This is a genomic window from Bacteroides sp. RCH18, assembly GCF_058231005.1.
Genome location: NZ_JBIPTC010000003.1, coordinates 1 through 43491, shown reverse-complemented (window position 1 = coordinate 43491; position 43491 = coordinate 1). Strand labels below are relative to the sequence as shown.

Annotated in this window: 18 protein-coding genes and 6 pseudogenes; 14 read left to right on the top strand and 10 right to left on the bottom strand. The window is 39.5% G+C overall.

The window, feature by feature from the left end; all coding sequences use genetic code 11:
• Positions 1-92 precede the first annotated feature (92 nt).
• The 5 genes and pseudogenes from ACHLI0_RS23770 to ACHLI0_RS23750 all read right to left on the bottom strand — a co-directional run bounded on the left by ACHLI0_RS23770 (position 93) and on the right by ACHLI0_RS23750 (position 10572).
• Positions 93-1152, bottom strand: a pseudogene (locus ACHLI0_RS23770) (DUF4973 domain-containing protein).
• Positions 1153-1174: 22 nt separating this feature from the next.
• Positions 1175-3290 (bottom strand): annotated as a pseudogene (locus tag ACHLI0_RS23765) (RagB/SusD family nutrient uptake outer membrane protein).
• 15 nt (positions 3291-3305) lie between these two features.
• Positions 3306-6428, bottom strand: a complete 3123-nt coding sequence (locus ACHLI0_RS23760; protein ID WP_234119053.1) for a SusC/RagA family TonB-linked outer membrane protein — start codon at positions 6426-6428, stop codon at positions 3306-3308.
• 16 nt (positions 6429-6444) lie between these two features.
• Positions 6445-8001, bottom strand: a complete 1557-nt coding sequence (locus tag ACHLI0_RS23755; RefSeq protein ID WP_055220889.1) for an IPT/TIG domain-containing protein — start codon at positions 7999-8001, stop codon at positions 6445-6447.
• Positions 8002-8058: 57 nt separating this feature from the next.
• Positions 8059-10572 (bottom strand): glutaminase domain-containing protein, encoded by a 2514-nt coding sequence (locus tag ACHLI0_RS23750; protein WP_225694123.1) that lies wholly within the window; start codon positions 10570-10572, stop codon positions 8059-8061.
• Positions 10573-11114: 542 nt separating this feature from the next.
• Between ACHLI0_RS23750 and ACHLI0_RS23745 the strand changes: the two genes are divergently transcribed.
• The 10 genes and pseudogenes from ACHLI0_RS23745 to ACHLI0_RS23700 all read left to right on the top strand — a co-directional run bounded on the left by ACHLI0_RS23745 (position 11115) and on the right by ACHLI0_RS23700 (position 27542).
• A complete protein-coding gene (locus tag ACHLI0_RS23745; protein ID WP_234120795.1) occupies positions 11115-12398 on the top strand; it encodes a site-specific integrase in 1284 nt (427 codons plus the stop codon).
• A gap of 430 nt (positions 12399-12828) precedes the next feature.
• Positions 12829-13440, top strand: a pseudogene (locus tag ACHLI0_RS23740) (DUF1793 domain-containing protein); the annotation flags it as partial.
• A 17-nt stretch (positions 13441-13457) separates the two neighbouring features.
• Positions 13458-14999, top strand: coding sequence for an IPT/TIG domain-containing protein (locus tag ACHLI0_RS23735; protein WP_008767674.1), 1542 nt, complete (start codon positions 13458-13460; stop codon positions 14997-14999).
• An 11-nt stretch (positions 15000-15010) separates the two neighbouring features.
• On the top strand, positions 15011-18151 hold the full coding sequence (locus tag ACHLI0_RS23730) for a SusC/RagA family TonB-linked outer membrane protein (RefSeq protein WP_008767673.1): 3141 nt from the start codon (positions 15011-15013) through the stop codon (positions 18149-18151).
• 16 nt (positions 18152-18167) lie between these two features.
• Positions 18168-20216 (top strand): RagB/SusD family nutrient uptake outer membrane protein, encoded by a 2049-nt coding sequence (locus ACHLI0_RS23725; protein ID WP_008767672.1) that lies wholly within the window; start codon positions 18168-18170, stop codon positions 20214-20216.
• A gap of 16 nt (positions 20217-20232) precedes the next feature.
• Entirely contained in the window at positions 20233-21270 is a 1038-nt protein-coding gene (locus ACHLI0_RS23720) for a DUF4973 domain-containing protein (protein ID WP_008767671.1), read from the top strand.
• Between the two features lie 222 nt (positions 21271-21492).
• Positions 21493-22854, top strand: a complete 1362-nt coding sequence (locus tag ACHLI0_RS23715; protein ID WP_008767670.1) for a sulfatase-like hydrolase/transferase — start codon at positions 21493-21495, stop codon at positions 22852-22854.
• 11 nt (positions 22855-22865) lie between these two features.
• Positions 22866-24551 carry an arylsulfatase gene (locus ACHLI0_RS23710; protein WP_490750194.1) on the top strand — a complete coding sequence of 562 codons (1686 nt, stop codon included), beginning with the start codon at positions 22866-22868 and terminating at the stop codon, positions 24549-24551.
• A 7-nt stretch (positions 24552-24558) separates the two neighbouring features.
• Positions 24559-26151: an arylsulfatase gene (locus ACHLI0_RS23705; protein WP_032841352.1), complete on the top strand. Its 1593-nt coding sequence runs from the start codon at positions 24559-24561 to the stop codon at positions 26149-26151.
• A gap of 41 nt (positions 26152-26192) precedes the next feature.
• Positions 26193-27542, top strand: coding sequence for an arylsulfatase B (locus tag ACHLI0_RS23700; protein ID WP_050547434.1), 1350 nt, complete (start codon positions 26193-26195; stop codon positions 27540-27542).
• An 88-nt stretch (positions 27543-27630) separates the two neighbouring features.
• Here ACHLI0_RS23700 and ACHLI0_RS23695 read toward each other — a convergent pair whose 3' ends face one another.
• Complete coding sequence (locus tag ACHLI0_RS23695; RefSeq protein ID WP_008767666.1) at positions 27631-28980, bottom strand: ATP-binding protein; 1350 nt, start codon at positions 28978-28980, stop codon at positions 27631-27633.
• Between the two features lie 347 nt (positions 28981-29327).
• Between ACHLI0_RS23695 and ACHLI0_RS23690 the strand changes: the two are divergent.
• The 4 genes and pseudogenes from ACHLI0_RS23690 to ACHLI0_RS23675 form a co-directional block, all read left to right on the top strand.
• Positions 29328-29939 (top strand): annotated as a pseudogene (locus ACHLI0_RS23690) (DUF1793 domain-containing protein); the annotation flags it as partial.
• Positions 29940-30063: 124 nt separating this feature from the next.
• Positions 30064-33261, top strand: coding sequence for a SusC/RagA family TonB-linked outer membrane protein (locus tag ACHLI0_RS23685; RefSeq protein ID WP_490750193.1), 3198 nt, complete (start codon positions 30064-30066; stop codon positions 33259-33261).
• 6 nt (positions 33262-33267) lie between these two features.
• Positions 33268-35133 (top strand): RagB/SusD family nutrient uptake outer membrane protein, encoded by a 1866-nt coding sequence (locus tag ACHLI0_RS23680; protein WP_490750192.1) that lies wholly within the window; start codon positions 33268-33270, stop codon positions 35131-35133.
• A 20-nt stretch (positions 35134-35153) separates the two neighbouring features.
• Positions 35154-35861, top strand: a complete 708-nt coding sequence (locus ACHLI0_RS23675; protein WP_490749539.1) for a DUF3823 domain-containing protein — start codon at positions 35154-35156, stop codon at positions 35859-35861.
• A 62-nt stretch (positions 35862-35923) separates the two neighbouring features.
• Here ACHLI0_RS23675 and ACHLI0_RS23670 read toward each other — a convergent pair whose 3' ends face one another.
• From ACHLI0_RS23670 to lolB1, 4 genes and pseudogenes are all read right to left on the bottom strand, one after another.
• Positions 35924-37024 carry a glycoside hydrolase family 43 protein gene (locus ACHLI0_RS23670; protein ID WP_234120031.1) on the bottom strand — a complete coding sequence of 367 codons (1101 nt, stop codon included), beginning with the start codon at positions 37022-37024 and terminating at the stop codon, positions 35924-35926.
• A gap of 589 nt (positions 37025-37613) precedes the next feature.
• Positions 37614-41647, bottom strand: a pseudogene (locus tag ACHLI0_RS23665) (hybrid sensor histidine kinase/response regulator transcription factor).
• Positions 41648-41670: 23 nt separating this feature from the next.
• Positions 41671-42978: a murein hydrolase activator EnvC family protein gene (locus ACHLI0_RS23660; RefSeq protein ID WP_490749537.1), complete on the bottom strand. Its 1308-nt coding sequence runs from the start codon at positions 42976-42978 to the stop codon at positions 41671-41673.
• A pseudogene (gene lolB1 / locus ACHLI0_RS23655) lies at positions 42975-43444 on the bottom strand (lipoprotein insertase outer membrane protein LolB1); the annotation flags it as partial. The gene ACHLI0_RS23660 and the pseudogene lolB1, both read right to left, overlap by 4 nt.
• Positions 43445-43491 lie beyond the last annotated feature (47 nt).

Genomic DNA, 43491 nt, shown 5'->3' with positions numbered 1-43491 from the left:
AAATAACTTTTCAAAATAAGAGAAGAGGATGAATTCAATGGCTTTTGAACTTCACCCTCTTCTTGATTCGTTAGATTAGCGATTAACAGGAACTACCATTCAATAGCTTGATCTTCGTCCGGAATCTGAGTATTGATATCACGTGATAATGTCAATGTGCCTTTTACATGATAGCGAATGATGGTACTTCCACTGGTATATAATTGAAATAATAATCAACATTATTAATTATTACATAACGGTGTTCCAGATAAGGCTTCGCGTCATCCATTGATGAAGAAATACGAAATGAAGGAGTCACGTCCTCGTTTAATTCAAATCCAATCTCTTCTGCATTATCACAGGAAATAGTAACCGAACCATTTGTCTCGCCATTAAAAGCAAATTTGATTTTATACTTTCTACGGTCTGTATAATCCTCATCTACTATTCCTGCATACGTAAAAATAGTCTGTTCATCTATCACATACCCTCTTATTGACGATTTTGTGATAGATTCTGCTGTTTCTATCGGTTTACCATTTCCATCATATCCGTCACCACCTTGTTGGTTATCCCTGTACCAGAATAATCGCCAGAGTAATCATTAAATGGGAAGATTCTCAATATTGCCTTAGCATAATCTTTACGTGGATGAGCTACGTAGTTGTAAGCCGCATCGTCTACAATCTGCAATGGAAGTACCCATTTTTCTGACATATCAATGTTGCGAAAATCAAATTTAAGATCCAGCAAACCTTTATTTTCTCCTGCTTTTATCTGTAGAGATTCTGGATATGAAGCGTATGCCAATCCTTCTGCTCCCATATCCTCATAATATAGTTCTGTACGTGTAGCGTAACGAGCGTAATTCAAAATATTCAATGTATCAGCATCATGTGCTACGTGTACAGTGACATTACTTGGATTATCAGTAGAACCACTGACAAGTATCGGTAACTGATAATTGGACCTCCCTTCTCCTCCTTCTGCATAATTTCCTTCTGCATCATGGCGGCTATAAGGTACATATATATTCGTCACTCCCTTACTATCCAGTTGTGAACTGAAAGAAATGTAGTGCTCATATTGTTCATCTTCCCATTCCGAATTGCAGGAAGTTCCCAACATTGTCATTGCAGCCAAAGCTGCCAAAGTATATATTTTCTTCATATATAAGTCTTTATGTTTAGAATTAATCATACATTGTCCATCCTGGGTTCTGTGTTAAACGTGAATTACGTTTCAACTCACTATGTTTGATAGGCCATAACCATAGCTTTTCCGAGAAAGTAGACGGGAGATTGTAAACAGGAATTGCCGAATGGAATTCGTCTCTCTTAGCTTCACCAACAAAGACATTACAACCGTATATTTGCAGAGATTCTTCTACTGGTGCATCTTTCCAACGGCGAATATCAAAGTAACGTTTTCCTTCGCCCATCAACTCTATCATACGTTCACGTTTTAATGCTTTACGCATATCATCAACCCCACTCTGCAGATAAATTCGTCTGGATAGTCAGGTAACCCAGCACGAATACGTACCGGATGAATACCTCTTTCCATTTGTTCTTTATCACGGCTAATAGTGTAGGTTGTCGCCTCATTCCAAGAAGGTATATTGTATGTTCCAGTCAACTCATTCAATGCTTCTGCATAAAGCAGTAGAATATCCGCATAGCGAATTGCTGTTTCAGCTTTCGCAACATAATTGCCAGGATAGTCGTTTGGATGAACAAACTTTTTAATTCCTATACCTGTACGCAAGTAGAAACCGTCATTACGATAACCATCGGAACTTCCAAAGTAGTACCAAACCTGTTGATTTACATCGGCAGGTTTGCTTTCAGTCTGGCTCAAATAATACCAGGTACAGCCATTATAAGCAACAGAAGCATAGAATCGTGGTTCGCGTTCTACATATTGCAAAGAAACATTCATCCCAGTTTTAGCCTGATCGTTATCTCCTTTCTTCGGATCATATTTCCAACCTAATTCCGGATATTTATTATCCTTCAAGTCTTGCAAATCAGTAAATCCGGTTCTACGTTCACGAGTATCTACAATACCTTGATAATTAGCTACTCCTTGATACATAGAGTTCATACCTGGCTCATTACTACCATTATTCATATAATATGCATCCAGCATTTTCTGTGTCATACCATGACAGTTCCAGCCGCCATCATCCTTGGGCATCTGATGAAGTACCAACATATCTATATTTGTTGCACCACGTGTAAATATCAGTTCTTTATTGTTTGCAGGTAATATAGTACCATCAAAGATAGTACGATATGATCTGAGCGGGTCAATATTTGTCCATCCTTTTGGCCAGGGGTAATTGGAAAACTCGCCATCAGCCGGTGGAGTAACAGTCGGACGTTCAGAAGGTCCATTATCAGATGTTGATTTATTTACAATATTCAACTCATAAACATCTAAATCGATGACATCACGGCAAGCGGCAGCAGCTTTTGCCCATTTTTCTTCACTATATTCGGAAGAAAGCAAACGACGCCCTTCGTCATCTACCAATTGCTGCGCATATTCATCATTATTTCCATTAGCAAACGGACTAGCTGCAAAAATCAGTGCATAAGCACGAACTGCCAATGCAGCTCCACGAGTAGGTCGGCCTATAGCATAATTATCAGTACGACGGTCATATTGTAACTCTTTAGTAGCCTGTACCATTTCGTCACTGATATATTGTGCCACTTCTTCGTATGAGCTACGTGGAGTAGCTATTTGATCATAACTTTGAGTATAATCCACTCCTTCGTCCGGCATAATAGGCACTGGACCATAACGACGTAAGAGCAACCAGTAATAGTAAGCACGAACAAAACGAGCCTGCCCCTTATAATCTAGTATTTCCCAATTAGCCATCTCTTGACACCGGTCAACATTATGGATAAATACTGATGCTTGGAAAATTCCTTTATAACATGCCCCCATGCCCCAACATTATAAGTATTCTCATCATATTCTCCTAACTTGAACATATTATATGACAATTCATTCTTTGTTGCATCGATTGTCTTATCGCGGTCACCATAATACATATCATCTGAAAAACAAAACGAATTCTCACTTGGCCCTTTAGTCGTCACCTCATAGTTTTCATTTTTTATAAATGAAAAAGCATAAGCTAACCATTCTTCCACATGATCCTTGCTTTCGAAAGTTTTCTCCAGTGTCAGACGATCCTTAAAATATTTCTCCGAATTCAGGTAATCAGAGCAAGAAGAAATTACTCCCATCCCTAATACGGTTAATAATAACATATAAATCTTCTTTATCATAATCTCTTAGTATTTTTATAAGTTAACAGATAAACCCATAGTAACCGATTTTGTTAGCGGATAGGCTTCACCCCGCGGATTGCCAGTTTCCGGGTCCCATGTTTTGAACTTAGACCATGTAATCAGGTTTGATCCTGCAATATAGATACGAATATTATTGAAATGCAGTTTATTGACTATGCTTTTTGGCAAAGTATAACCGATATCCAGATTCTTCAAACGAATATATCGACCATCACGCATCCAATAAGTAGAGGTTTGTTGGTTGTTTTTATTTTCCCCATAAGTTAAACGCGGATATGTTGCATTGGGGTTCTCATTAGCATGCAATCCCAGTTTGGCAGCAGTCTCTGAATCTACCCAACGATCACTTATCATATCTTTAAAGATATTTCCCCAGTCACTTTCGCTGAATGCATATACACACTTACCATAAATAGGGAAAGTGGATTTACCGGCACCTTGGAAATGAACATTTATATCAATTCCTTTCCATGCGAAAGATGCCCCTATACCATATACTAAGTTTGGAGTGGTAGTAGCACCAATAGCAACTTTATCATTATCGTTTACAACACCATCACCATTTACATCTTTATATTTGATATCTCCAGGCTGCACTGTACCGAACTCTTGTTTCGGGCTGGTACGAATATCATCGTAATCAGCAAACAATCCTTCAGCTATCAATCCTTTAACTTGATCTACACGATACCCTTTTTGATATAAATAGGAATAGACTTGATTCTCTTCATCCTTTTCGAGCACTTCATTCTTACTATAAGTTATATTCCCACGAATAGTCATATCCACCTCACCCAGTTTCTGCTTAAGAGCAAAATTGCCATCAAAACCTTGAGATTTCACTTCACCTACATTCGCTTTTGGTTTACTCTCGAGACCTGCAATTTCAGGCAAGAACTCGCGTGTCAAAAAGATACCTGTACGTTTTTCGTGGAAATAGTCAACCGTCGCTGTAAATTTGTCATTAAATAAAGAAAGATCAATACCCAAGTCATCCTTGGTCGCAACTTCCCAGGTAATACCATTAGAAGCCATCTGAGTGTAATGAGTTCCTATGAATGATTTTCCATAATCACCAAATCCCCAGTTATATACATAATTAGGCTTTCCTTCGCTATTATATCCTGTAGTGGCTATAGTATATAAGTATGGAAAACGGTTATTATCTCCAATATTATCATTACCTACCTTACCATGAGAGTAACGTATTTTAAACATATTCATCCATTTCAGGTTATTCTTAACAAATGACTCTTCGGCAACGTTCCATGCAAGAGAAAAAGCCGGGAAGAAACCGAATTGATTTCCTGGTGCAAAATTTTCCGATCCGGTATAACCAAAATTAAAATCAACAAAGTAACGATAGTTCCAGTTATAAGTAAATCGTCCAGCTAACCCTTGATTACGTTTTGATACTCCATTCTTGATATCCGTACCAATGTCTACTGTCCGCTTCTCACTATCTTGTGTGTAACGGAAAGTAACTCCTCCATGATGATTTCCGAAAGCACGTTCCCAGCTTAACAGTAAATCAAGGAATTCACGACGTTTGCCAGAGCTACCACTTGATTGTGTCATGTCATATGCGGAAAACATTTTCTCATAAATAATCTCTCCCGTTTCTTGTCTACGTCCGTTCGCTTTATACAAATCTGGTTGACGATGACGATTAATCCAGTTACTGTTGTCTGTATCGTAACCAAAACGCCCTACGAACTTCAATCCCTTGGTAATGAAATCAAAATTTTGTTCTAATGTAACATTAGTTTGTACATTATTCTGCCAATCTTCATTGTATCCAGTTTGCGTAGATGCAACCCAGGGATTAAGTTTGTTTACGTTATCCCGGTGGGAAATAGGCGCGTATCCATTGGAATAGTATACAGGCGTTGCAATAGGATTGTATCCGAAAAGCATACCCCATAACATCTCGTTATCAGCCAGTCCTGGACTATTACGTTTGGCTAATGAACCTGCTATACCTAGTTTCAATAAAGTCGATTTGGTGATATCTATATCAACATTCATACGATAATTCCACTTTTTATAGTTGGCATTTGTATCGTAATCATCACGTAACGTTTGGTCTGTGTTATACATACCTTGATCTTCCGTATAGCTTGCAGAAACAAAATAACGAGCAGTGTTACCACCACCATTCATGTTCAAGTTAGCGCGATAACTCCATGCTCCGTTTTTTAGGATCAAATCCATCCAGTCCACATTCGGATAGAAATCCGGATCCATTTGTGTACGAAATAACTCTAATTCTTCCGGTTGATAGGCCATTCCTAAATTTCGAGTCACTAATGCTTCGTTCATCAGACTGGCGTAAGAAAGACCGTCTACAAATTCCGGAGTGATGGTACGCGTATTATAAGAAGTTTCTACCTTGGCATCTATATTGATTTTTCCAGCTTTACCACGTTTTGTTGTAATCAATACTACACCATTTGCACCTTTAGAACCATAAATAGCAGTAGCTGACGCATCTTTCAATACTGTGAATGATTCGATGTCCTCGATATTAAGTTCATCCAAACTGCTACGTTCAAAGCCATCCACCAGAATGTAAGCACTTGAACTGGCTCCAAAAGTAGAAATACCACGTATCCAAAACTCAGAAGTACTTTTTCCCGGTTGTCCAGAAGTTTGTCGGGCAATAATACCCGGAACATTACCGGCCAAGGCGTTAGACATATTGGAAGTAGGGAAACGTTTTAAATCTCCCACATTCACATTGGTTACAGCTCCCGTCACTGTCAGTTTTTTCTGTGCCCCCATACCAGTTACCACAACCTCATCCAGTACACTGGCCTCTGATTCTTTCATCTTTACATTAACTGTATGCTGTTCTTTTACAAGTACTTCCACATCATCATATCCGATGTATGAGAAGACTAGTCGATGATAAGGTTCCATCTTTATAGAAAAATTACCATTGATATCTGTAATGGTTCCCAAACCTGCTACATCCTTTACAGTGATATTAACACCAATCATCGGCTCATCTTGTGTGTCGGTAACCGTACCAGTCACGGTAATTGTTTGTTGTGCTGAAATCGTCAATGGGACAACTAGCATCAACAAAAAAATGGCTAAATATTTTTTCATAATCTGATAAATGTGTTTATTCGTTAGATTCCACTGTTGATTCATCTTCCGGCATATTCTCGTCACCGGCTACATTCTCTTCTTGCTCCATTGAAATAGTGCGAATAGTATGTCCCACCTGATCATGTACATAAAAAATATCTTTCGCATCATCGTAAACAAGTCCACTTACATCACGGAAACGAGCCACTTCTCGTAGGTCACCATCATCAGTTCCCCATTGGTTTCCGTCAGCTAAGGAAGTTGACGCTCCTCGTCCCGCATAAGTCGATACGATACCTTCTGGAGTTACTTTACGCACACAGAAGTTTAATCGATCTACAAAATAGAAATCATACTCTTCTTCACCAGTGTAATCCGGATTTTTCACAAATACTCCTTGACACGGATTGTGCATACGGGCCTCAGTTCCTACATCATCCCTATAACCTGTCTGTTTATATCCCCCGACAAAATTATACGGTGTGATAAATTCCTTTTTTATCTCGTCATAGTCGGAACGCATGAAATAATGATTGTTAATCACACCAAAATAAGCATACTTTCCAGTAGGATGAATGAAAATCTGAAATTCCCAACTTGGGTCAGCAATAGTGAATAACTGCTTAAAAGTATTAGGATTGTTCTTTACTATAGGATCCCAACTTCCACCATTCTTAATAGTTTTAAAGTAATCAACCAAGTCTAAACGAAATACTTGTCCCTTTTCATAACTATTAAAATATAATTCTCCGTTGATTGGATGAATAGTAGCTCCATTACATTGTTTGTAAGCAGCTATCAATTGTATATCAGATCTATCATCGAATGTACCATCCGCATTACGTCTAATAATATATACACTAGGACTTTCATCTCCCTTACCATCATAATCAATAGCTACAATCATATATTCCGCCTCATCAGCATATCCTTCTATCTTCTTATTGAAAGCAATGCTTCGTATACGATTAGTAGGTATAGTATTGATATTCAAAGGAGAAGAAAGCATACGATTTTTTAAATCGATCAACTGTATAGCTTTATGTCCATCGTAACAAATATACAAATGATCCTTATTCAACGGATCAAAAGCTAATCGTCCGTTATCGCTAAAGCCACAGCATTTGACACCTTCCGGTCCATCAAATGGTCCGTCTCTCCAACCTTGATCATCACGATTATTGCGATAGCCACAAAGCGTACCTACCACCATCTTTTTCTCATAGCTAAAAGTAGTACTCGCAGTCGTTGTTACTGCATTCTCTCCTTCTCCTACAGTGATTTCAATTTCACCACTAAAAGCTCCTGAAGGAACAAAACAGTAAACATAAGTACTTTTTACATTAATAACAATAGCATCTTTGCCACCAATCTTCACTTTTACCTTCGAAGCATCTGTTCCGAAATTTTCACCATAAATCAATAGTTTCTGATAGGCTCCTCCTTCTTTCGGAGTAAAATCAGAAATTGCTACAGGTTTTGATGGATCAAAGGCTCCAGTCTCTACATTGTCATCGTCCTTACAACTACAAATGCAAATCGTGAATAATGCCAGCAATATCCACCGCCATTCCTTCAATACTTTTTTCATTTTACATTTCATGTTTTTCATTCTAGTTAATAATAAATGTATAGTTAATTAAACATTTCATCGAGTTTTGTCCATTAACACTTGCATCCAGTATCCTCCAATAACCGAACGCGCTTTAAACCCAACCCATTCACCACTATCTGTATGATGCCAATCACTAATAGGTACCCGTGAAGTCGTTTCATTGATATATTTATAGAGTGGATCAATGAATTTCTTGAAAGTTTCTAAATCTGGAGACATAGCAGCTGTCCACATAATCCAGTCAGACTTAGTATACTCTTTGCGAGAGTCTAATGGTAATCCATAAGGATTCTGTTTCATTAAATAATAGTTAATTTCTTTGTCGATTACATTATTCGGGAATAAATTCAAATTCCACATTTTATCCCAAATAATATTATATTTCTGGCTCCAGGTATTCTCACGGTCGAAAGCAAGACGATAGTGATCACCTTCATTTGCCATTTCTTCCCATTTCACCGCCATTTTCTTGGCTATACCTGCATATTTCTCTGCAACATCATATAAGCCAAGCATGTGCGCCATTTCGCTATATCCGGCTACCCCCATGATCGCTTTTACCGAAAGGTTCGCATTATGAGCCCAATGACCGGCGAAGTCATCAGTGCATAATTGGTTCTCCGGGTCCTGTCCATACTCTACGAGATAGTTTGTCCAAGTAGTTAAGAGATCCCAATATTTTTTTACATAGTCAGCGTTTCCTTCGATTTTGCTAATAGCAGCAGCAAGAATTACCATGTTACCTCCTTCTTCAATTGGCATGTCACCTCCATACACTTGACCATTAGCAATAGGATAAGTCCCTAAATCGTGTGCTGGAAAAGGTTTGTTCCAACGACCGCTAGCACTATACTCAAAGATGCTAGTCATCATAGCTTTCTGTAATTCAGGGTTATAAACCAAAAATAGTGGTGCGGATGGATAAGTTAGGTCTACTGTATTTACACAACCATTACTGTTGTTTTCTTTAGAGAACCATAACAAGTTACCTTCTTTATCAGTAAAGAGTTTATGAGCAGAGATCACTTGGCGATAAGATGCCGAACAGATTTCTGCATATTTTTTGCCACCTGCCTTTTCTGCATCGTCATAAATAAGTTCGTCAAAGGCGCGACAACGTTCCATAATAGCCTGATAGTTGTCTCTCAATTTTTCGAAAGCATCGAAGATAGTCACTTTGCCATCATGCTTCCAATAGCCCATACGCTTCTCGTACATATACTCAATAGAGTAAATGTCATCATAACCAAGCATCATGAATCCTTCTTTCCCGCTATTGGAGACAGAACCGAGATTGTGAACATATGCCATAGCCGGATTATCTTCCTCTTTACGAGTTGTCCATTTAGTCTTTGTAGTGGCTAATGTACCATTTTTCACGAATGATTCTTTCATTCCGTAATAGTCTCCCAAACTGACTGATTTACCTGATCCATTCGTACTAGCAAGATATGCATAACCCCAATCAGCACAAATCAAGTCACCTCTTCGGTCACATATTGGTTGATCGATTGAACCTGCTTCTACATAACTGATACCGTTCTTTGATAAGGTACGAGCAACAGTAGGCTGGTTACTTTCATTAATAGCCAGTTCAGGAGTTGTCTCCATATAGAATTGTACATCATGAGTTTTTTTATCTAATGAACGTACACGATAAGAAACATAGTTTATAGGAGTTGACAATAAATCAAGATCATCAATCAATTGAGGAGCGGTAAACACGACATCAAGCTCTACAGGACCACAAGTGAAAGTATAGTAGGTGGAAGTAGCCAATACGTCTACAGATTTCTGAACTGCTTCATTTGCAAACTTAACAGCATTTTCCTTCTCACGAAACAATCCGAAATCGACATATGAACCACCTGTAGTATTGTGGCAATGGGCAGCGATTACGTTCTTACCTTTACGAAGTTTCTTTTTTGCTTCTTCTGAAAGTTTCAGATATACATTATTCTTCCAGACAAGTCCTGTAGAAACAAGCTTTTCCCCATTTAGATACAACTCAAATACATCATCATGAGAATAGATCAGATAAATATCTTCAGCGATATTCGGTTCATTAAAATCGAAAGTGCGACGAATGTAGATATCGGTATTGTCTCCTTTCCATTCTGTGTGAATACGTTCCATATCACGACTCCCAAACGCTGCTTTACCTTTCTTCCAATTGCTATCATCAAACTGAAATTCTTGCCATCCGTTTGCTGGTTGGCTGTTAGTGTACGCTGCTTCCCAACGTTCTACATTAGTCATAGGAGCAATAGGTACCAGATTAATTTTATCTTTCCCCAAAAAACGATATACTTTTCCGTCAACACGCAGAGCACCCAATAAAGGTTTCTTCGCACTTGTCCAATGCTCTGTACTACCTTCCATTAATTTATCATAGGGTGACCAGATCGAGAAATAAGGATCTGAAACGATAATAGGCACCGACGGAGCACGTAGCGCTATATCTTTTGCAGGTTTTAATAAGTCAACGGTCTGGGCATTTGCCAACAAGCCGACTGAAAGAGCCATTATGGCTAGCAATTTCTTCATAAATATTTGCTTTAAATTAATCTTCAAATCCAAGGTTATCCATCCATCAATCTTATTTACCTCATAAAAAAACAAGCCCTAAGTATTCTTTTAAATCCACTTTTTACCTTAATATTATCTCACCTTTGAATAATTGCAATCTTTATACCCGTTTTCCTATACCTTTAATATATAATACCAGTACTGTCATATTTAGGATGAAATGTTATGGAGAAGCGGCTAACAAATTGTGTATTTCTAGCAAATATCGAGTTTTAACAAACTCTTTATTTTCCATAGTATCTCATCTTTGATGACACAAAATAATGGAATTAATAGAAGAAACAAGGAAAATCTGTGTTCAAGAAAGGACAAAATCTATTCTTTTTTGGATTTCAAACGTTCTTTTAACATACAGAACAGGGGTTCTGACGCTGTTTGAGCAGTATTTATCCTTTTTTGAGCAGATTTTATCCTTACCACCTCAAAATGAAGGTCTATTAATTGATGACTTCTAACTTTAACAAAAGAGATATTGGTCATTTCAGATAGCTTTCGTAAATTTGCAACACGAATGCAATACTGATTATACCATCGCAAAATATATACCATATATTAAACCCAAGTATGTTACCCAAGAGGGAACTACTGTCCTTTATGTTCGATATAATTACAATCGGAACAAGCGTACGCTTATCTCTACCGGATACAATATCAAACCGGAACATTGGGATGCAAAAAGGAAATGGATTAAGCGTGCATGTCCCCATTATGAAGAAATTGATGCCTGCTTGATTAAGATAACATCTAAACTCGGTGATATTCTCACTTATGCAAAAGTGAACGGCATAGATCCGACAGTTGATTTTGTCTTGCTTGAATTAGAAAAGAACAGGGAATATGATCTGCGTCCTAATCGAGTAGATATGTTTGATGCATTAGAACGATATATAGTGGAAAAAGCACCATCCGTCTCTGCAGATCAAATAAAAGACTATCGAACACTCCGCAAGCATCTGACCGCCTTCAAAGAATACTCATCACAACCTGTAACATTCCGCAATTTGAATCTGACATTTTACAACGAGTTTATGGATTATCTATTTCATAAAGTAGTAAAACCAAACGGAACCGTAGGGCTGCTCACCAATTCCGCAGGAAAAATCATACGTTTGTTGAAAGGCTTTGTTAATTATCAAATAGTAAAAGGAATTATTCCACCGATTGACCTAAAGAACTTCAAAGTTGTAGAGGAGGAAACTGATGCTATTTATCTGAATGAAAAGGAGCTGGCTGCAATATACGAACTTGATTTATCAGATGATAAGCAATTGGAAGAAATACGAGATATATTCATTACCGGGTGTTTCACAGGATTACGATACAGTGACCTTTCAACTCTAAGTCCTGAGCATATTGATTTGGATAATGAGAATATAAATCTCAAACAACGGAAGGTACACAAGGCTGTAGTGATTCCCATGATTGATTATGTGCCTGAAATTCTTAAAAAGTATAATTATGATTTGCCTAAAATCCCACGATACATGTTTAATGAGAGAGTCAAAGAGTTGGGGCGGAAGATAAAATTGAGCCAGAAGATTGAAGTTGTCCGCAGGAAAGGTAAAGAGCGAGAAAAGAGGATATATGAGAAATGGGAAATGATCTCTTCCCACACCTGTCGGCGATCGTTTTGTACAAACATGTATCTATCTGGTTTTCCTGCAGCAGAACTAATGCGTATATCCGGACATAAAAGTCCATCTGCGTTTATGCGATATATTAAAGTGGATAATCAGCAGGCTGCTAAAAGACTAAAAGAGTTGCGTGCCAAATTAGCCAGATGAATTCTTTAGGGAGATAAAACTATAACCATTTTTAGGATAAGACAACACGTTAAGTTTCCTCGGAGGAAACGCTCGTTCCCTCACCGGGAAACGACAGTTTCCATTCCAAGAAATTACAGGAAACTCTAAGTTATTGATATCTAACCATATAAAGTGCTATCGGTAATATTATAGAGTTTATGTTCATGTCCAAACAGATATGCTTCATTCTTACATCGTTAGAGCATTTAGACAGATGAAAATAAAGTTTTTAAATAAATCTATAAGGAACTGCTATTCTAATATATAAGACAAGTATTTCATACTTCCTATAATTCTTTTCTTTCTGTAACTTATTTATTCATGTATAATACATAGAATTACAATACAAACGCAATACAATTCAATCGTAATCCATTAATTAAGAGGATATTAATGTATTTACGGGTCGTTTGGACAGGACCCGGAGAACCAATTATGCACGGATGACTTCGCCGGTCATTGGGCCCATAATGCCAATCTTTCAGTAAAAGCGATCATGGGTGTAGCCGGATATAGCGAAATGGCGCATATGCTTGGTTTATATGATGTTGCAGAGAAATATGCAGGTATAGCCAAGAAAATGGCGGTGAAATGGGAAGAAATGGCAAATGAAGGTAATCATTACCGCCTTGCTTTCGACCGTGAGAATACCTGGAGTCAGAAATATAATATGATTTGGGACAAGATGTGGAATCTGAATTTGTTCCCCAATAATGTAATCGACAAGGAAGTAAGTTACTATTTGACGAAACAGAATCCTTATGGATTGCCATTGGACTCTCGCAAAGAGTATACAAAGTCTGACTGGATTATGTGGATTGCAGCTATGTCTCCAGACCAAGATACTTTCGAACAGTTCATAAATCCTCTCTATAAATATATCAATGAAACGACTTCACGGGTACCCATCAGCGACTGGCATCACACAGATAGTGGGAAATGGGTTGGTTTTAGAGCTCGCTCGGTAATAGGAGGTTATTGGATGCAGGTATTGATGAACAAAGTCATGAATAATCAGTAATTTAAATCTAATTTATTATGAATTTAAAAAGTAACAAGAAAAGTAAGTTTTGGTGTATACCATACGTCATGCTTACATTATTAGCCTTTTTTTTAGGAAGCTGTGATGATGGAAAAGAAGTATCTCCTATTACAGGTAGTGGAGGAACTCCATTCAATCCTGCTTTTCCTATTCGTATTGATAGTATTTACCCTAAAGCAGGCTCTGCAGGGCAAAGAGTACTTATTTATGGAGAGAATTTTGGAAATAATCCTTCCCAATTGGAAGTTTATATTGGTGGTCAGAAAAGCTCGGTTGTAAATGTAAAGTCTACATATATGTATTGTCTTATGCCATCAAAAGCCTATGAAGGTGATATACAGGTTACGATAAAAGATGGAGAAAAAACATATACTTCTGAAAAATCTGATGTGAGATTTGAATATCAACGATTAAAAGTAGTAAGTACTTTACTTGGTGAGGTTAATCCACAAATTTCCGATAAAAAGAAAAATTTTGAAATAAAAGACGGGCCTTTTGATAATTGTGGCGGTGTTGCTAATCCTTGTTTTATGAAATGGGATCCTGAGTACCCTGAGTTGTTATATTTTGCTGAGGATACATCTGTTGACCCTGAAGGTGTTACAGGTTCTGGTATACGCTGTATTGATTTCGGACGGCAACAATTATATACTATTCTTCCTAGGAGTGAGTATGGAGGGTATGAGCGTGGGCGTTCTATTGATTTTTTTAAAGATAAGGACGGAGTGTATCATATGGTTGTGGCTACATCACAAGCTAATGCAACTAATCCTGCGGTCTATATGTTTGATCGTGTTTCAGATACAACTAAACCATGTGGTTTTAAATGGTCAAATAGAAGAACAATTGTGAATTACAATGGTTGCGCATGTGCAGCAATCCATCCCCAAAACGGTGATTTATATTTTACTCATTTTCAGAAAGGTCACCTTTATAGAGTAAAAAAAGATATTCTTCAAGAATTTGTTGACGGAACCCGTACTACAGCTGTTTCACCTGGGACAGGGGCGGACTATATGTTTACCGTCCAAGATAAAGAATGGGAATTTAATATAATTATTCATCCAACAGGAAATTATGCTTACCTTATGGTTATTAACAAGCACTATATTCTTCGTTCTGATTATAATGGGGAGTCTTTTACTACTCCTTACGTGGTAGCAGGAAGCGCTAATCAAAATGGATATGTAGATGCTGTTGGGAATTTAGCTAAGTTCGATTCGGCATACCAAGGTGTATTTGTAAAGAATGATAATTATAAAGGTGAGATAGATGAATATGACTTTTATATTGCAGATAAACATAACCATGCTATCCGAATTTTAACTCCACTGGGACAAGTCTCAACATTTGCAGGTCGAGGAAGCGCTAGTTTAAATTCTAATCCTTGGGGGTATGTTAATGGGGATTTGAGAAAAGAAGCTCGTTTCGAACGTCCTAAAGCTATTGCATATGATGAAAAGACAGGAATAGTTTATGTAGGTGATGCTTATAATCACCGTATCCGTAAAATAGCTTTAGAAGAATTTAATGATTAACACACTAAAATATGAAAAAATTATTTGTCTTATGTACTATGTTGCTATGGGTGGCTATAAACGCCTTGGCACAGCAAAAGATTAGTGTCTCTGGTATTGTCACAGATGAGAATAAAGAACCGGTCATTGGTGCTAATGTTAGTGTAAAAGATGTCCCAGGGCTAGGAACAATCACAGATCTCAACGGACGATATGTAATTAAAGTGGAACCTTACAATCGCTTGGTATTTTCTTATATTGGTTATCAGTCACAAGAAGTTCTAATAAAAAATCAGTCAAAAGTAAATATAGTACTAAAAGAAGATGTTACCAATGCTATTGACGAAGTGGTTATTACTGGTACTGGAGCTCAGACAAAATTGACTCAGACAGGGGCTATTACAACAGTAAATGTAGATCATCTGAAAGCTAATCCGTCTTCTAGTATCGTAAATACATTAGCCGGTAATGTCGCTGGTGTTTTGGCAATGCAGACTTCCGGACAACCTGGTAAAAATGTATCTGAGTTTTGGATTCGTGGAATTTCGACTTTTGGTGCAAGTACTAGCGCGTATGTCTTGGTTGATGGCTTCGAACGCAGTATGGATGAAATCAATATAGAAGATATTGAATCCTTTTCAGTTTTAAAAGATGCTTCTGCCACTGCTATTTATGGATCAAAAGGCGCGAATGGGGTAGTATTGATTACAACTAAACACGGTAAAGCCGGTAAAATTAATATTACCGCAAAAGCAGAAACGACTTATAATATGCGTACGATCACTCCTGAATTTGAGAATGGGGTAAATTATGCAAATTTTTTAAATGAAGCACGTATTACTCGTAACTATGAACCCGTTTACCAGCCTGAAGAGTTGGATATTATCCGTCTTGGGTTAGATCCAGACCTCTATCCGAATGTGGACTGGATGGATTTACTATTAAAGGAGGGAGCGTGGCAACATCGGGTAAATCTGAATATGAATGGTGGTGGAAATACTGCACGCTATTTTGTATCTTTCAGTTATTTGGACGAACAGGGTATGTATAACACGGATAGCTCGTTAAAAGGAGATTATAACACGAACGCTGATTATCGCCGTTATAATTATCGCATGAACACAGATATTGATATTACAAAAAGTACACTTCTCAAGTTAGGAGTTTCCGGTTATTTATCCAAAAGAAATAGTCCGGGATTGGGAGATTCTGATGTATGGGGAGAACTTTTTGGATATACTCCAATAAGAACTCCGGTATTATATTCTAATGGCTATGTACCTGCCGTCGGTACGGGTAATAAGACTAACCCATGGGTAGCGGCTACCCAAACAGGTTTTAATGAGAATTGGAAAAATACTATTCAAACTAATGTAACATTGGAGCAGAAACTAGACTTCATTACTAAAAATCTGAAATTTGTAGGACGTTTTGGATATGACACATATAATGATAATACTATCAAACGTCATAAATGGCCGGAACAATGGCTTGCGGAACGAGCTCGCAATGAAGAGGGTGAATTAGTATTTAAAAAGATTTCCGGTGCAGGCAATATGGCACAGGAGAGTAGTTCAAGTGGAAATCGTCGTGAATTCTTAGATTTGACGTTAAATTGGAACAGAGCGTTTAAAGCACATCATCCTAGCGCGACATTGAAATATACCCAAGATGCTTTTGTTAAAACGGTTGCTTTGGGAGATGATTTAAAAGAGGGAGTGAGTAGACGAAATCAGGCTTTGGCAGGGCGCTTTGCTTATAATTATAACTATCGATATTTTGTTGACTTCAATTTTGGTTACAACGGTTCGGAAAATTTTGCGAAAGGACATCGTTTTGGCTTTTTTCCCGCATATTCTCTGGCATGGAATATTGCAGAAGAGAAAATAATAAAAAAGCATCTGAAATGGATGAATATGTTTAAGGTTCGTTATTCTTATGGTAAGGTCGGTAATGATAATGTAGGAACCCGTTTCCCATATCTTTATTCAATTGCCGATAACTATAAAGAAAATGATCAGACGAAATATTATGCAGGTTACAACTGGGCCACTTATGGAAGTAATAAATCTTATAATGGTTTACGCTATACAAAACTTGCTTCTAATGATATAACATGGGAAATAGCAACCAAAAGCGACCTTGGTATAGATATGGCTTTATTTAATGACAAATTCACAGCTACGATCGACTATTTTGATGAAAGTCGTAGTGGTATTTATATGGAGCGTGCATTCTTACCAGGAATGGTTGGTCTGGATGGCAATAAACCTTATGCTAATGTGGGTGAAGTAAATTCAAAAGGGTTTGATGGAAACTTTAGTTATAAACAAAAAATTAGTGATGTTAAGTTCACTGTACGTGGTAATATCACATATAGTAAGAATGAAATCATAGAACGCGATGAAGAGAACAATGTTTATGCTTATCAAATGAAAAAAGGGTATCGGGTTAATCAAAATAGAGGCTTGATAGCTTTAGGATTATTTAAGGACTATGATGACATTCGTAACAGTCCTACACAGAAATATGGTCCTGTAATGCCCGGTGATATTAAATATAAAGATGTAAATGGTGATGGTGTTGTCAATGATGGCGATATCGTAGCTATTGGTTCAACTAGTAAACCAAATCTAATTTATGGTTTAGGTCTTTCTGCTACCTGGAAGGGATTGGATGTAAGCTTACATTTCCAAGGTGCCGGTAAATCTCAGTTCTTTACTTATGGCAAATGTATATGGGCTTTTACAGAAGGACAATGGGGTAATATTCTTAAAGGAACGCTGGATAATCGTTGGGTGGATGCGGAGACTGCACAAAAGCTTGGCATCCCTGCTAATGAGAATCCGAATGCATCATACCCTCGTTTGAGTTATACGGATAATGGTAATGGTAATACAACGATCTATGAATATAAAAATAATTACCGTAATTCGACATATTGGTTGCGTAATGGTTCATATGTCCGTCTGAAAACGATTGATGTCGGTTATACTCTTCCGAAGAAGATCGTGAATAAGATACATTTTAATAATGTACGTATTTTCATGACAGGAACTAATTTACTGACATGGTCCAGTTTTAAACTTTGGGATCCTGAAATGGGGGCTTCACGTGGTGAGCAATATCCATTAGCTAAGTCTATAACACTCGGTTTAAGCGTTAACTTATAAAATTCAGAACAATAAAATGAAAAAATATATATTATTGATAATTATAATCGGTTTCGGGACTACATCATGTTCTGACTATTTGGATTCAGAATACATTTTTAAAGATCGTGAATCTTTGGAGAAGATATTTACAGATTATGATAAGACCGAACAGTGGTTGGCACGTGCATATTCATTCCTTACCGGGCAATGCTGCGATGTAGGCAGTAAACGCAATACTCCGTTTGTGTTTGACGACTGTATGTACTATGGTGATGATGATGTTACCATAGACGCATCCAAAGGTGGAAACATGTCATATAATAAGTTTCATGAAGGAGGGTATGACGAAGGTGCTTTCCAGGATACTTGGGATCGCTGTTATAATGGTATTCGTCAGGCTACGATTTTCATGCAGAATGTGGATATGAACGATAAATATAAACCTGAAGAGATTGTTGATCTTAAAGCGCAAGCGCGTTTTGTTAGAGCTTATTTTTATTGGATTCTTCTTCGTAAATATGGGCCGATACCTCTAGTTCCGGAAAATGGTTTTAACTACAATGACTCTTATGATGATGTCGCTACACCACGCAGTTCTTATGATGTTTGTGCCAATTATATTGCAAGTGAAATGGTAATAGCAGCTAAAGATTTGCCATTGACGAGAGAGCAACTTAGTATAAACCGTCCGACGCGGGGAGCGGCTTTGGCTACCCGTGCATTAGCTCTATTGTATGCTGCCAGTCCGTTAACGAATGGTAATAATGATGAATATGCACAACAATTGCTGGATGATAAAGGTAATCGTTTGCTTTCTCCTGAATATGATGAAAGTAAATGGGCAAAAGCAGCTGCTGCCTGCAAAGATGTAATGGAATTGAATGTATATAAGCTTTATACCACAGGTATCAATACCGTGAATACAGGTGCTTTTCCGGCAACTATAGCGCCTCCACATCACGATGTATATTCAAATGAAGATTTTCCGAATGGATGGGCGAATATTGATCCATACGAATCATATCGTGCATTGTTTAATGGAACTGTGTCATCAGTAGATAATCCTGAACTGATTTTTACTAGAGGGCAGAACATCGGTGGTGAACGCATTAAGGATATGGTAATTCACCAACTGCCTTCCGTTGCTAAAGGATGGAATACCCATGGAATGACTCAAAAACAAGTAGATGCTTATTATATGAATACTGGAGACGATTGTCCTGGAATGAATTCTCAGTACGCAGGATACCAAGCATATAAGGATCGTGTAGACAATCGCCCGCGACCAGTCGGCTATACTTCAAACGCACAGGACTATAAACCGCTTTCTGCAAATGTTTCTTTGCAATATGCAAATCGGGAACCACGTTTTTATGCTTCTGTTGCTTTTAACGGTGCCAGATGGTATTTAGGAAATGAATCTCAGCAAGCAAATCAGAATAAACAAGTATTCTACTATCGAGGTGGAGGTAATGGTTATTCCAATAATATGTTTTGGCTGCGTACAGGTATTGGAGTGATGAAATACGTGAACCCAAGCGATACTTATGAAAATAGCGACGGAGCCAAAATTATTGATAAAGATGAACCAGCTATTCGTTATGCCGATATTCTGTTGATGTATGCAGAGGCATTAAACGAATTGACTACATCTTATGAGGTTTCCTCATGGGACGGAATTAAAGCTTATACCATTAACCGTGATCCGGAAGAAATGAGAAAAGGAATAAAACCTGTGCGTATGCGTGCCGGTGTACCGGATTATGATACTCCTATATATGATAACCCTGCAAAATTCCGTATTAAACTGAAACGTGAACGACAGATTGAGCTCTTTGCTGAAGGGAAACGTTACTATGATCTTCGTCGTTGGAAAGATGCAGAATTGGAAGAGTCAGTGCCTGTTTATGGTTGTTATACTTTTATGACTGAAAGTCAGAAAGATCTTTTCCATACACCGGTACCCATATCTAATCTTTCAGCAACTTTTTCATCCAAAATGTATTTCTGGCCTATAAAACATGATGAATTGAAACGCAACAAACGTTTAACTCAGAATCCTGGTTGGACTTATAATGATTAATTAAAAAAGAAAAGATATGAAAAAGATATATACTTATTTGATGATGCTAACTGTTAGCGCATTAATTATCTCCTGTAATGAAGAGTGGAGTGGTGAACAATATGAACATTATATTTCTTTTAAAGCTCCAATAAACAGTGATGGGGTATCACGAATTAACGTACGCTATAAGGCGAACGAAGCAACTACTTATCAGGTGCCTTTGATAGTTAGCGGTACGACTTTAAATGATAAAAACTATACAGTACGTATTGGTTTGGACCCAGATACTTTAGTGGTTCTTAATAAAGAACGTTATAGTACGCGTATAGATCTTTATTATCAGGTATTACCAGCTACTTTCTATTCATTGCCGGAGACCGTTGAAATAAAAGCAGGGGAGAATACAGCACTTTTACCTATAGATTTTAAGTTGAATAATATTGATTTGTCAGAGAAATGGGTGCTGCCTTTAACTGTTGAAGAATCTTCAGATGGTAGCTATACCCCTAATTATCGTAAGCATTATCGCAAAGCATTACTCCGTGTTATGCCTTTTAATGATTATTCGGGCAATTATAGTGCAGTAAATTATAAGTGTTATATCAAAGGAGCGGAAAGTGAGGCCCCATTTGTCAAAAACTATGTAATGACTTATGTGGTGGACGATCAAAGCCTTTTTTTCTATGCTGGCATTATTGATGAAACCCGTGTCGATAGGAAAGGATATAGGATTCTTGCTAAATTTATAAATAATGATAATGGAGAAATCGGCAATGTGGAATTATCTCCTGCAGATTCTGACAATAAAATGAAATTTCAAATAGGTAAAGATGACTATGGGAAAGAGGTAACCCCTACCTATAGTGTAACTGAAACAATGGATCCTATTCGTCCTTATTTGAAACGTAAGACTATAATCATTAGAAATATTAATTACACTTATGTTGACTATACTACAATTCCGGGGGTAGAAACCGAATATCATGTAATAGGTTCTTTGGCTTTAGAGCGTCAGATCAATACTCAAATACCAGATGAAGATCAAGCTATTGACTGGGAGGCTGGGAATTAAATAGTTTTGTCTATTGATTAATATTGGATAAATTATCAAATATAAGAGATAGAGAAGAACATATGACCGGAGTTCTTCTCTATCTTTATTCTTTTGTGAAAGAAAATCGATTATTTATTAGATATTGCTTTTTATTGGTCAGAATTTTGCCTTTTTTCTATGATATCTTCCTTATTTTTGTTTGGAAGCAATGAGAATGGTGTTAATTAAATCGGAATAATTATGAATATAAAAAAACATTTACCTTGGTTGGGGGCTTTACTCCCTATTATTAATGCACAAGCGGATACGAATCCCAATGTAGTTATCATTTATATCGACGACATGGGTATAGGTGATATTGGCTGTTATGGAGGAAAATTTGTAGCGACGCCCAATATTGATAAACTGGCACAGGACGGATTATTGTTTAATCAATATTATTCTTCCGCACCGGTTAGTTCACCCTCCCGTTGTGGATTAACAACAGGACTTTTCCCTATTGAAGTAGGAATTAATACTTTCCTTAACGACAAGGCAAGTAATAAGAGGTGCGAGCAGCGTAATTATCTGGACGACAAACTTCCTTCTATGGCACGTGCTTTTCAGAATGCAGGATATGCTACCGGACACATTGGTAAATGGCACATGGGAGGTGGACGTGATGTGCACAATGCCCCTTCTATCAAGAACTATGGGTTTGATGAATATCTTTCTACTTATGAAAGCCCCGATCCGGACCCTGCGATAACAGCTTCTAAGTGGATATGGTGTGATAATGACAGTATAAAACGTTGGAAACGCACAGAATATTTTGTAGATAAGAGTATTGACTTTATTAAACGTCATAAAGATAGTCCATTCTTTCTCAATCTTTGGCCGGATGATATGCATACACCATGGGTACCGGAGTTTAAGCAAAAAGAAAGAAAAAGCTGGGAGACAAAAGAGGCGTTTTCGCCTGTGCTTGGAGAGATGGACAAACAAATCGGTCGTTTTATTAAGGCACTGGATGATATGGGATTATCCGAAAATACGATTATCATCTTTACCAGTGATAATGGACCTGCACCCAGTTTCAAGGCTGTTCGCTCCGCTTATTTGAGAGGTACCAAGAATAGCCTTTACGAAGGAGGTATCCGTATGCCGTTTATTGTCAAATATCCTAAGAAGATTAAACCCGGTCGGGTGAATAATTCTTCAGTGCTATGTGCGGTGGATTTATATCCTACTTTATGTTCCGTGGCCGGGATTAAAACTGAGAAGAACTATAAAGGTGATGGACAGAATTATGCAAAAGTTTTGCTCGGGAAGTCGGAGGCAAAACGAAAAACGGATTTAATGTGGGACTTTGGTCGAAATAAGCATTTTGGTTTTCCCGGCAATCCTTACGATAGAAGTCCGCATCTGGCAATCCGTAGCGGCAAGTGGAAGCTGTTGGTGAACGGAGACGGAAGCGATGCACAACTATATGATATGGAGCTGGATAAATTCGAGAAGAATAACATAGCTGGCGAACATCCGGAATTAGTTGCAAAACTAAGCAAGAAAGTATGCGAATGGTACGCCCAAAACAAAGATAAAGGATTGCAAACAGACCTCTAATTAAAAAAAATATGAATTCAAAAGCTTTTCTTTTGCCGGCAGCACTGATGATAGCCGGCAATTCCGTTGCAAACTCAAAAGGGAAAAAAACTGATAAAAGACCCAATATACTGGTGATTCTTGCAGATGACCTTGGCTATTCTGATTTAGGATGTTATGGCAGTGAAATCCATACACCTAACCTTGATAAACTGGCACAACAAGGAGTACGCTTCAACCATTTTTATAATGCGAGTCGTAGTTGTCCCACCCGTGCTTCTTTGCTGACCGGACTGTATCAGCATCAGGCAGGAATCGGACGAATGACTTTTGATGACAACCTGCCCGGGTATCGTGGCACACTTTCACGTAATGCGGTTACGATAGCCGAAGTGCTGAAAGAATCTGGTTACACTACCAGTATGATCGGAAAATGGCATGTTGCTGAAACTCCATTGCGTAAAGATCAGCGTGAATGGCTGGCACATCATGTTTACCATGACACCTATTCGGATTTATGTCACTATCCGGTAAACCGTGGCTTCGATTCTCATTACGGAACTATTTATGGAGTAGTAGATTACTTTGACCCGTTCAGCCTAGTTGAAGGAGAAGTACCTGTAAAAGAAGTACCGGAAGGATACTATATCACTCAAGCACTTTCGGATCGTGCCGCAGAAGAAGTAACGGAATATGCCAAGGATGATAAGCCGTTCTTCATGTATTTGGCTTATACCGCTCCACACTGGCCGCTCCACGCCTTGCCGGAGGATATTGAAAAGTATAAGGATACGTACAAAGTCGGTTGGGAAGCTATACGCAATGCCCGTTACGAGCGTCAGAAGCAACTGGGAATATTTCCGGGAATGGACGATTTTTTGTCCGAACGTCAGTTTAAAGACAGATGGGAGGACAATGCTCATGCGGAATGGGATGCCCGTGCGATGGCTGTGCACGCTGCAATGATCGATCGTATGGATCAGGGAATCGGACAGGTTATTGACGCATTGGAGAAGACCGGCCAGTTGGATAATACACTGATTCTTTTCCTCTCAGACAATGGTTGCAGTAATGAGAACTGTCAGAATTACTCTACGGGAGAGAATGACCGTCCGGACATGACCCGTAAGGGAGAAAAGATGGTATATCCCCATAATAAAGAGGTATTACCCGGACCGCAAACGACCTATGCTTCATTGGGTGCCCGTTGGGCGAATGTGGCAAACACACCTTTCCGCTTTTGGAAAGCCAAATCCTATGAAGGAGGAATCTGCACACCGATGATTGCGCACTGGCCGAAAGGAATTAAAAAGAATGTAGGCGGTATGACACCGGAGATAGGTCATGTGATGGACATCATGGCTACTTGTATAGACATGGCTGGAGCAACTTATCCTGCTAAATACAAAGGAAACGATATCATTCCTATGGCAGGCAAGAGTTTGCTTCCTATTTTCAAAACCGGTCATCGTGAAGGACATGATTATCTGGGCTTCGAGCATTTCAATGAGCGTGCATTCCTTGCCAAAGACGGTTGGAAACTCGTGCGTCCGGGCGAGAATGCCAAATGGGAACTCTACAACTTGAATGAAGACCGGAGCGAACAACATAATCTAGCTGATAAATATCCGGAGAAGAAGAACGAAATGGTGAAAGCGTACGAGGAATGGGCGAAACGCTGCATGGTAGAACCCTATCCGGGACAAAAAAAGAAATAAGAGCATTATGGTAAGAACCAACTTCTTAATGACTGCCCCTTTATTGATGGCATCATTTTGTTCCGCACAGGAGAAACCGAATGTCGTACTGATTCTGGTAGATGATATGGGTTATTCCGATATCGGTTGTTATGGTGGCGAAATACTTACTCCCAATATTGATGCGTTGGCGTCTAAAGGTGTACGTTTTACTCAGTTTTATAATACTTCCCGTTCTTGTCCGGCACGTGCAAGTCTGATGACAGGCTTGTACCAGCACCAGGCAGGTATTGGGCAGATGTCCGAAGACCCTTTTGCGAATCCTGACCAGAAGAGTCCTAATGATTGGGGAGTACAAGGGTATAAAGGCTATCTGAACAGGAACTGTGTCACAATAGCCGAAGTGCTGAAAGAAGACGGTTACCATACTTATATGGCAGGTAAATGGCATCTGGGAATGCATGGAGAAGAAAAATGGCCTTTACAGCGGGGCTTTGAACGTTTCTATGGTATTCTTTCGGGGGCATGCAGCTATCTTCGTCCATCGGGAGGACGTGGGCTGACGCTGGATAACACCAAACTTCCGGCTCCGGATGCGCCTTATTATACGACGGATGCTTTTGCTGATTATGCTATCCAGTTTGTGGATGAACAAAAGGATGACCGCCCTTTCTTTCTCTATTTGGCTTTCAATGCTCCTCATTGGCCGCTACATGCGAAAGAGAAAGATATACAGAAATTTACAAAGATATATCGTAAGAAAGGTTGGGATGAAATTCGGGAAGCACGGCGTAAACGGATGGCAAAGATGGGGATTATTGATTCAAATACAGACTTTGCCGAATGGGAAAACCGGAAATGGGACGAACTGACAGAACAGGAAAAGGACCAAGTCGCTTATCGGATGGCTGTATATGCAGCTCAGGTGCATTGTGTAGATTACAATATCGGCAAACTGATTGATTGCTTAAAGAAGAATCATAAAATGGACAATACTCTTATTTTGTTCATGTCCGACAATGGTGCTTGTGCCGAACCTTATGAAGAGCTGGGAGGAGGAAAGGTGGAGGAAGTGAATAATCCGGCTTCGAGTTTTGCGCCGACTTATGGCAGGGCGTGGGCGCAGGTTTCTAATACTCCTTTCCGAAAATATAAATGCCGTGCTTATGAAGGTGGCATTTCTACTCCTCTTATTCTGTCGTGGAAAGGAGCATTAGGGAATAAGAAAGGTAAGTGGTGTCGTGTTCCCGGATATTTGCCGGACATCATGCCGACTATTTTAGAAGCAACCGGAGCTAAATATCCGGAGACTTATCATGGAGGAAATAAAATTTATCCGTTGGTCGGCAGCAGTCTTTTTCCTGCTGTCCATAAGAAAACGGACTCCTTGCATGAATATATGTATTGGGAGCATCAGAACAACAGAGCGATCCGCTGGAGAGATTGGAAGGCTATCCGTGATGAAAAAGGCAAGGAATGGGAACTGTATGATGTCGTAAAAGATCGGACAGAACGCTTTAATGTGGCAGAACAGCATCCGGAAGTATTGACAAGATTGGTTACGGAATGGGAGCGTTGGGCGCATGCAAACTTTGTTTTACCGAAACATCCGAAAAAATAAAAGAAGGACAGATAATGAATAAACTGATCTTGGGGGCGTCTATGGTAGTAAGTGCAACTACATTGTCGTTTGCACAGCAGGTAGAACGCCCTAATATCGTTATTGTACTTGCTGACGATTTGGGATGGGGAGATGTCGGATTTCATGGCAGCGAGATAAAAACTCCTTGTCTGAACGCTTTGGCAGCAGAAGGAGTTGTACTGGATCGGTTCTATACAGCTCCTATCAGTACGCCCACTCGTGCCGGACTTATGACAGGGCGTTATCCCAATAGATTTGGCATACGTACAACCGTTATTCCGCCTTGGCGTGAAGACGGATTGGATGAAAATGAAGAAACTCTGGCCGATATGTTGGCACGTAACGGATATAGTAACAGAGCCATTATCGGCAAATGGCATTTGGGACATACCCGGAAGGTACATTACCCGATAAATAGAGGCTTTTCCCACTTTTACGGGCATCTGAATGGTGCAATTGATTATTTCGATCATATGCGTGAAGGAGAATTGGATTGGCACAATGACTGGGAGACTTGTTATGATAAAGGATATTCTACTGAATTGATTACCCAAGAAGCTGTCAGATGCATCAATACTTATGAGAAAGAAGGTCCGTTCTTGTTGTATGTAGCTTATAATGCCCCTCATACACCGTTGCAAGCGCAGGAAAAAGATATAGAACTTTATTGTGATGACTTTGGTAGTCTGACACCGAAAGAGCAGAAGAGAGTAACGTATCAGGCAATGGTGTCCTGTATGGATAGAGGAATTGGTACGATTGTGGATGCTTTGAAGAAAAAAGGGATAATGGATAATACATTTTTGATCTTTTTTAGTGATAATGGTCCCGCCGGTGTACCGGGATCGTCATCCGGCAAACTACGGGGCAGGAAGTTTGACGAATGGGACGGAGGTGTGCGTGTGCCGGCTGTCTTTTATTGGAAAAGGGCGGAAAGTAACTATAAGAATCTGAGTTCTCAAGTGACTGGATTTGTAGATATCGTTCCGACATTGAAAGAGTTAGTAGGAGATAAGAATCGTCCGGAACGTGCGTATGACGGAATCAGTATACTTCCGTTGTTAATAGGTAGTACCAGTTGTATTGACCGTAATTTCTATTTGGGATGTGGAGCTGTTGTGAACAAAGACTATAAATTGATCAGAAAAGGGCGTAAGCCGGGATTGAATTTGCCACAAGACTTTCTGGTAGACTATCAAACAGACCCTTACGAGAAAAAGAATGCTTCTAATGGAAATGAACAGATTGTGAGATCTTTGTATCAGGTTGCTCTGAAATATGATACCATTACTCCTTGTTTACCCGAGATTCCTTATGGTAAAGGACGTGAGGGGTTTAAAGCACCTGTGGAGTGGAAAGTAACACGCTGAATGAATCGGGCCGAGGCATTCCGAAATGCAGGGTATGTGTTATTAATTCGAGAGACTACTCAATTATAAGACAGCCTCTTTATTATATTTACATATCTTTCAATCCCAGAACTTGTGTCTCAATATCATATTTAGACATTTCTTTTTGTTTTAAATGTTCCACTTTCTCCATGAAAACAGTATGGCTATAGTTGTTCTCAGGAACTCGTTTAACTTCAGCAATAAGAGCTTTCTTACCACTGGATTTAAGAGCAACAATATCTATTTCATAAGAATTTATTCGTTGTTTGCCAATAGAACTTTTTGTTTCCCACCAAGAGCCTATTTCCTTGAAACCTCCGGTTTCTGCCAGTTTCTGTTTGAAGTATTTCTCTAACACCCTACCTGAATAGGTCGGATAATCAGCTTTTGCTAATTGTCTCAAATCATCAAAATTCTGTAATTCAATATAAGAGCGATTCTGCTCAATATATTTAAACCAGAAATTCAAGAAATTATCACCAATAACATATCGTACATTTTTCTTAGTTCCGGGTTTTGCAAAAATAGGACGTTCCCGGGTTATTAAATTGTATACATTCTCCAGTTTGCTTAAATAACCTCCGATAGCTGTACCGCCCAATGCCGATTCTATCTCGCCTTGCGTATAGTGCCCGTTGGCGATTTCTGACAAAATGGAAAAATAGGTACCATAGTTTTTCCCAAACTCAGTTATCAATAAATTACGTCCTTCATCTATAAACAAGGAGTTTTCCGAAAAGACAAAGTCATACATCTTATCTATAGTAAGCGCTTGGTTATCACAAAACAACTCTACATATTTAGGGATTCCTCCTGTCAACGTGTATAAAGCTAATAAGTCATCATTGCTATATCCGGAAGCAAGATCCTCCATTATTTGTTTCAGGACACCGATCTTAAAAGCACGCAGACATAAAATATTGTCAGCACGCCCAAATAGGGGTTCATTATGATCAGTGAATATTTTCTGCATTAAGGAGTACACAGAACCACTGATGACCAAATTTATTTTAGTTTCTTGTTTATACTCATCCCAAAGATTCTGCATATCACTAAAGACGTCAGGTCGGATATTATAAAACTCTTGAAATTCATCTATGACAATATTAAAAGCACGTGTTTTACCAACTTCAAAAAGATATTGCATCAAATTGGTAAAAGTAGGTATTCCTTCAGGAACGAATATGGATAGAGTTTCACGTACTATCTTTACAAAATCAGTAACTAATATGCTTTCAGCTTTTCTTCCAATGAATAAATAAACTGTAGGCGTTCCTTTCAAAGCCTCCTTTATGAGACTGGTTTTACCAATGCGTCTACGTCCTGTGACCACAATCATTCTGGAATTTTGAGTAAATGCAAGCTCTTGCACACGCTTCAATTCCGCAACTTCTTTTTCTCTATTATAGAATTTCATAATGATGATTTGTTTTCTCAACGGCCATTGACTCAACCGCTGTTGCGAAAATACAAAATAAATTGAGAACAATCAATTTTAGCATGCAAATTATGAATGTTTCATCCTATATTATAATTCTTTAAGTAATGCAGATTAAGTTTCTAATTCCGTTATAACATATCTTTCTATATGTCCAAACATTTTTATAACATGGGGGTATATGAATCGGATTAGAGGAGATAATGCAAATTTGTTGACATAGTACTATTGATAAATAGCATAAAGATTGAGTTAGAACAACACAAATACAATACGTTACCGAATTAAACCGTTGATAATATGCCGTTTACAACCTTGCTATACGGTTTGGACAGGACCCGGAGAACCAATTATGTACGGATGACTTCGCCGGTCATTGGGCTCATAATGCCAATCTTTCGGTGAAAGCGATCATGGGTGTAGCCGGATATAGCGAAATGGCGCATATGCTTGGTTTAGATGATGTTGCAGAGAAATATGCAGGTATAGCCAAGAAAATGGCGGTGAAATGGGAAGAAATGGCAAATGAAGGTGATCACTACCGTTTGGCGTTCGACCGTGAGAATACCTGGAGCCAAAAATACAATATGATTTGGGATAAGATGTGGAACCTAAATTTATTCCCTAATAACGTAATCAGCAAAGAAGTAAATTATTATTTAACAAAACAGAACCGTTACGGATTACCGTTAGATTCCCGCAAAGATTACACTAAATCTGACTGGATTATGTGGATTGCAGCTATGTCTCCAGACCAAAATACTTTCGAGAAGTTCATAATTCCTCTTTATAAATATATCAATGAAACGACTTCACGTGTGCCCATCAGCGATTGGCATGAAACCAAGACAGGTAAAATGACAGGTTTTAAAGCGCGTTCAGTAATTGGAGGATACTGGATGAAAGTATTAATAGATAAAGTACAGAACAAACAATAAAATAAATAATCGTTCAAAGTTGATACAATTAAATAGAATGTGAAATAACTCAACATATTTTAAACATCCATCTGTATTGTACTTATTCTCTAAAGTATAATACAGGTGATAAAATTAATTTGCTATGAAAAGTGAAGAACAAGTATTTTGGTTTTTAAGCCATAACAAGATGTGGTGTATCCCACTCTGTCTGGCTGCATTTTCATTATTACCTAGTAGCTATACTCATGCTGCCAGTATAATAGATGAAAATACATTAATAGTAAACTCTACCCAACAACAACGTATTGTAAAAGGTACTGTTATTGATGCCAACGGTGAGCCATTAATAGGAGTCAATGTAAAAGAAGCAGGGGGGAGTACTGGTACAATCACTGATATAAACGGTGAATTCTCTCTAAATGTAGCCCCAAAAACAATATTAGAAATTTCTTTTATCGGTTATCAAACACAGAATATTACTGTGGGAGAGGCAAGACAAATTACTATAACCTTACAGGAAGATACACAAGTTTTAGATGAAGTTGTTATAACAGGGTTTGGTATGTCACAAAAGAAAGCGACATTGACAGGCGCTGTTTCTTCAATTAAATCTGAAGAAATTGCTCGTTCCTCTGCAGTTACTGCAGGTGGAGCTCTGGTTGGTAAAATTGCAGGTGTAAATACTCGTCAACAAGATGGACGTCCTGGTGCTGAAACAGCTTTGCAAATTCGTAACATGGGTACTCCATTATTTGTAATTGATGGTGTTATTTCAGATACAGGGCAATTTAGTCAGATGGATTTTAATGATATTGAATCTATATCTGTACTAAAAGATGCATCAGCTGCTTTATATGGGGTACGCGCGGCGAATGGAGTAGTGGTTGTTACAACTAAGAAAGGTAGTCGTAATTCTAAAAATACAGTTTCTGTTAATGCTTATTATGGTTGGCAGAAAAACTCCAAATATGTTAGTCCAGCTAATGTAAAGGATTATGTTCATGCCTATGTAACAGCAGAAACATTCTCTGGACGTAATGGTGATTCTCGTCGTTACAGCAAAGAAGAATACGAAAAATGGATGAGTGGTACAGAACCTAAATATCAAGGCTGGGACTGGGAAGACTATATTTGGGTAAGCGCTCCACAGTATTATATTAATACTAATTTCTCTGGAGGTACAGATAAAGCAAACTATTATGTAGCAGTATCCCACATTAATCAAGATGCAACTATCCGCAATTACGGTGGATTTCGTCGTACAAATGTACAGATGAATATCGAAATGAATGTAAATGAACGTCTCAAGGTGGGGGCAAGTATGAATGGACGCATTGAAGATCGTCGTCATCCTGGAGTACCGGGAGCAGATGATACATGGCTGCCTCGTTTTGCAACAATGAAAAACCAACCGACTAAACGACCATTTGCTAATGATAATCCGAATTATCCACAGCTCGTATCCGACCAACCGGAAACAAACTTTGCTATTCTGAATTACGAAACTACAGGAAAGGTATCGGATGTATGGCGCGTAATTCAAATGAACGGTACTGCTGAATATGAGATTCTGAAAGGATTAAAATTCAAAGGGATGCTAGGTTACTATTATGCTTATAACGAACTGGATAACCAAGAATTCACTTACGAACTATATGGTTATGACGAACAAAAAGATAATTACTATGTAACCAACCGTATGTCAAATCCTTATCGTGAACGTAACCGCGAGAAGGTAGAAGATCAATATTCAAACTTTCAGTTAAACTTTGACCGCAAATTTGGTAAACATGCGGTTGTTGCTGTAGCCGGATTTGAGGCAAGTCAACGTAAACGCCCTAAAATGTGGATTCATTCTACACCAGTTTCTAATGCAATGGATTTGATTCGTCTGAAAGAAATTCAGGAGTTTAATGATGATGGAAATAGAACAGAAGCACGTATGGGGTATTTGGGACGTATCAATTATAGTTATGCAGACAAATACTTAGTTGAATTAATAGCTCGTTGGGATGGCTCATGGAAATTCCGTCCGGATAATCGCTGGGGCTTTTTCCCATCAGCATCTTTAGGCTGGCGTGTTTCTGAAGAGAACTTCTGGAAAGAGAGCAAAGTTGGTGAGATCGTAACTAATTTAAAACTACGTGGTTCATATGGAGAAGTTGGTGATGATGCTGTTTCTGACTATTCTGCTTTTGACTATCTACCTGGCTATAATTACAACAGTGGAGGTGCGGTAATTGACGGCAACTGGGTAGTAGGAACCTCAACTCGCGGACTACCTAACCAAACACTATCCTGGATGACAGCAAAGATTTTAGATATTGGCGTGGATTTAGGTTTTCTAAATAACCGCTTGAATATACAATTTGATTATTTTCGTCGTGTACGTGATGGAATTCCTGAACCTCGTTATGATGTGTTAATACCGAACGAAGCAGGTTTTAGTCTACCAAAGGAGAATCTTAAATCAGATATGCACAAAGGTTTTGATGCTTCCATTATGTGGACTGATCATATCAATGATTTCAATTATAGTGTTGGGGGCAATATAACCTATTCCCGCTTTTGGGATTGGGAACAGTATAAGCCGCGCTTTAGTAATTCGTGGGATGAATACCGTAACAGCATTTGGCATCGTGTAGGATATGTGAATTGGGGGTATGAAGCTATCGGTCGTTTTGATAGTTGGGAACAAATTGCCAATTATCCAGTTGATAATGATAGAAAAGGGAATCGCACAGTAGTTCCAGGGGATATTATGTATAAAGATCAAAACAATGATGGCGTGATCAATTATTTGGATGAACGTCCCATTGGGTATCGTGTGGATAGTACTCCTACCCTCAATTTTGGTATTAATCTTTCTGCATCATGGAAAGGATTTGATTTGGCAATGGATTGGACCGGCTCCGGTATGACATCATGGAATCAATGTTATGAGACAGCCCGTCCGTTCCAAAACGATGGAAACAGCCCTGATGAAGTATTGAAGGATGCATGGCATTTATCTGATATATGGGATGCTAATAGTCCGTTAATTCCTGGTAAATACCCCATGGTTCGTCTAAATACTGATGAAACTAGTGCTTATGATAAAAGTTCATATTGGTTACATAATGTAACTTATTTAAAGTTACGTAATTTGGAAGTCGGCTACACATTCCCCAAAACATGGTTAAACAGAACTGGCATTAGTAATTTAAGACTGTTTGTTTCAGGTACAAACTTACTGACTTTATCCAATTTGTCTGTGATGGATCCGGAATGTGCATCTGACAACGGTTTGGATTACCCTCCGATGCGAGTAATAAACATTGGCGTAAACCTAAAATTTTAAGAAACAATGAAAAAGAAATATTTATATACAGTAATGACTGCCACGATGTTGGCATTGGGCAGTTGTAGTGGCTTCTTGGACACAAAGCCCGATACATTATTAACCCAAGATCAGACTTTTGGAGACCCTACATTGGTTAAATCCGTATTGGCAAATTTTTATGGACGCGTAACAATAGGACAGCGTATTGATGACTGGGATCAATGGACAATGCTAGACGAGGTAATTCATTTCGACACAAATAGCGACGAAAATGTCGATAGAAACAAATGGCGTACATATGACTATACTCTAGTACATGACCTTAATCAGTTCTTAGAAGGTATTAAACCCTCAGACGCTGTAGATGAAGCCACGAAAACTGCTTATATAGGTGAAGTACGCTATATTCGTGCATGGCTTTATTTTTGCATGGGACGTACTTTAGGTGGTGTACCTATAATAAATGATGAAATATTCAATTACACTCCAGGTATGGATATTACAACTCTGCAGATACCCCGTTCTACTGAAGCTGATTTATACGATTATGTAATCTCAGAATGTCAGGAAGCCGCCAAAATGTTGACCAAAGACACTAACAAAAACTCTGCACGAGCCAATTATTGGGTAGCAAAAATGCTGGAAGCCCGTGCGGCTTTAACTGCAGCTTCATTAGCTACTTATAACACGGCCGAGACACATCCGCAGTTGCGCACAAATGGTGGAGAAGTAGGTATACCGGTTTCCAAAGCCCAAGAATACTATAAAATAGCATTGGCCGCTGCAAAAGATGTTATAGAAAATGGACCTTACAAGCTCATGCTGGCATCAGAGCAAACTCACAAAGCACATGCGGACAATTTCTATAAAGCTGTATGCCAAAAAGATGGTAATACAGAAGTCATTTGGTGTCGTGATTATGTCTCTCCGGGACAAACACATCAGTTCACTAAAGGAAACCTGCCCAAAAGTATAGAACAAGATACTGGAAGTGACCGTTTATCTGTTTTGCTAAATCTAGTTGAGGCTTTCGAACCGCTTGATGCCACAGAAGAACAAAAAGGAACGAGTATACCATTTGAAATTGGTACCCTTGAAAATCCGAAATTCTTTACCGAACCAACAGAACTATTCATGGAACGTGACCCGCGCCTAATGGGTTCTATCATTGTACCTGGAGCAACTTTTGACAGTAAGGTTATTGAATTACAAGCTGGGCAACTGCGAAAAGAAAATGGTTCATGGTCTGAAGTAACTGGAGCCCGTAATTCTTATGACGAGGATGGCAGGTTGATTACAGCTAATAATGGTCCTTTCGGCGGTAATGACCGAGAAATAAACCGTACCGGTTTCTACGTGCGCAAATATTTGGATGCTACACCTTCAGCAGGTACTATTGGACGTGGTTCCGAAATGTGGAATGTTTATTTCCGTATAGCAGAGGCTTATCTAATTGCCTCTGAAGCTAGCTGGGAGCTATCACGGGATAATACTGATACAGATGCACTGAAGTATATTAATGCCGTTCGTAATCGGGCCGGAATCTCGTCATTAAATACAATTGATCATGAGAAAATCATGCATGAATACCGAGTAGAATTTGCATTTGAAGGTAATCGATGGTGGGACCTGAAACGCTGGATGGAGGCAAGCAAAATATGGACTGGTGAACCAACAGCAAGAACTTCACAACGCTTAGGGCTATGGCCATTCAAAGTGGTTGCTTCAGGTGATCCTAACGATGGCAAATGGGTATTTATTGAAAAAGATATGCAAAAGTTAGATTTATGGCGCCGTCCGTTAAAATGTACAGATGCACAATATTATTCAGAAATTGATAACGGCTGGATTAATAATAATCCAAAGTTAGTGAAGAATCCTTATCAGTAACTTAATAAGAAACAATGAAGATGAAAACAATATTAAAAATATATTCAATAGTCATATTGTCTATTTTTGCATTAATAAGCTGTAGCAAAGATAATTATGACGAACCGACTTCCTTTATAAAAGGCCGTGTGGTTTATAAAGGAGAGGCTTTACAATTACGTGGCAATGAAGCAGTCAAATTGCAGCTATACCAACGTGGCTATCAAAAACACGATCCAGTAGAGGTTTTTGTAAACCAAGATGGAGAGTTCTCTATCTGTATCTTTGATGGACAATATCAATTAATAACGAAGGCTGGCAATGGACCTTGGAGTGATGAGGGACGCGATACTATAGAGATAAAATTAAATGGACTTACCACACAAGATGTTGAAGTAACTCCTTATTACTTAATAGAAAATGCTAAAATAGCTCTGAATGGTAATAAAGTTGACGCTTCATTTAAAGTAAATAAAATAGCAGGTACTGGAATTGATCGTATGATTATGTTATTAAGTACCACACAATTCTTGAGTGATGCTGAACATAATGTAGATCGTTATGACGAAACCGAAAATTTAGCACAATACGACGAAACAGGTAAGATATATAGTTTTACTACCAAAGATTATACTAATAACAGTATGTTCCAAACAGCTTTAAAAAGAGGAACACTGTTTGGACGTATTTGCCTGTGGCCCAAAGGGTCTGATCAAGGAATTTATTCGGAAGTATTTAGACTTAAATAGAACTATATTTCAGTTTTATTTATGAGGGTGTCTTCGGACACCCTCTTATCATTTATTCTAACTCAAGGAGTAAACGGAACTGTACCAGATGGTTTAGGCAACAGAGTATTCACAGGTAAAGGGACTCCCAAATCCGGCATTCCATCAGCATCCCATCCTATCTTCTGCAATCGTGGATTGCGACTCTCCGACTCTCCCGTATTACCGCTAGGAACACTTCTTGCCTGATACAATATATACCATTCCGTTCCATCAGGCGAAGGAAGGAAGGAAAGGTTAGCCGGACCATACACTCCATCTTCCGGTCTCTGCTGAAATACAGGAACGGGGCTCTTCTTCCAGGAAGCCGGATTCAGCAAGTCACTATCCGCGTCGGCAGTCAACATTCCGGTACAATAATAAGGAGACCAGCAACCGCTTGCCGCATAATAGACAATGACAGTCCGGTTATCTTTGGAATGAAAATACTGAGGGCTTTCATTTACATAAATCGGATAAGCAGTCCGCCCGCCATCCGGATTTACCCACTGCCGTTCCCATTCATACTCCGGCTTCGAAATCATAACCCTTTGCGTAGCCAATGTCCAGGGATTTTCCATGCGGGCAATATAGATGCATTGTGTTTCACTGCCTATCCTCCGATTAGGCCACCCGGACCATAGAAGATAAAGCTCCCCTTTATGTTCAAAAGTTGAGGGATGTATTCCCCAGTTCCAATCGGGATTGGTCATGATCGCTCCTTTCATGCGAAACTCTCCTTGCATAGGGTCAGGAGAATCATTCTCAATCACATAAATCTGATGATTATCTGTATTTCCGTCATCGGCAGCAAAATAGATATACCATTTACCATTGATATTCCGTATTTCCGGATTCCAGAGGTTATGGCTATTCGAAGGATCTTTAGGCACCCAGACCTCTTTGCAAGTGGAATGAGCCATATCGGTAATATCGGTGGTTACCCACAGATATATTTGCTCATTAGTTTCATGGGTATAATAATATTTACCATTATGGTAAATCGCGCTTGAATTAGCCCCTTCCATAAATAATGGATTGGCATAAGTATCTTTTTCAACATCTTCTTTCTTTCCTGCCCGTTTGGAATTACAAGAGATGTTCAGCAAAACAAGGAATAATAACAAACATAAATTGATTCTCATAGTTTCATTTTTAAGATGATACAAAGAAAAGACTTTTTTTTCATTAATAGTTAATAAAGCGAAAATAAAAATTAAGTTTGGAATATCATTCTCGTCATTACATCGTGACACATCCTGCTGATGACAGGAAAACAGAAAAAAGAGAATGTAAAGACAAACTACCTATTAATAATAAAAACAGAAAGTTTCTTGGTATCATTACACACTTTCACACGAAATATATTAACCCTTTATATACTTCTTCCGAATCATTTATTAATAAATTCTTTCATCGTTTATTATAAACGTCCCCCAAGTTTATTATAAACTAGGATTTCGTTATTTCAGTAACAAATATTAATTTTAAGCAACAAAAAGGGCTGCAATTCCCATAAAGAATCGCAGCCCTTAGCTTGTATCAGACTATCCGGCAAGCACTATCCGAAGTGGAAACGCTTGCAATCTGTTATTATATTGTACTTATTATTACTCATTTTTCGTCTATATTATCAATGTTATCGAATTTACTTCCGGTTCTCACTTACAAATATACAACATAAAAAACGGTTTGTCAAGCCCTGCATGCTTCTTTCATCCATCTGATGACAAATCAAACGGTAGAATCGGCATCCGGAGTGCTTTCTGCCGCTGTCTCGGAAGCAGACAACTGATTAACATATTCCTTCGGGAGAACTCCATATTGTGCCTTGAAACACTTGGCAAAATAAGAGGAGGAAGTGAATCCAACCTGTGCCGCAACCTCGGAGATACGTGTACCGCCCTGGATTAACTCAGCTGCCTTATTCATACGGAGGGCCTTCAGATAATCATTGGGTGACATTCCCGACAATGCTTTTATCTTCCGATAGAAGTTGGAACGGCTCATGTTCATCTGCTCTGCAAGAGTATCGATGGAGAAATTCTCGTCTGCCAACTGGTCGGCAATCACTTCCTGTATCTTGGCAACAAACTCACAATCTCTCTGAGTCATCGCAAGTTCTGCCGAGGCCTGATTGGCATTCCCGGACAAACTGGCCATCAGCTTATGGAAAGACTGCCTCAAGCGGAGCAGGTTCTCGATCTGCTTATGCAGTTGTTTGATAGAGAATGGCTTCTCAATATACACATCGGCTCCGCATTCCAGTCCTTCCACCTTAGATTCCAGCGTCGTTTTTGCCGTCAGTAAGATGACCGGAATATGTGAATAGTCGATTTCCGATTTCACTTTGCTACAGAGTTCCAGCCCGTTCATTTCCGGCATCATCACATCACTGACGATGACGTCTACACTCTCCTGTTCGAGTATCTCAAGTGCCGCACGCCCATTCGGGGCTTTCAGCACACGGAACCAGGCAACCAACGAGTCACGCGTCAGATTCAACAGTTCGACATTATCTTCTACCAGCAATACGGTGAATTTCTTTCCGGAGAACTCTGAAGGAATATTCTCTGCCGAACCTTCGTTTTCGGAATGAACTTCAACGATATCAGCTGCTTCTTCTGCCTTCTTTTCGTTTAAAGGAAGAGATAATATAAATGAAGAACCTTGCGGTTCGTTATCATCAAGGCGCAGGCTGCCTTGATGAGCTTCTGCCAGAGATTTCGCAAAAGCCAGTCCGATACCGGTACCTGTGGCGGTAGCGACTTTATCATCCGGCATTTGGTAGAAGGCTTCAAATATCTTTCCCTTTTGGGCATCCGGTACTCCACGACCGTCATCACTCACATATATCTCATATCCCGCATCAGTTGTCACGAGTTTCAAATCGATACGCGTACGGGCATATTTTATCGCATTGCCCATCAGATTCACCAGTATCTTACTCAACTTTTCCCGATCGACCATTGATACCAGTTCCTGCTCGGGCAGAGTCAATACCAGTTCAATTCCCTTTAACTCGGCAGGACTGGTGAACTGACTATATACATCATTCACTATTTCCTTAATATCGCAACTTGCCAGATTCAGTTGCAAAGCTCCGTTTTCCATCTTCTGGAAGTCGAGCAGCTGATTGGTAATCCCTAAAAGATAGTTTACATTCTTATCTATTACAGACAGATACTTAGCCTCTTTTCCTTCATGTTCTATCTCTTGCAACTTTTCAAGAGGCAATCGGATCAGACTGAGAGGGGTACGTATCTCATGTACCAGATTAATGAAGAAGCCGATCTTTGATTTATAAACTTCCTGTTCTTTAGCAATCTGATATTTTCTCCATCCGGCGTTTGTACTTATGCTTCACGCGAAGATTCCAGCGCCATGCAATCCAGACAATCCAGCCCATCAACAGGAGAATATAAATAAAATAGGCGAAAGAGCTACGCCACCAAGGGGAGTAATCACTACCCGCAGAGTAGTTGTCTTCTCGTTCCACTGATGGTCATTATTGGAGCCACGCACTTCGAACTCGTATTCTCCGGGAGGCAGATTGGTATAAGAAGCAGAGTTGTTCTCGGAGTTGGTAATCCACTCTTTATCTACTCCTTTTAATATATAGGAATATCGGTTTCGTGCCGGGTCTTCATAGCTTAGCGCCACAAAACGAATCGTGAAACTATTATTTTCATAAGACAAGGTTATCTTGTCAGCCATATAAATCGGTTTCCCCAGTTGAAGCAGCTTCTTCACTTCCTGTTCGTCATTCAGGTAGGATAAACGGATATCAGTCACATATACCGGAGGAATGTAGGAATTATCCACAAAACGTTCCGGCTGGAAAACATTGAAACCATTGATTCCGCCAAAATATAGTTTACCTTCAGAAGACTTTAAAGAAGAACGTGCCATAAACTGATTTCCCTGCAGACCATCATTAATCGTAAACTGTCGGAAATGAGCTTTAGAAATCGGATTAATCTTAAATATCCCTGCATTGCTGGATATCCAGAAATCTCCTGTCTGATCTTGTTCAATAGAATAGATCACCTTATTGGGAAGCGCAGAATCAAACTCAATAAATGCCTCTGTTTTGGGATCGAAGGAGCATAATCCTCCCCCATTCGTGCCAAACCACATCACGCCTTTGTTATCTTCAAATACCGTGATCACCGAATTACTGGTAATGGTGGTCGAATCTTCCCGTTCGTGCTGGAAATGTTTCCAGTGTCCGCTCAGGGTATTGTAGGAGAACACGCCGCTGTTGGTCGTTGCAATCCACAGGTTGTTATACATATCCTCATATATATCGCCCACGGAAATCATGGAACCGATACTGGTGATCGTCATGAAATTATCGGCATCAGGATTATACCGGCATAAGCCCCAGCTTGTTCCAACGAAGATTTCCCCTTTCCGGTCTTTATACATACATAGTACGTCATTGCTGCAAATGGTATTGGGGATTCCGCGCGAGTGGGTATATTCCTTTATCGAACCGGTACGCAGATTAAGCACACGTATTCCTTCCGCATAAGTACCGATCCAAAGACAATCGCCGTCTAACATCAAAGAGCGAATATCATATTTCTGACTCTTTACACCACCGATATGATATTCCGAAAGCTCCCGTGTAACGGTATTGAAGAAATACAAGCCACTCTGAGTACCAATCCAGATGTTTCCGTCTTTATTTTCACAGAATGGGCCTACCACCTCTCCTGCTCCCGCTATCCCGACAGATAGGCGGTGAATAGTAATCGAAACGCTTGGTCTGCTTGGACATATAGTTGATACCTCCCAAGTTCGTCAATACCCACAGAGCACCTTCCGCATCCCACATCATGCCGTTTATGGTCTGATCACTCAGACTTCGCGGATCAGCCGGATTATCTGCACGGAGGAAGGTTTTCGACTCGCGGTTGAATAGATAGAGTCCATTATCGTTCCTACCAGCAGTTCATTCTCCGTATATTTCAGCAGCTGCGAACTGCCCCGAAGTTCAATGAAGGAGCCATGTAATTCTCAACCGTTCCGGTCTGCCGGTTCAATCTCCCCAACAAATTGTTGCCTGCTCCCAGCCATACTTCTCCCTCTACATCGAGTACACAGTTTATTTTGTAACTATCGGAAGAGTTCACGTCCGATGAGACTTTATATGATTGCAGAAATTTGCCGTTTTCATCGAAACAAAGCAGTCCTTCCTGTAGCGAAGAAACATACACCTTCTTCTTATCATAACTCTGACAGACATCCCAGACAAAAGAGGTCTGAATACTATTCTGAGTCAACACTTCGGTCTTGGGATCATAAATAAAAAGTCCCTGCCCCAAGGTGGCAATCCAGAGAAGTCCGTTCTCCGTCTTTACAATCTTCTTGATTTCACTGCTGACGTATACGCCATATTGAGTGGTCTTATCAAAATAGGAGAAACGGTCCGTTGCCCGGTCATAGATATACAGTCCGGAGTTCGTTCCAACCCATATATTCTGATCTTCTTCAATCAGTGCCTCAACGAAGTTGTTCTCCAATGAGAATTTATCGTTCAATACATTCCGATAAACTTTATTGCCCCGACCGTCATAACGATTCAGTCCGTCACTGGTGCCCAGCCAGATAAATCCATAGCTATCCTGTATAGCACACCATACCGTATTATGTGACAAGCCATCTTCCACCTGATATTTCTTGAAGGAGAAATAGGGAGATGCAGACAATGGTTCGAGCCAGAAGGCCAGTAAAAGTATCAGTATCTTTGTTAACTTCATACCAAGTGTGTCTTATGTTTAGATTAACGATTCAACCAGGGTTCCGGATTCAACTTTTCTTTCTCTCTGCGTAACTGGAAATGCAGTACCGTTCGTCCGTTATCCGCGCCATCAGAGAATATCTGTCCGATAGACTGCTTTGTGCTCACCGTATCGCCGGATTTCACCGAAGCGGAAGACAGATTACAGTAAACGGAAATATAATTACCATGCCGGATGAGGACGTTAAATAGTCCGTTCAACTGGAACACGGCTGCTACCTTACCATCAAAGATGGCACGGGCTTGTGCTCCCGGCTTTCCTTGTATATCAATTCCTTTATTGTCCAGCTTCACATTACGGAGTCCTTCAACGGAATACTGTCCATAGCGGCTGGTTATGATATAAGGTCCGGATATAGGCATCGGAAGTTTTCCACGGTTGGCAACAAAGCTACCGGACAGTTCACGATCTGCCTTGCTCATCGTAAAAGCGTCCAATGGCTCCGACTTCGGTTTGGCAGCCGTTCCGGTTTCGGAGGCACCTTTGTCATTTGTATCCGCCTTCTTGCGGGCTACCGCTTCGCGGCGGGCTTCTTCCGCGGCACGTTTGCGGGCGCGTTCTATTTCTTCTGCGATCAACCGGTCGATACGGGCATTCAGTTGATTGGCTTCCCGTCTCTTCTTGTTCACTTCGCTTTGCAGACCTTTCTGTTTCTTTTGCAGATTAGCTACCAGCGTACGCTTCTCTTTCTCCTGAGCTTCCAGTTTCGCTTTTTCGTTCTCACGTTCTTTCAGCAGTCCCTCTTTGGCGGCTTTCACTTGCTGGCGTTCTGCTTTTTTCTTCCGTATCTGCTCCTGCTTCTTTAATATTTCCTCCCCCTGCAGACGCTGATAGGTGGCATATTCACGCACATAACGCATACGACGATACGTTTGTCCCAGGTTCTTGGCGGAGAAGATAAACATCAGTTTCTCTTCAATCGATTTATTCTTATAGAGGTACTGAACAGATGCTTCGTACTTCTTCTTTTTCTCTTTCAGGTCTTTTTCAAGACTGTTCAGTTGCCGGTCCAATGACACTAATTCGCGTTCGATAGTCTCCACATCGTTATTGATCGCAAGGATATACCGTTTCCGTTCTTCAATCTGTCCCGTCAGTGCCGCCAGTCCGTTCAACTGACTGCCTACGTCCTTCTTTGTATTCTGTAAAATCGACTCCGTCTCGGCGATCTGCTTCTGCAGTGCACCGCGCTTACCTTCCAGTTCACGAATCAGCTTGTTCGATTGAGCAGAAAGCGGAATTGCCAGCCAAAGGCTGCTTACCAGAATTACAAAGAGACGTTTTATCATAATAAAGCTACCAGCATTTTCATTAATTCTTCCAAAGAGACCTGACGGTATCTGGAAGTAACTTCTGTCGGAGTGATCGAAAGTTCTTTGGTCGAAAAATCATAGAGTTGTACTTTCGCTTTCTCCAGTTTGGGGATTCCCATGTCTTTCCCGGATAGTTCAGTTTTTCCTCCGGGTTTAGAAGCGTCAGTCAGCAATTTCTCCAATTGGGAGAACTCTACGTTCTTCGATAATATTTCTTTCAGCTCTTTTTTGGTTGCGCGTACAAACCGCTTGTTCATCCGGTCGACGAATAATACTTCAGTAGGAGTCACCTCGATGCGTGCCAATTCCGTACGGAGAATAGGCATCAGCAAGGAAATCTGTACCCGTTCACGGCTCTTCATCTTCATGGTACCGCCCACTGACATACTTCCGCCTTTACTCGGAATCGTCACTGAAGTCTGGAAGCCAGATAGCTGGAATAGCTACTTCGGAAGCAGCTCTTCCGGCACCTTTGTCGCCGTCAGACGC

Coding starts and splice junctions, on each gene's coding strand:
- ACHLI0_RS23705 (WP_032841352.1), top strand. CDS start 24,559: ATGGTAAGAACCAACTTCTTAATGACTGCCCCTTTATTGATGGCATCA.
- ACHLI0_RS23730 (WP_008767673.1), top strand. CDS start 15,011: ATGAAAAAATTATTTGTCTTATGTACTATGTTGCTATGGGTGGCTATA.
- ACHLI0_RS23715 (WP_008767670.1), top strand. CDS start 21,493: ATGAATATAAAAAAACATTTACCTTGGTTGGGGGCTTTACTCCCTATT.
- ACHLI0_RS23670 (WP_234120031.1), bottom strand. CDS start 37,024: ATGAGAATCAATTTATGTTTGTTATTATTCCTTGTTTTGCTGAACATC.
- ACHLI0_RS23750 (WP_225694123.1), bottom strand. CDS start 10,572: ATGAAGAAATTGCTAGCCATAATGGCTCTTTCAGTCGGCTTGTTGGCA.
- ACHLI0_RS23695 (WP_008767666.1), bottom strand. CDS start 28,980: ATGAAATTCTATAATAGAGAAAAAGAAGTTGCGGAATTGAAGCGTGTG.
- ACHLI0_RS23675 (WP_490749539.1), top strand. CDS start 35,154: ATGAAAACAATATTAAAAATATATTCAATAGTCATATTGTCTATTTTT.
- ACHLI0_RS23700 (WP_050547434.1), top strand. CDS start 26,193: ATGGTAGTAAGTGCAACTACATTGTCGTTTGCACAGCAGGTAGAACGC.
- ACHLI0_RS23760 (WP_234119053.1), bottom strand. CDS start 6,428: ATGAAAAAATATTTAGCCATTTTTTTGTTGATGCTAGTTGTCCCATTG.
- ACHLI0_RS23685 (WP_490750193.1), top strand. CDS start 30,064: ATGAAAAGTGAAGAACAAGTATTTTGGTTTTTAAGCCATAACAAGATG.
- ACHLI0_RS23660 (WP_490749537.1), bottom strand. CDS start 42,978: ATGATAAAACGTCTCTTTGTAATTCTGGTAAGCAGCCTTTGGCTGGCA.
- ACHLI0_RS23725 (WP_008767672.1), top strand. CDS start 18,168: ATGAAAAAATATATATTATTGATAATTATAATCGGTTTCGGGACTACA.
- ACHLI0_RS23735 (WP_008767674.1), top strand. CDS start 13,458: ATGAATTTAAAAAGTAACAAGAAAAGTAAGTTTTGGTGTATACCATAC.
- ACHLI0_RS23720 (WP_008767671.1), top strand. CDS start 20,233: ATGAAAAAGATATATACTTATTTGATGATGCTAACTGTTAGCGCATTA.
- ACHLI0_RS23710 (WP_490750194.1), top strand. CDS start 22,866: ATGAATTCAAAAGCTTTTCTTTTGCCGGCAGCACTGATGATAGCCGGC.
- ACHLI0_RS23680 (WP_490750192.1), top strand. CDS start 33,268: ATGAAAAAGAAATATTTATATACAGTAATGACTGCCACGATGTTGGCA.
- ACHLI0_RS23755 (WP_055220889.1), bottom strand. CDS start 8,001: ATGAAAAAAGTATTGAAGGAATGGCGGTGGATATTGCTGGCATTATTC.